We start from the raw sequence: 57,671 nt of genomic DNA, 5'->3' as shown, positions 1-57,671 counted from the left end.
CTCCGGGTGATGCAACAGCCCGATGTAAATCGTCGGCGCCCCTGGAAAAACCGTCGGCTTCAGCCTGTCGATTGTTTTCAGGGTATCCAAAGGATTGAATTTGGGAAGAAGGATCATTTCACATCCCTGCATAATGGAAAAATTGAGCACGGCGGTCAATCCGTACACATGAAAAAAAGGCACGATGCCGAGCACCTTTTCGGCTCCCTTTTTCATTTTGTACATCCAGGCGGCGCACATTTCTGTATTGGCCTGAATGTTCCGGTGTGTGAGCATGACGCCTTTCGGGTAGCCGGTTGTTCCGCCCGTGTATTGAAGCACGGCGATGTCATGCGCAGGGTCAATATCAAATGGCTCCGCTTCCTCCGCTCTTTCGTTTTTTAAAATATCCGCTAATTTGTGAATTTGTTCGCAGCCGTCATAATCAATATGCACCTGTTGTTTTTGCGTGAGCGTATACAGCATATTTTTCGGGAACGGCAAAAAGTCTTTTATACTCGTTGTAATAATGCGTTCGACGATTGATAACGTTTTCATTTTTATCACCTTCGGAAACAGCATATCGAGGGTGATGATCACGCGCGGCGCACTGTCTTTCAGCTGATACTCAAGCTCGTGTTCCGTGTAGAGAGGATTGGTCTGAACGACAATGCCGCCGGCAAACAATACGCCGTAAAAAGCGATGACCGACTGCGGACAATTGGGCAGCATAATGGCGGCTCTGTCACCTTTTTTCAGGCCTGTTTTGCGTAAAAAAGCGGCCAGCTTTAACGAATCTGTGAGAACGTCTTGGAATGTGAGTTTTTTTCCGAGAAAATAAATGGCGGTGTGGTTCGGGAATTGAGCTGCGGAGTTTGTCAGATTGGATGGCAGGGTTTGATCAGTAAATTCAAGCTCATGCGGAATCTCTTCGGGATATTGAGAAAGCCATGGCTTTTCAGACTGCATAATACCTCTCCCTTCTGTTTTCCTATACACTATTATTATAGCAGAAGGGTGATTGGAATTGGAAAGCGTTTCATGTGAAATTTCGAGTCTCAGGAGGTGTTGAGTTTGCTGGAAACGCTGCATTTTGAAGAGGGAGTTCCTATCCTGCGCCAGCTGCCGAAGCCGTTTACGTCGGCCGCCTTTTTGCTTCATCCCGATCTGTACTTGCCGAGCGATGATGTCACTTCACCATTTTTAATTCCGGGACTTTTGGATGTGTTCCGTTCAAAAGGCATAAAGCGCTGCACTTATTATGAGCCGGTCGAAGAGAAAGGCATATTTTCACTCAATCAAACGGCGGCTTCGGATGTATGCGGACTGCTGCGGGCTGACATGATCATTGCCGACGAAAAACGGCGCGCCGCTTTTATGAGCATATATGATTCTTTTACGACACTCTTTCTCATGGAAGATCAAGACATGCCATCTGTCATCCGCGCCATGAGTCGGGAAGCCGTCATTTGCTCCGATACGGCCTGCATAAACTGGTATTCTCAATAAAAAAGGCCGCCGATTTTAGTTCGGCAGCCTTTTTTCAGTATTAAGATGTCATGACCAGATAAATAAGTCCGATGAACAGAAAAATTCCCGCTGCCGACAGCAGCACTTTCGCAAGCTTCTCCATTTTTCCCCGTCCCCTTAAATCCCGGCGGCCACCACAAATGACAGGCCGACTGAGATGACAAATGAAATAAAGCCGACAGCTCTGTTATCTTTTTCAATTTCTTTATCAATTTTAAACCGGGGCGTCAGAAATTCAAAGATAAAATAGCTGATTAAAAGCATAATAAATCCATATACGCCCCAGCCGATCATTTGCAAAAGCGAATTATGCTGGGCGATGCTGTGCTGAAAGACATTTGCGATACCGAGAATTTTCCCTCCGGTCGCCATTGCCACCGCAAGATTGCCTTTTTGGATTTCCACCCAGTTTTTATAGGATGTCACCAATTCAAACACGGTCAGAAAAATGACGAGACACAAGACGGCTACACTGTAATAAGCCGCGATTTCAACAAGCTCATTTTCCCAAAAAGCATTCATGACGTTTACTCCCTTTTTATTTTAGTTCGACAATCGTTACGCCTGATCCTCCTTCTCCCGCTTCCCCGAACCGCGAGCTTTTCACGCTGCGGTGGTTTTTCAGAAGATCCTGCACCCCTTTTCGGAGGGCGCCCGTGCCTTTTCCGTGAATGATGGACACTCTCGGATAGCCGGCAAGCACCGCGTCATCTAAATATTTTTCGACGCGGCTGAGGGCGTTTTCGTAACGCTCTCCCCTGAGGTCAAGTTCAAGCGATACGTGATAATCCTTCCCTTTTACGGCGGTGATTGCTTTTTCTTTTTTCGGTTCAGGAGCCGATTTGAGAAACTCAAGATCTTTTTCCTTCACCTTCATTTTGAGGATGCCGATTTGAACGTTCCATTCTTTCTCGCCGGTTTTTTCAAGCAGCGCCCCTTTTTGTCCGAATGTGAGCACCTTTACTTCGTCGCCCGGCTTCAGCTCGCGTTTTTTCTCTGTTTTTCTTTCCGGCTGCTTTGATTTTTCAAAAGCCGGCATCGCGTCTCCGAGGCGTTTTTTGGCGTCAATCAGCTCGTGTTCCTTAAAGGATCTGTGTTCTTGCTTGATGGACCGGAGTTCGCGGATAATCTGTTCGGCTTCATTTGCGGCGGCTTCCAGTTTTTCCGCAGCTTTCTGCTCGGCTTCTTCCATCATTTTATCTTTTTGGGCGTTCAGCTCAATGATTTGCTGCTGAAGCTCTTTGTGCAGTTTTTCTGCTTCTTTTCTGATTGATTCGGTTTCAGAAAGCTCTTCATCCGCTCTTTTTTTGCTATTTTCAAGCGATGCGATCATCAGATCGACTTCGTTATGTTCGGCGGTCATTTCTGACTTCGCCTGGCCGATGATATGCTCCGGAAGCCCAAGGCGTCTTGAGATTTCAAATGCGTTGCTTCGGCCCGGCACTCCGATCAGAAGCTTATAGGTAGGCGAAAGCGTTTCAATGTCAAATTCAACGCTGGCATTCATGACGCCTTGTCTGTTATATCCGTATGCTTTCAGTTCCGGATAATGGGTTGTCGCAAGCACTCTGGCGTTTGTCCGGTGAACTTCGTCAAGGATGCTCATGGCAAGCGCCGCCCCTTCCTGCGGATCTGTTCCGGCACCGAGTTCATCAAACAGCACAAGACTGTTTTCAGACACGTCTTTTAAAATATTGACGATATTGACCATGTGGGATGAGAACGTACTCAGACTTTGTTCGATCGACTGTTCATCGCCGATATCGGCAAACACATTGTCAAATACGGCTGCTTCCGATCCCTCATCAGCCGGTATGTGTAATCCTGCCTGCGCCATAATCGTCAGCAGCCCGAGTGTTTTTAACGTAACGGTTTTACCGCCCGTATTCGGCCCCGTGATAACGATCGTTGAATAATCTCCGCCCAGTTCAATATCGTTGGCCACGACTTGATCTTGGGGCAGCAGCGGATGGCGCGCTTTTTTCAGCCGGATAAAGCCGTCTCCGTTCATAAGTGGTTTTGTCGCCTTCATCGCTTTTGCGTATCTCGCTTTGGCGAAAATGAAATCCAGTGTCTGCAGCACTTCCACATTTTGAGCGATTTCTTGTGTGTGTTCAGCCGTATGCTCCGTCAGCATTCGAAGAATCCGTTCGATTTCCTGTTTTTCTTTTACTTTCGCCTGCTGAAGCGAGTTGTTCATATCTACGATCGCCTGCGGTTCAATAAACAGTGTCGCACCGGATGAAGATGTATCGTGGACAATTCCGCCGTAGCTTGATCTGTATTCCTGTTTGACCGGGATGACAAAGCGGTCATTCCGAATCGTAACGATGGTGTCAGACAGCATTTTAGAAGCGGAAGATGAACGCAGCATCGATTCAAGCCGGTCTCTGACTCTTGATTCAAGCGTCCTGAGCTGCGTGCGGATTCCCCTTAAAGCGGGTGACGCATGATCAAGCACTTCACCATGGTCATCAATGCAGGAGTTAATCTCCCTTTCCAAATCGCCTAATGTAATCAGCTCTTCTGCATGGGCCTGTATCAGCGGAATGCCGACGCCGTCTTCTGTCATTTGGCTGATAAAATGCTTCATTTGTTTAACGGCATACAGCAGCCCGGACAATTCGGTGAATTCCGCCGGTGTCAGCACACTGCCGATTTCCGCCCGCCGTAAAGCGGATCTTATGTCGGTCAGTCCGCCGAACGGAGCATGGCCTCTCAAGCGCATGACCGCGGATGCTTCTTCAACTTCATCCAGCTGTTTTTGGATGTCTGAGAGATCCGTCAAAGGTTTCAGCTGCAGAAGCTTCTCCCGGCCGAGCGATGAGACGGCATGTGCGGTAATCTGTTCTTTTACTTTATGAAATTCAAGTGATGATAACACTTTTTGCTGCACGGTTTTGTGATCCTCCTTACTTAATCATTGCGCGTCAGAAATGCTTTGACCTCGTGTAGCGGCCGGGCGTTTAACACATGTTTTGTCTCCGTCCAGCCTTTGCGCGCAGCGGTCACGCCCGTTTTCATATCATCGAGCATCTCGATATTATGGGCATCGGTATTAATGACCAAAGTCACACCTTTTTCATTTGCTTTGATCAGATGCTCAGTCCGCAAATCGAGGCGCGCGGGGTTTGCATTCAGTTCAAGCGCCGTATTTGTTTTGGCGGCGAGTTCAATCAGCATGTCGATGTCGACTTCATAGCCGGCCCGTCTGCCGATCAGGCGTCCCGTCGGGTGGGCGATAATGTCCACGTGCTTATTCGTCAGCGCCTGTTCAAGCCGTTTCATAATGACATGCTCCGGCTGGCTGAAGCTTGAATGAATAGATGCGATGACAAGATCCATTTCAGACAGAACACTGTCATCATAATCAAGCGAACCGTCGGGGAGAATGTCCATTTCTACGCCTTTAAAAATATGAAAATTTTCAAATTCAGCGTTTAACGCGTCAATTTCTTCCGCCTGTTTTTTGAGCCGCTCGGCCGTTAACCCGTTGGCTACCTTTAAATATTGGGAATGGTCGGTGATCGCCATGTACTGATAGCCTTTTGCCATACATGCTTCTGCCATTTCCCTGATGGAAAAAGCGCCGTCACTCCAGGCTGAGTGCATGTGGAGATCGCCTTTTATCGCTTTATGCTCCACAAGGTCCGTTTCTTCCCGGTACGTGTCGACCTCCTGCCCGCTTTCTCTGAGCTCAGGAGGAATAAACGGCAGACCGAAGTGGGCGTAAAACGCTTCTTCGCTCGGGAATGTTTTGACGTCTCCCGTTTCTATAGTTTCTACTCCGTATTCACTGATCCGTTCACCGCGCTCTTTCGCCAGCTGGCGCATTTTAATGTTGTGATCTTTAGAACCGGTAAAATGATGCAGTGTGGTGGCAAACTGTTCCTCTGTCACAAGCCGGAAATCCACACTCGTCTCATATTCAAAGGTCAGGATGACTGATACTTTTGTATCCCCGCTCGCTATCACGTCTTTTACGTTCGGGAGAGAAAGAAGCTGTTCTCTGACAGCCTCCGGATGATCTGTAGCGATAATGTAATCCAGATCTTTTACGGTTTCCCGCGCTCTTCTGAGACTGCCGGCCCGGGAATATTTCTGAATATCCGTCAGCCGGGCCAAATGTTCTTCAATTACTGAAGCAATGCTGAGCGCATAGCCGATCGGAAACCGTTCCGGCTGTTTTCCGGCTTCTCCGAGAGCCTGGAGGATTTTCTCCTCCGTTTTTTTGCCGAAACCGGCGAGCCCCTGAACTTTTTGCTGCTCGCACGCTTCTTTCAGCGATTCCGCGTCATGAACGCCCAGTTCCTGATACAGCTTGGCGATTTTTTTGCCGCCGAGGCCCGGAAGCTTCAAAAGAGGAACCAAGCCTTCCGGAACTTCTTTCTGCAATTGGAGAAGCGTGCCGGACACACCTTCCTGCATATATTCACGAATGACGCCGTAGGTGCCTTTTCCGATTCCGGATAAAGACATCATGTCGTCGATTTCCGACAGGCTGCGGTCATCCTGCTCAAGCGCCGCTGCCGCTTTTCGGAAGGCTGATATTTTAAACGGGTTGTCCCCTTTCAGTTCCATATAGACCGCAATCGTTTCAAGCAGCCTGATGATATCTTTTTTATGCATACTGTTAACCCCCAGTCGTTTCCTGCTTTTCATCATACAAATTTTTCTCCTCCGGCACAACTGACGCAGAGCTTGAAAAAAACTTCTCCGGTCAAGAGAAGTTTTTTATGCCCCGTACTGGGCCCACAGTTCTTGCAGGAGCCCTGACAGATACGGCGTATGATGTGTGATGATATTTGCAAGCGTCGATTGTGCGAGCATATCCTGAAGCGCGCTTACCGGCAGTACGGATGCGACGTATAACAGGATAAACGCAAATAAATAGACTTCCAGAAACCCAAGCACCCCGCCCAGCAGTTTGTTGATCTGTTTAATGACCGGAATGCCGGCGATGATATTAAGCGCCGCTCCGATAATCCGGAGCAGAATCTTTGCGATGATAAACAAAATGACAAACGCGATCGCGTTGTAATAAGCCGTCTCTACGTTTCCTTTAATAAAAGACAGAGCCGCCTGCCCGCCGGAAAAATCAGGCGCGGGTATAAAGCTCAGATGCGGGGCCAGGCTTTTGTAAAAAAGCGCCGCAAACGCAATCGAGAGGATGAAACTCGTTAAATATATAAATTGGAGGATAAATCCTCTTTTTAATCCAAGCAATGTGCCCATTAAGAGCAAAACTAAGATGATGATATCTATCATATGGTGTTCATTCCTTTTCTTTAAGCTGCCGCTCCAGTATTTCATATTTTTCTTGCAGTTTCATATAATCATGCACGACATTGACCGCAGTCAATACAGCGAGCTTATTTATATCAAGATATGGATTTTTCTCGTTGATTTCTCTCATTTTATCATCAACCACTCCGGCCACATGGCGCATGTGCGCTTTGCTTTCTTCCCCGATAATGGTGAAGTGCTGGCCGTAAATGTTTACTGTCGTTTTGGTTTTTTTGCCGTCAGACAACGTTTCTCCTCCATTCCGCGAGAATCCTAGTTCCTATCATACCACGATTATCGTTTGAATGGAAAGACGAGCCTCGGGCTGTTATGATACACTGGTATATACAGTGAAAAGTGCCAAAAAAGGAGATTATATCGTGTCCCATTCTATTATAAAAGTATCCGCTTCCGCTATGGAACAAATGAAACAATCCTATGCCGGCTCCCTTACTCCCGCCGTTCCGCAGGGCGCCGTCTTCCAGGCCAAGCCTCCGGGCTGTACCATTACAGCCTACCGCTCGGGCAAGGTTCTCTTTCAAGGAAAAAACGCCGGCACAGAAGCGGCCCGCTGGGGAACGGCTGAGACGCCGAAAGCAAAGAAAACCGTCAAAAAAGCGGCCGACCCGCTTTACGCTCCCCCGGCGGGCATTGCCTCCATGTCAGTGATCGGCTCTGATGAAGTCGGAACAGGCGATTACTTCGGGCCGATAACGGTTGCCTGCGCCTACGCCGACAAAACAAAGCTCTCTTTAATGAGAGAACTCGGTGTGAAGGATTCGAAGGATTTAAAAGATCCGCAGATTATTGAAATCGCCAAACTGTTAATTAAAACCATTCCTTACAGCCTGCTTGTGTTAAAAAACGAAAAATACAATCAGATGCAGGAAAAAGGCATGAGCCAAGGAAAAATGAAGGCGCTCCTTCATAATCAGGCGATTTCCAATCTGCTGAGAAAAATGAACGGCGTTAAACCGGAAGCGATTCTGATTGACCAATTCGCAGAGCCCGGCATTTATTTTAAGCATCTTTCCGGACGGGATATCGTAAAAGAAAAAACGTTTTTCAGCACGAAAGCGGAAAGCATACATCTTTCCGTCGCCGCAGCCTCTATCATTGCGCGATATTCTTTCTTAATTGAAATGGATAAGCTTTCGCGTGAGGCTGGGATGACGATTCCAAAAGGCGCGGGGCCGCACGTCGATGAAGCTGCCGCCAAGCTGATCATCAATAAGGGAGAAGGTGCGCTCAGAACGTTCACCAAACTTCATTTTGCCAATACGCAAAAAGCGAAACGCCTTGTTGAACGGAAGCGGTCATAGTAAAAAAGCTTGCAGAGTGATCTGCAAGCTTTTTCTTTATCCTCTTAATACGGCCTGATACGTTTCTTCCAGCGCTTTCAGCACGTTTTCATGTACTTTTGTCACTTCTTCTTCTGTCAATGTTTGTTCAGGGTTAACATATTGGAGCGAGAAGGCGACGGATTTTTTGCCTTCTTCCATATGCTCACCTTCGTACACATCAAATACGGTGACTTCTTTCAGCAGCGCGCCGCCGGCTTCTTTGATAACGGCTTCGAGCTGTCCGCTTGTAACGGTTTTATCTGCCACAAGCGCAATGTCGCGCGTGACGGACGGGTACTTCGGAATCGGCGTATACACGACAGGTTCTGTTTCCTCGGTCAGAAGCGCGTGCAGATCAAGCTCGAACACATACGTTTCTTTGATATCCAGCTCTTTTTCCATTGCCGGATGCACCTGGCCGATAAATCCGGCAAGCGAACCGTTCAATAGAATGTTTGCCGTCCGGCCGGGATGCATGTTTTTGCGTTCTGACTGGACAAATTCAACCCGGTCTGACACATTCAATTGATGCAGCAGGCCTTCAACGATTCCTTTGGCGACGAAGAAATCAACCGGCTTTTTCTCACCCTGCCATAAATTTTTGCGCCACAATCCGGTTACAGCTCCGGCAACCCGTTCTTTTTCAACCGGTTTTGTGTTTTCTTCTTTCGTCAGAAATACAGAACCCGTTTCATATAAAGCAACGGAATCAGTCTGTCTGGCCAGATTGTATGAAACGGCTTCAAGAAGATTCGGCACGAGGCTGTGTCTGAGAATGCTTCTTTCTTCGCTCATCGGCAGAGCAAGCATCGTGTTGAATGATTTTTCGATCGCAAAAGCGGCCGCTTTTTTATCATTCGTTAATGAATAAGTGGTCGCTTGTGAAAGACCCGCTCCTTCAAGGAAACGTCTCACTTTCCGGCGTTTTGCCTGGTACGGTGTCAAGCCGCCTGTCGTGCCGGCCGTTTCCGGAAGCGTGGACGGAATATTGTCATACCCGTACAATCTCGCCGCTTCTTCAATCAGGTCTTCTTCTATTCTAATATCTCCGCGGCGCGACGGGACCGTTACGACGAGAACGTCTTCAGCTTCACCGACTGCAAACCCGAGGCGCTTGTAAATGCTGATGATTTCTTCTTTAGCGATTGTCATGCCGAGCACGGCGTTCACTTTTTCAACAGACACGTGAATATTGTTTGCTTCGATTTTCAGATGGTTTTCTTCAACCGTGCCTGAGAGCACTTCTCCGCCGGCATATGCCTGAATGAGACTGCAGGCCCGTTCAGCCGCCAGCAGAACGCGTGCCGGATCAATGCCTTTTTCATATCTGGCGCTCGCTTCGCTTCTCAGCCCGAGGTCTCTCGACGCTTTGCGGACGGTCTGTCCGTCGAAATAAGCGGCTTCCAGTAAAATCGCAGTGGTGTCTTCACGGACTTCAGACTCAGCTCCGCCCATGACTCCCGCAACGGCTTGCGCTTTTTTTCCGTTTGTGATGACCAAATGGCTGCTTGACAGCTTGCGCTCTTGCTCATCCAGCGTCACGATGGTTTCATTTTCCGCCGCTTTTCTGACGACGACCTCTTTTGAACCGAACCGGTCGTAATCGAAAGCGTGAAGCGGCTGTCCGTACTCAAGGAGGACGAAGTTTGTAATGTCCACGACGTTATTATGCGGGCGGATGCCTGCATTCATCAGCTTCGTCTGCATCCAAAGCGGTGACGGGCCGATTTTGACGTTTTTAATGATTTTTGCGGCATAATGCGGATTGGCCTGCGTATCTTCAACCTTAACGGAAACAGCATCCGCCGCTTTTTCTGCCGCTTTTTCATATGAAGCCTCCGGAAGCTTTACCTCTGCGCCGAGAATAGCCGCAACTTCATAAGCCACGCCAAGCATGTTCATCGCGTCGGCGCGGTTCGGCGTTAAGCCCAATTCTAAAATCGCATCATCAAGCTGAAGGGCCGCCATTGCGTCAGCTCCCGTTTCAGCATCATTCGGAAAAACGAAAATGCCTTCCGCATATTCTTTCGCCACGAGCTTGCTTTCAATGCCGAGCTCCTGAAGGGAACAGATCATGCCGTGAGACGCTTCGCCGCGCAGCTTGGCTTTTTTAATTTTGAAATTGCCGGGAAGCACGGCTCCGACCGTTGCAACGGCAACCTTCTGTCCTTTATCAACATTCGGGGCGCCGCAGATAATCTGCACGGGTTCCTCCGCACCGATATCAACAAGGCATTTGTTGAGTTTGTCGGCATTCGGGTGCTGTTCACGCTCAAGCACGTGTCCGATGACAACGCCTTTTACGCCCTCCCCTTTATACTCGATACCCTCAACTTCAATACCGGCTCTCGTAATTTTTTCTGCAAGCACGGCCGGGTCGATTCCCTGCAAGTCAACGTAATCTTCTAACCATTTATAAGAAACAAACATGTGTATCCTCCTCTTACGCCTGTTTAAACTGCGAAATGAATCTGACATCATTGGTATAGAAATGGCGGATATCTTCAATGCCGTATTTCAGCATCGCGATACGTTCCACACCCATTCCGAAAGCAAAACCCTGGTATTCCTCAGGATTGAATCCGGCCATCTTCAACACGTTCGGGTGAACCATGCCGGCGCCGAGAATTTCGATCCAGCCTGTTTTTTTGCAGACGGAGCAACCTTGTCCGCCGCACTTAAAGCAGGTCACATCCACCTCGACAGAAGGCTCTGTGAATGGGAAAAAGCTCGGACGGAGCCTGATTTCACGATCTTGGCCGAACATTTTTTTGGCGACCAATTCAAGCGTGCCTTTCAGGTCGCTCATGCTGATTTTGCGGTCGACGACGAGACCCTCAATCTGCATGAACTGATGGGAATGTGTCGCGTCATCGTTGTCGCGGCGATACACTTTACCGGGACAAATGATTTTGACGGGGCCTTTTCCTTTATGCTTTTCCATCGTGCGCGTCTGCACCGGTGACGTCTGCGTTCTCATCAGCATTTCTTCTGTAATGTAAAAGCTGTCCTGCATGTCGCGGGCCGGATGTTCCTTCGGCAGGTTCAGCGCCTCAAAGTTGTAATAATCCGTTTCCACTTCAGGGCCTTCTTCGACGGTATATCCCATTCCGATAAATAAATCTTCAATTTCTTCAATAACGACCGTCAGCGGATGGCGTCCGCCGATGTTTACCTGACTGCCCGGCAATGTGACGTCAATCGTCTGGCTGCTGAGTTTTTTATTCATCTCTTCTTGTTCAAGCTGTTCATTTTTCGCCGTAATGGCTGCTGCAATGCGCTCTCTCACTTCATTGGCGAGCGCTCCCATTTTCGGGCGCTCTTCGGCGGACAGTTTGCCCATGCCGCGGAGAACTTCTGTAATCGGCCCTTTTTTTCCGAGATATTGCACCCGAATGTCGTTAACTTCTTTTAATGAACCCGCCGCTTCTACTTTTTCTGCAGCTTCCAGTTCGAGCTGTTTAAGCTTCTCTTCCATCATGCATCCTCCTTTTATGTAAACCAAACCGTTCTATGCCTTTTTCAGAAAACAAAAAAACCCGCCCCTTGAGAGAAGGGACGAGTTGTGGCCGCGGTACCACCCTTTTTAAGGCAGACTTCATCTGCCGACAGCTTCATTGACATAACGGAAACGATCGTTCCGGTTCACCTTTACGCGCGTTTGGCGCGGTCCCGGTGACAACTCGAGAGGTGAAAATCAATTTTTGTGCTGCGATAAAAATGCTCTCAGTCAGCGGCATTTTCTCCCTGGAAGGCAGTGTGTGCAAAAATTGACGTCCTCTGTCACGGTTTTTACATTATTGCTATCTATTATAGTGAAATCCAAGGCTTTTCGCAACCTATCCTCTGAGATGATAAACGAGGATGGCGGCCGCTACCGCCACATTCAGCGATTCCGCCTGTCCGTACAGCGGAACGTACAAGTTGAGATCCGTTTTTTGCAGAAGGCCGGCGTCCACTCCCGCCCCCTCGTTCCCGACGATTAACGCGAACGATTCTTCAGGCTTCACGCTTTGATAAGCCGCACCGTTTTCAAGCGCCGTGCCGTAGATCGCGACGCCTTGTGATTTCAGCTCAGCGGTAAACTCATCAAGCGGACGTTTCAAAATGGGAATATGAAAATGAGAACCTTGTGCTGAACGCAGCGTTTTTCCGTTGTACGGGTCTGCTGTTCCCTCACCAAGGACAACGGCGTCGATCCCCGCCGCATCTGCCGTTCTGATCATTGTTCCTAAATTCCCCGGGTCCTGCACGGCATCAATCAGAAGCAGCCGCTTCAGCTGATCAGGCTGCTTATCCGGCATATGGCAGACCGCGGCGATCCGCTGCGGCGTTTCCGTTTCCGTCACGGCTGAAAACGCGTCTTCGCTCAGCACGTAGCACGGGATACTCATGTCCAGATCGGCCGGGATGGCGCTCTCATCGTTTACGAGAATTTCTTTTACCGTTCCCTTTGATTTGAGCGCTTCTTCTGCCAGATGCTCTCCTTCTATCAGAAATGTATTCGTTTTAAGTCTCTCTTTTTTTGTGTGAAGTTTTTTCCAATCCTTCACTTTTTGGTTTTTTGCAGAGTCGATTCGTTTCACTTTATGTCTGTGCTCTCCTTTTTTCATGCATGTTGTTATTATATCTTAAGAACAGCACATAATAAACCGCGTGCGCGGTAAGAATATGCGTATCACATTCAGGAAAAAGGAGCGGTTGTAATGGATCTTAATTTACGCAACGCCGTTATTGCCAATGTAACCGGCAATAACCAGGATCAGCTGGAGCATACTATCGTTGACGCCATCCAAAGCGGTGAAGAAAAAATGCTTCCGGGCCTCGGCGTCTTATTCGAAGTTCTTTGGCAGCATGCGTCGGACTCAGAAAAAAATGAAATGCTCAAAACACTTGAAGGCGGATTAAAACCTGCGCAATAAGCATGAACCGGGTGATGGCACACCCGGTTTTTTTTGTATAATAATGGCGAGGGGGATCGCCATGCAGTTACAGCCGGAACTGGCAAAGAAGTTGATTGCCGAAGTCAAACATATGTACAGCCGCGAAGTGATTATTGCCGATACAAAAGGAATGATCATCGCGGGCACCAACGAGGCGCGCGCCGGATGGTTTCATGAAGGCGCACTGATCTGCGCGCGCGAAAAACGGAATGTCATCATTACGAAAGAAGATGAAAAACGGCTCGAGGGCGTAAAAGCAGGACTGAACCTCCCCGTTTTTTCAGGTCATGAAGTGATCGGAGTATTCGGTCTGACAGGAGACCCTGACGATATCCTTCCTTTCGGAGAATTGCTCAGAAAAATGACGGAGCTGTTTATTAAAGAAACGCGCCATATGGAAGAAGCGCAGTGGCGTGCGAGAATGCTTGAATCCTTTATGGTTGATTGGCTGCAGCTGAAAGAATGGTCTCCGGGCTTTTTAGAAAAAGCAAAGCTCATCGGCGCAGACCTTCACGCATACCGCCGGATCATACTCATTCAAGGCCGTTATGAGCAATATAAAGCGGAGGAGCTCGGGCGGCTCTGGCAGTACGAATGCCCTGAAGACCTGTTTGTCCGCTGGGGAAATGAACGCATTCTCATTAATCATGAAGCAAATTCGGCTTCCAAAACACAGCTCATTAAAAAGATCGGCGCCGTTTTCGGGCAGCCTGTCACCGCCGGCATCGGACGGATCGTTCCGGGAGAGCGCCTCACGGAATCATACGAACAGGCGGATAAAGCACTTTCAGCCGGTATCGGTGACAAGCAGGCCGTCTTTGAAGAAGATTTAAAACTGGATATGTGTCTTGCCGATATCACACCCCGCACGAGGTCGGAATTTTCACGGCGGGTTCTCGAGCATGTACTGGACCGGGAAGAACTTCTGGATACGCTGCGCGCCTTTTTCGACCGGCAATTATCGTTAAAGCGCACCGCCGACGACATGCATATTCATATCAATACATTGCGCTACCGTCTTTCCAAACTGGAATCACTGACAAATATGAAACTTGACCGCCCCGAAGACATAACGGCTTTTTATTTGGCGCTGCGCTTTTTAGATCAACATACAAAAATCACGTAATCATATCATCATTTTTCATATGTTTCTCCATAGTGTGCGGAATCGTTTTTCTTTACAATTAAATGAAAACGCTTTTCTTATCAGGGAGGTTGGGAGAACATGATTTCACGAGAGGCAAAAGAAGCGTTCATCCGGACGGTCGGGAAGGAGAATTATGATGATTCGGCGGCGGGCCGTCTTGTGTATTCTTATGATGCGGCTCCTCAGCTGCAAGCCATGCCGGATGCGGTAATCGCCCCCCGCAGCGCGGATGACGTGTCGCGTATACTAACGATTTGCAGCAGGCATGACATTCCGATCGTGCCGAGGGGTTCAGGCACAAACTTATGCGGCGGCACATGTCCGTCTGAAGGCGGGCTTGTGCTTTTATTCAAACATATGAACCGCATTCTAGAAATCGATGAAGAAAATTTGACGGCAACCGTCCAGCCGGGCGTAATCACGCAAGATATGATCCGTGCGGTTGAACAAAAAGGTTTATTTTATCCGCCTGATCCGAGCAGCATGAAAATATCGACGATCGGCGGGAATATTAATGAAAATTCCGGCGGGCTGCGCGGTTTGAAGTACGGCGTCACCCGGGATTATGTCCTCGGCCTTGAAGCCGTCTTGGCTTCAGGCGATATCATCCGCACAGGAGGAAAGCTGACAAAGGATGTCGCCGGTTATGATCTGACCCGGCTTTTCGTCGGATCAGAAGGGACGCTCGGCGTTGTGACGGAAGCGACTTTAAAGCTGGTTCCGAAGCCGGAAACGAAAAAAACGCTGCTTGCACTCTATGAACATATTGAAGCGGCTGCGGAATCGGTTTCTGCCATCATCGCTGAAAAAATCATTCCGGCGACACTCGAATTTCTGGATCAGCCGACACTGCAGGTCATTGAAGATTACGCCAAGATCGGGCTTCCGACCGACGCAAAAGCGGTGCTGCTGATCGAACAGGACGGTGACATCGAAACGGTCAGACGAGATATGGAAAAAATCGAAGCCATCTGTAAAAACGGAGCAGCCGTATCCGTCCAAACGGCTGAAACCGAGGAAGAGGCATTCTCGCTTACAGAGGCCAGAAGGTCGGCATTATCAGCCCTTGCCCGGCTGAAACCGACAACGATTCTGGAAGATGCGACCGTGCCGAGATCACAAATTGCCAGCATGGTCAAAGCCATTAACGAGATTGCAGAAACATACGGCTTGTCCATCTGCACATTCGGTCATGCCGGAGACGGCAACCTCCATCCGACGTGCACCACCGATATCCGAAATACAGAGGAGATGGAACGTGTCGAAAAAGCTTTTGCCGCCATTTTTGAAAAAGCGATTGAACTGGGCGGGACGATAACGGGTGAACACGGGGTCGGCATCGTAAAAGCGCCGTATTTAGAAATGAAGCTGAAAACAGAAGGCATCACCGCCATGAAAGCGATCAAACAAGCGCTTGATCCCCAAAATCTGCTGAATCCGGGAAAAATATTCGCCAATTCATCAAGGAAACGCGTGGTGGTGATGAAATGACAACGGCTAGAGAGCAGCAACAAATTCAAACAGAATTCAAAAACCGCATGGATGAAGGTGAATTGCTGAACTGTATGCGCTGCGGCTTCTGCCTTCCTTCCTGTCCGACCTATATCGAATCGGGATTTCAAGAATCCCATTCGCCGCGCGGCCGGATCGCCCTGATGAAAGCCGTCACTGACGGACTGATCGAGCCGGATGAAGATGTCGAGCGCTCACTTTCGCTGTGTCTCGGGTGCCGGGCATGCGAGCCCGTTTGTCCGGCAGGGGTCAATTACGGACAGCTGCTTGAAGAAGCGAGGGATATCATTCATCAAAATAAAAAACATAAGCCGGGCGTGCGCCTCTTGCGGAAAGCCGCCTTCACCGGGCTTTTCCCTCATCAAAACCGCATGCAGACAGCCGTGAATCTTCTCGGAATATACCAAAGATCGGGACTGCAGACCGCCGTCAGAAAAACCGGTATGCTGCGCGTTTTGCCTGAACATCTGCGCACAATGGAACAAGTGCTCCCGCCCGCCCCGAAACGGAAAGACATGAAGGAAAGGCCGCGTTTTCTTCCTGCCGCGGGTCCCGTCCAAAAACGGGCCGCTTTTTTCTCGGGCTGCTTAATGGATACGATGTTTTTAGCGACAAATCATGCGACAACGGCGCTTTTACAGGCGGCCGGGTGTGAAATCGCGGTTCCGGACGGCCAGGCGTGCTGCGGCGCGCTTCACGGGCACAGCGGAGAAAAAGAGATGGGAAAAGAACTGGCCAAGCGGAATATCGCGGCTTTTGAAGCGCTTGACGCTGATTATATCATTACAAACGCCGGCGGATGCGGCGCCTTTCTTCAGGAATATCCGCATTTACTGAAAGATGAACCTGGATGGGCGGAACGTGCCGAACAATTCGTCCGGAAGCTCAAAGACTTTTCATCCGTACTGGTTGATCTGAAGTTCCATCAAAAAAACCTGCGGGCACAGTCTCCTCATATCGTCACATATCAGGACTCCTGCCATCTCCGCAATGTGATGCATACGTCAGAGGAACCGCGCACGCTTTTGAAAAGCATTAAAGGGGCTGAGTACAGAGAAATGGAAAAGGCCGACAGCTGCTGCGGGTCGGCGGGAATTTATAATATAACAGAGTCAGAAATGTCTATGAAAATATTAGACAGCAAGATGAAAGCCGCCGGAAAAACGGAGGCGGCCGTCATCGTGACAGCCAATCCCGGATGCCTTTTGCAAATGCAGCTCGGCATTTTGCGCGAAGGATTAACAGGCCGTGTCCGCGCGGTTCATTTGGCGGATTACCTTTTGGAAGCGGCGGATTTGTCATAAGATGAAAGCAGAGAGACCGATCGGCTCTCTGCTTTTTTATGATGCTGCAATGTTCGGACGGCCGCGGATTTATCCGGGTATTGAAGCTTCCAGTCTGGCACTCGGATCACGCCATACATTCGCCCATTTTTTCACAGCCGCAATGATAATCACAAGCCCGAGAATGAGCATGATAATGGATAAAACGCCATTCAGCACGTTGTATCCCGCCGCTTCGGGGTTCAAATACACATACCGCACCATCCAATAACCCGCATAGTTGACGGTCACGTACAAATAAGCGAGAGGAATCAGGCATGTCAGCATATAGAGCCGCTTATCCGCTATTTTTAATACGACGGTCGCACCGATAATTAAGCCGACAGACGCCATAAGCTGATTGGATACGCCGAACAGCGCCCAAATGGAGCTGATATCGCCCGAATACAGAAGATAGCCCCACAGCAGGCAGGCGAGCGCGCTTGAGAAAATCGAGCCCGGCAGCCAGTCTGTTTTTTTCAGCGGCTTATAGACCTCTCCGAAAAACTCTTGAATCAAGTACCGGGCGACACGGGTTCCCGCATCAATCGCCGTTAAAATAAACACCGCTTCAAACATAATGACGAATTGAAAAAAGTATGAAGCCAAATGACTGAAAAACGGAATCTCCGTAAAGATATACGTCATTCCGACGGCAAGCGTAACGGCTCCGCCCGTTCTTCCTTCCAGACTGAGCCCGATTTCTTTGCTCAATTCAGGGAAATGGACGACATTCATCCCGAGGGTGCGGAATATTTCAGGCGTGCTGTTAATGGCAAAATAGTCGGCGGGCTCAAGAGCGGCAGCTGCAATGAGCGCCATAATTCCGACGAGACATTCCACAAGCATCGCTCCGAAAGCAACCGGCTTTATATCACTCCATTTATCCAGCATTTTCGGCGTTGTGCCGGAACCGACAAATGCATGAAAGCCTGAAATGGCGCCGCAGGCAATCGTTATTGAAATAAACGGCCAGACAGGACCCGCGATCACCGGCCCTCCGCCGTGAATAAACTCCGTTACGGCCGGGAATTTAATGGCGGGATTGACGAAAAAGACGCCTGCAATCAAAGCGGCAAAAACCCCGATTTTCATAAAACTGCTTAAATAGTCACGCGGAGCCAGTAAAAGCCAAACCGGAAGCGCCGCGGCGAAAAACGCATAGACAGGAAGCGCCACTGCAAGCGTTTTCGCATCCAGTGTCAGCATGTCCCCGAGAGCCGTTGCCTGCAGCCGCGGCCCGATGACAACACCGGCCATTAACAAAAGAAACCCGACAGTTGATGCGAGTTTGAGATTGCCTGTTTTTTTATAGTAGAGGCCGACCCCCATCGCGATCGGAATCGTAATCCCCACCGCAAACGTTCCCCACGGGTTTTTCTCAAGCGCGTGCAGCACAACCATGGACAGCCCCGCCATCGTGATCGTAATGATAAACAGCATCGAGAGACCCGTGCAAAAACCCGCCACCGGGCCGAGCTCTTCTTTGGCAACTTCAGAAAGCGTTTTCCCGTTTTTCCGCATTGATGCAAACAATACGACAATATCGTGCACGGCTCCTCCGATCACCGCCCCGATTAACAGCCATAAAAGCCCGGGCAGATAGCCGAACTGAGCTGCCAGAATCGGTCCGACAAGCGGGCCGGCAGCGGCGATTGCCGCGAAGTGGTGGCCGAATGACACCCACTTATTCGTCGGCACATAATCTTTCCCATCCTCAAGCACATGGGCCGGAGTCGGTGTCTGATCATTGATTTTTAATACTTTGACCATCATAAAGGTACCGTAAAGCCGATAGGCGATCGCCAAAATACATATAGACGCTATGACGATTGTAATCGCATTCATTTAATCCCAGCCCCTTTTCTCTTTTTCTAAATATTATCACAATTATCAGATAACAGGAGATGATTTTTGCGTGAAAAAAAGCCGGCAGCGCAGCCCGGCTTTTCGGAACATTATTTTCCTGATAAACGGATGACATTCCAGGACAGCGGAGTAAAATGAGCCGTTATCCCTTCAGCATTTGCCGAAGACGTTCCGTTGGAGTGCGGAATGACTTCTTTTCTGTTTTTTTGATTGGTCGCTTTCATATCCTGATGCTCCAGCACGATATGCTCAATGATGCGGTAATCTTCAAACCCTCTCAGCTTTATCTCCGTTTCCATCAGTTCCTTGCTTTTGTTGACGGCAAAAATGGTCAGTGCTTCATCCTCTTCGCGGTAAACGGCCGCGGCATCAACATACGGCACATCCGTAAAGTCCGCTGAGTCGTATTTCGGGGAGGTGATCAGCAGCTTCATCGAAGACCCTCTCCCGTAGACTGAGGCGTGCATGTAAGGGTAAAAGATCGGCTGCCTCCATGCTTCTCCGCCTTTTTCAGTCATGATAGGCGCAATTACGTTGACAAGCTGGGCAAGACAGGCGATCTTCAGTCTGTCCGCATGCTGCAGCATCGTAATCAGCAGTGAACCGATCAACAGCGCATCTTCTAAATTGTAGATGTCTTCAAGAATCGGCCGGGCCGTAATCCATGGCTCCACTTTTTTATCCGCTTCATTTGAGTGATACCACACATTCCATTCATCTAAAGAAAGGTGAATCGTTTTTTCGCTGCGTTTTTTCGCTTTCATATAATCACATACGGCTGTGACGGATTTAATAAAATGGTCTAAATCCATCGACTTCGCCAAGTAGTTCTCAAGATCATTTTCATGGTTGCCGTAATACGTATGCAGTGAGATGTAATCCACATGCTCGTACGTATGCTCAAGCACCTCGGCCTCCCACTCGATGAAGGACGGCATGCCGCTGTTTGAGCTTCCGCAAGCCACCAATTCGATCGTCGGGTCCGTCCATTTCATCACCTTTGCCGTTTCAGCGGCGAGCCGTCCGTATTCATGCGCCGTTTTATGACCGATCTGCCAAGGGCCGTCCATCTCATTTCCTAAGCACCATGTTTTGATGCCGTAAGGTTTTTCATATCCGTGCGATTTTCGTAAGTCGCTCCAGTATGACCCTTCAGGATGGTTGCAGTATTCGACGAGGTTCCGGGCGGCATCGATCCCTCTCGTCCCGAGATTAACCGCCATATTCACTTCGGCGTTCACTTTTTTCGCCCACGTTAAAAATTCATTCGTCCCCACTTCGTTCGTTTCTGTCGTCTGCCATGCCAAATCAAGCCTCCGCGGGCGGTCCTTCACCGGCCCGACGCCGTCTTCCCAATTGTAGCCCGAGAGAAAATTCCCTCCCGGATAGCGGATGAACGGCACTTGCAATTCCTTGATTAACTCCTGCACGTCTGTTCTGAAGCCGTCCTTGTCGGCTTTCGGGTGTCCGGGCTCATAAATGCCTTCATACACCGCCCGGCCCATATGTTCTATAAATGATCCGTACATCCGTTTGTCCACTTCACCGATGATATATTCTTTATCTGCTGTAATCCCCGCTTTTTTCATTATATTTCCTCCCTCTCTCTATCCCTTCACTCCGCCTACTGTGAGGCCGGAAATGAAGTATTTTTGGAAAAACAAGAATATGATGATCACCGGCAGTATCGCAAAAACGGACCCGGAAATCAGCATGTCATAGTTGTTTCCGTACGGACTCAGCAGCCCTGAAAGTCCGATTGGAAGCGTAAACATTTCTTTCGACCGAAGCACGATCAGCGGCCATAAAAAGTTATTCCAGCTGTTTAAAGATTGAAGAATGATCATTGCCCCGAATGCCGGTTTCATGAGCGGCGCCATAATTCTGAAAAAAATGCCGAATTCGGTGCAGCCGTCCATTCTTGCTGAATCAAGCAAATCCTTCGGAAGTCCGAGCGCATATTGCCGGAAAAAGAACACGGCGACAGGCGACACAATAAACGGCAGAATCACCCCCGTATAAGAATCGATCAAATGAAGACCCACCGTCAATTTGAACAACGGAAGCATCATCACTTCAAGAGGCACCATCATAATGATCAGCACAAGAACGAAAATAATATTTCTGCCTTTAAATTCGTAGACACCGAGTCCGTAGCCGATCAAAGAGGAAAAAAACAGCGTGAGAACCGTGGTGAGAACGCCGAGCAGCAGGCTGTTAAAAAACCATTTGAAATAAATGCTCCCCCCGTTGAACAAATACGTATAGTTATCAAGGCTCATCACATCCGGATCAAGACGCAGATTCAGCCCGATGCGCATCAGCTCAGATGACGGCTTTAATGAACCGAGCAATAGGCAGATCATCGGAAAGATATACAACAGGCTCAGCATGATAAAAAACAAGGTAAACGCGACTCTGTACACGGAAAACATGTAATTGTTACGCAACGCTTATCCCTCCCCTTTAAACGAACCGGACAGTTTCAGTGAAACAAGGCTGACTAGTAAGATGACAAGCAAAAGGACAATTCCGATTGCGGCCCCGTACCCCATTTCGTTGTATGCAAGCCCCTGCTGATATAAATAACCGACAAGTGTGAGGCCGATATTGCCCGGGGAATTATTCTGCCAAAGCACATAGCTTTCCTCAAACATTCTGAAACCGCCGATAATACTGATCGTTAACACATAAACGGACACCGGCTTTAAAAATGGAAGGGTAATATGCCGGAACTTTTTCCACGTACTCGCCCCGTCAATTTCAGCCGCTTCATACAATTCTTTCGGCACGTTTTGCAATCCGGCCAGAAAGTAAAGAATGTTAATGCCCATCCACCTCCATGACGCAAGCAGCACCATTAAAAACATGCCGGTACCTTTGTTGTTGAGCCAGTTTTGGGGTGATGCGCCAAGCTTCATCATCAGCTCGTTTGCAAGCGACGTATTCATTTCTCCGAACATCAGACGGAAAATAATCCCCGCTACGATCGTCGATGTTAGAGCCGGTACAAACAGAGCCGATTTAAATACATTTCTGAACCTGACGAGCTTCGAATTCAGAATCACCGCCAAAAGAAGCGGCACCGGAATCAGCACGATCAGCGTCCAGAAGGTATATTCCAATGTGTTAAATAATGCCGTATAAAAGGTTGGATTAAGAAGAGCGGTATAATTGGAAAACCCGACAAATGTAATTTCTCCCGGCAGTATCCGCTGAAAGCTCATGATAAACACGCTGATGATCGGATACAAAAAGAAAACGAGAAACGAAATGATAAATGGCGCCGTAAAAAGATAAGGCGCCGCTTTTTTTGAATACAGCACATTACGCCGGCGCGGCTTCTTCCGGACTGCAGAAACGGTTTGTGCTGTCTCTGTCTTTACAGGTCTCATAAAAGCTCCCCCGCTTTCACTGTTAAATAGGACGGCTTCTCCTATTTCTCTAATTGCTCTGCCGCCTCGTCCAAGGCTTCCTTAGGTGTTTTTTCCTGCGTCTTCAGCGCATCGAACAGCACCTGTCTGACAACGAGATCAGCCGCTTTAGAGAAGTCTTCATGCAGATAAATCGGATTGATCTCATCTTTTATTTCAAGGAGCGAGGAAAAAATTGACGTACCGTTCCGGAAGAAATCCGTGTACTTGTTTTTCTCCTTCAATTCTTTTGAATCCCACACGTCCCAGCGGAGCGGGTCAAAGCCGAGCACCGTCCAAAGCTTTATGTTCCCTTCCTTTGAACCTTTCGCAAAACCGAGAAATTCTTTCGCGAGCTTCAGATGTTCAGCCTGCTTCGGCACGACGGTGGCTGTTCCGCCTAAACCCGCTGATCTGTCACCGCCTTCTTTCCAGGCCGGCATAGGGTAAATCGCCATTTTTCCTTTTAAATCAGGCATATAATCGATAAACCGTCCCATGTACCAAATGGGCATCAGCACTGAGGCTGCCCCGCCCTGATTCATAAAACCGTAGTATTCTTCGCTGTGATGGCCGCCGCCGGGAGCCGGCAGAAGGGTTTTATCATTTACCATGTCCTTTACATAATTCAGTGTGTCTGTATTCGTCTTGCTGTTCAGAATCAATTTTCCGTTTTTGCTGTAGTAGCCTGACCCTTGCTGCGAAATCATGGATAGGAATGTGGCGGAGTCGTTTGTTTCAACCGTTCCCATCGGTTTCCCAGATGCTTCACGCACTTTTTTCCCTGCCCGCCGGTAATCTTCCCATGTCTTAATGGAGGCGGGATCAACGCCCGCTTTTTTCATAATATCCATGTTGTAAAACATGACGGTCGTCCCCACATGTGTATCAAGGCCGTACAATTTTCCGTTTTTGCTGTACAAGGCCAGACGCGCTTCCACAAACTTATCGCGGTCTTTTTCAATCAGCGGCGTCAGATCGGCAAGCGGGATATCCTTCCCCTTCAGAAAGTTCGAGAACCGGCTTAATTCCACGTCGGCTATATCGGGAAGCCCCTCACCCGCGATCAGCGAAACCGATAAATTATCATGCATTTGTCCATAAGGATAAACGACGGTATTCAGCTTGATTTTGCGCTCCGGAAATTTCTGATTCCATTCTTTGACCATTTCCTGATAAAACTGTTCGTGCAGGCCGTTAAACGTCCAAAACGTCAGCTCCGTTTCTCCCGGCCGGCCGGCAGTCCGTTCTTGTGAACAGCCGGCGGTAAACAAGAAGAGCATCATCAGCACCAAACATACAGCGGTCGTTTTTTTCATGTCATTACCCCTTCCACTTTAGGCCGTGCGGCTATTGATGCAAATGATGTGCAAAGAGCGCTGCATTTTCATTTATGATAGTTAAACCGGTATAACGGTCTCTCAGTGTGTGCGCATGCTTAAGCGCATCGCTGACAAGGTCCTGTTTTACACCGATCTCATCGAAACAGGCGGGACCCCCCGCAGATGTGAGCCACCCGGCAATTGTTTTGCCGTCGGGAAGCCCTTCATATGCAGATTGAATCGCCTCGCGAAAGTGCGGCGGCAGTTCGGCAAGCTTTTCGTGACAAGCCAGTTCTTTGTAAACATCACTCAGCACCGCGCACGCACAGCCGACCTTCGCACCGTGGAGAATCGGAGGCTGTTTTGCCTTCAGCATTTCCATCTCAATCCAATGCGAGATGTGATGTTCTCCTCCTGAGGCGGGGCGGGAGTGGTCAAGCGCAAGCATGACAAGACCCGAAACGATCAGCGCTTCCATCAGTATCTGAATGCCGGCCTCCGTTCCCATGGCAATGTCAGCGCGGTGATCAATGCACTGCCAAAGCGCGTCTTTCACAAGCTTCGCCCCGGCTTCTGAGTACGGCTCACCCGCTAGCCTGCGGGAAATCTCCCAATCTGCCAGCGATGTTATTTTTCCGAGCATGTCTCCGAAGCCCGCGGCTGTCATTGAACGGGGCGCTTCTTTTAATACATTCGTATCCGCAAATAAGGCGATCGGCGCTTTCGTTTGAATCGTCGTTTTGATTCCGTTTAATATGAGCGGCGCTCCCGCCGATGTAAAACCGTCGACTGACGGAGCGGTGGGGAATGAGATAAACGGCAATCCGCGCTGGCAGGCGGCAAACCGTGTAATGTCGTGAATCGTTCCTGAACCGGCCGCAATGATGACATCCGTCTCTTCCGCGAGATTGATCAGCGTATAGACCAATGTCCTCTCATCAGCCGCGGCGGTCCCGGCTTCATGCTCCGGAATGATGACTTTTGACGCTTTGATCCCGCCTGCCCTCAATTCGTCCGCAAGCAGACGTCCCGCCGCCTCGTACGTGTTCCGGTCACAGACGATGACCGGATGATTCCAGCATTTTTTTTGCAGAAATGTGAGAAGCTCTTCTTTTGCATTCGACCCGATCACGATATCTTCTATTTGAATCGGTGAGCGGCTGGCCCCTTCCTTGTCAAACTCGGATTGAATGTCCTCAGGAGAACGTTTCATAAAAGGATTCCCTCCTTCGCTAATTCTGTCAGGTCTTTAATAGAATCAAGGACGATGTCAGGTTCATATAGACGGGGCTCCCCAAGTTTGGCCGCCCCCGTCAGAACCAATACGCTTTTCATTCCGTACAGCCTGCCCATTGCGATATCAGATTCGAGGCTGTCTCCGATAATGGCGCATTCCTCAGGGGGAAGTCCGAGCGCTTCACATGCCGCCTCAGCCATCAGCCAAGACGGTTTGCCGATGACAAGCTCCGTTTTTGCTCCGGCGGATGCTTCAATGGCCCCGATCATTCCCGCGACGTCCATGGCATGGCCGCCTTCATTCGGAAAGGAGCGGTCCCGGTTCGTGGCGATGATACGCGCGCCGGAGGAAGCCGCCTTAAAAGCGAGATTCAGATCCTCATAGGTGACGGTTTCATGCAGGGAGATGACAAGCCAGTCTGCCGCCTGCGGGTTTTGCGCCAAGGCGACACCCGCTAAAGCGAGTTCATCAGTCAGCCCTTTCTCTCCTAACACCCACACCTTTGACAAAGGATAATGCTTCTTTAAAAATGATGCCGTCACACTGGAGGACAGCACGATGCTCCGTTCATCCGTGCGGATACCGGCACCCAGCAGTTTCTTTCGGCACATTGCTCTTGATAGATTGCCGCGGTTGCTTAAAAAGACAACGGCTTTGCCCAGTGACTGAAGGGTATGAACGGCTTCTTTTGCGCCGTCAATCAGCTCCCGCCCCCTGAATACGGTTCCGTCTAAATCAATCAGAAACCCGGCTGCGTCAAGTTTGGCCATAATAAGCATTCGCCCCGTGTTTTCTGTAAAAATGCTTATCATGCAGCACTCTGTCGATCGGACTGAGCTGTTTGTTCAGCATAAGCGAATGGTAGGCCATTTCCGCTACCGTTTCGAGCACAACGGCGTTATGCAGGGCATTCAGCGCGTCCGTTCCCCAGCAGAACGGGCCGTGGCTGTGGACGAGGACACCCGGATTTTGTTCATACGGTTCGTTTTGAAAGGTTTCGGCTATGACTTTGCCTGTATGATATTCATAATCTTTCACAATTTCTTCTTCATACATTTCCCTCGTACAGGGTATAGCGCTTTCAAAGTAATCCGCGTGAGTCGTTCCGAGAGCGGGTATGTCTCTTCCGGACTGTGCCCAGCTCGTCGCCCAGCGGGAATGAGTATGAACGATTCCGCCGATAGCCGGAAACGCTTTATACAGATAAAGATGGGTCGGCGTGTCAGAAGACGGTTTCAGCGAGCCTTCGAGAATGTCTCCGTCCTCATTCAGGACGACCAGTTTGTCAGCGGTCAGCTCACTGTAATCGACACCGCTCGGTTTAATGACGATTCTCCCGCTCTCTCTGTCAATGCCGCTGACATTCCCCCATGTAAACGTGACAAGGTTATGTTCCTCAAGCTTCAGATTGGCGGCGAGCACTTCTTCTTTTAACGCTTCAAGCATGGCGGCTCCCTCCTTTTGCAAAATCACGGTTTTTAATGGCTTTCAGGCGTTTCATGACATTGTTTTCTTTGCCGAAGTAGTGTACGAGCTCTTTATATTCCGCATATAAATTGTCATAAATCTCAGCTCTTTCCGGGTTCGGGGCATAAAAGCCGTCTTTTAATTTCCCCATATGCGCGCATGCTTCAGCAATATTGGAGAATCCCCCGTTTTCCCGTCCCGCGGCGAGCGCTCCGAAAATCGCGGAGCCCAGTGCAGGCGCCTGCGGAGACCCGGATAATTTAATATCCATATTTGTGACGTCTGCATAAATCTGCATGACAAACGGATTTTTTTCGGCGATTCCTCCGGCTGCGTAAAGCTCTTCGACCGGAACGCCGTTTTCCCGGAACGTTTCGATAATCATCCTCGTTCCGAACGCCGTCGCTTCAATCAATGCCCTGTAGATTTCTTCCGGCTTCGTGTGCAGCGTCATACCAAGCATCATGCCCGTCAAATCGGCGTCCACCAAGGTTGACCGGTTTCCGTTCCACCAGTCAAGCGCGAGAAGGCCGCTTTCCCCTGGAACAAGTTCAGCTGCTTTTTTGCTGAGCAGCTCGTGAATGTCTATGTGTTTATCCTCAGCTTCCTTCTCATAGTCTCTCGGAACACACGTTTTGACGAACCATTCAAAGTGGTCGCCGACACAGGACTGCCCCGCTTCATATCCCGCATATCCGGGCAAGATGCCGTTATTGACGACCCCGCACATACCGGGGACGATATGTTCTTCCTCGCCGAGCAGCACATGGCAGGTAGACGTTCCCATGATCATCAGCATTTTCCCCGGCTCTGTAATACCGACCGCGGGCACTGACACGTGAGCGTCGACATTGGCGACGGCAACGGCCGTCCCCGGCAGAAGCCCGGTCAGCTCCGCCATTTTTTCGGTCAAACCTCCTGCTTTTTCCCCGACTGAATAAATGGTACCGCCTAATTTATCCTTTGTAATCGTTTTCATTAACGGGTTGAGCTTTTCGAAAAAATGATCCGGCGGATACCCCGTCTCCTCATTCCAGATTGCTTTGTAGCCGGCCGTGCAGTTGCTTCGCTTCAATGAACCGCACAATTGATAGACGATCCAGTCTGCCGCTTCCACAATCCGATCTGCCGCCTCGTATATATGCGGCGCTTCTTCCGCGATTTGCATGATTTTCGGGATCATCCATTCAGAAGAAATTTTACCGCCGTATCTTTTAAGGAATGTTTCTTTTGTGTCTTCGGCAATCGTGTTCAAACGGTCTGCATGTTTTTGAGCCGCATGATGCTTCCACAGCTTCACATAACTGTGGGGCTCCCGTTCAAATTCCGGCAGCATACAAAGCGGCTGCCCCGCGCCGTCTATCGGCAAAATCGTGCAGGCGGTAAAATCAATTCCTATGCCGATCACGTCTTTTGGATCAGCGCCCGCCTGCTCAAGCAGGTTCGGAATCGCCGTTTCCAGAACTTCGATATAATCGGCAGGATGCTGAAGCGCCCAGTCCCGAGGGAGTTTTTCACCCGTCTTCGGCAGCGTGCGGTCGATGACGGCATGAGTGTATTCTTTTACCGCAGACGCGATTTCTTCGCCCGTGCGGACATTGACAAGCACCGCCCGGCCGGACAATGTGCCGAAATCAACACCAATCGTATACGCCATATCAATTCCCTCCCAGCCGGTATAATACGTCATTCCATTTCAGCTCTTTTTTCAGCTCATGTATTTCGGTATTGCGGGAAATAAAGATGCTTTCAATGCCTGCCATCTCAGCCCAGTCAAGCATCTGTTCAGCCGTAAGCCGGAAGGACATACAGGTATGGTGGGCGCCTCCCGCCAAAATCCATGCTTCCGCAGCTGTTTTCAGCGATGGCTCCGGCTTCCACAGCACCCGCGCCACAGGGAGATTCGGCATATCATGATCAATTTCCCTGCCTTCCGCTTCATTCAGAATGAGACGGAATCGCCCGCCGATATCAATGATGCTGGCGATGATGGCTGAACCGCCGATTCCGTTAAAGACCAACCGGGCCGGATCTTCCTTCCCTCCGATTGAGAGAGGATGAACTTCGATTTTCGGCTGATCAAGGGCGATCGTCGGACATACTTCAAGCATATGTGATCCGAGAATCATCGCACGCCCCGGTTCAAAATGGTACGTATAATCTTCCATGAAGGAGGTTTGTTCTCCGTCCGCCATTATTTTCATCATTCGCACAAGGGCAGCCGTTTTCCAATCGCCTTCGCCGGCAAATCCGTACCCTTTTTCCATGAGACGCTGAACGGCAAGTCCCGGAAGCTGCTTCATTCCGTGCAAAACTTCAAAGGAGGTCGAAAACGCTGTATATCCGCCCCGTTCGAGAAAGGCCGTTAATCCGAGTTCAATTTTCGCCTGTTCTTTAATGGAAGCAACTTTTGCTTCATCCCGTTTTGTTTCGTCGCTGATGACATACAATTTGTCGTATTCCTCATAAAGCGCCTCAATTTCTGCGTCGGTGACGTTGTTCATCACCTCGGTAAGATCGCCGATTCCGTACCCGTCAACTTGCCAGCCGAATTGGATGTGGGCGCCGACTTTGTCTCCGTCAGTAACCGCCACATTCCGCATATTGTCGCCGAACCGGGCTACTTTAATATTCCTGCTTTCATTCCAAGCGGCAGCAGTGTTCATCCATTGCGAAATGTCATGTTTGACTTCCTCATCATCCCAATAGCCTGCGATGACTTTTCTCGTCTGCCCCATTCTTGACTGGATATATCCGTATTCCCGGTCTCCGTGAGCGGATTGGTTGCTGTTCATAAAATCCATATCAATCGTTTCCCATGGGATGTCGCGATGATACTGGGTATGCAGATGAAGCATCGGCTTTTGAAAAGCGGAAAGACCTTCAATCCACATTTTCGCAGGGGAAAATGTATGCATCCACGTCACGACCCCCGCACAGTTTTCTTGATACTGCGCTTCCCGCAAAACCTCTCTGATTGTTTCAGATGACGTGACAACCGGTTTATGCCTGATCTTGTATCTTGATGACACCCCGCTGAGGCCGTCACATATTCCCTTTGCGTGTTTATCGACAAGCTGCAGCGTTTCCTCTCCGTATAAGTGCTGGCTTCCCGTTACAAACCAAAATTCATATTCTTTGTTCTGAAGCACATTCATTTCCCCTTCCCATCAAAATAAAGCGCTTGCATTTTAAAAAGTATACGTACGAATATAAACCACAAAACTTTTATCCTTTTATTTGTACGAACAACTTTATTATAGTTAAGGAGGAATCAACCTGTCAATCTTTTATTGCAAGTAAAAAAGCCGGACACACATGCCCGGCTGATCAATTAATAGGAAGGCCAGCCTGAACTCCAGTCGATATCATTGATGAGCATCTTCGGAATTCCGCTGTTTTCGGCATCATACGCATGACGCACTAAAATATTCCCGTTCACAATGTCTTGACCGCCCGGGCCTTTCCAGCGGTCATTGCCGGAGTCAAGAATCGTCCCTCCGCCTTCTGACATGCTTTTCCCGCTTTTATCGAGATATGGGCCCGTGATGCTTTTGGATCTTCCATAAGCGATTTTGTACGTACTATTCACGCCTGAACAGCATTTATCAAACGACACCATTAAGTAATAGTAGCCGTTCTGGTAGGTGATGGCCGGCGCTTCCAAAGCTCCGCCGTTATTCGGTCTGGCAGCGATGGAATAAAGTGATCCCGTCGGTTTCATTGTATTTTTATCAAGCTTTGTCAGCTTAATGCCGCTCCAAAAAGAACCGAAGGCAAGCCAAGGGTTTCCGTCTTTATCAATTGTCAGCTCCGGATCAATTGCATTGTAGTTATCGGCGCTTGTTGAACGGATGACGAGCCCTTCGTCCTTCCAGTTTCCCGAACTGAGGCTTGCAGATGATGCAAGACCGATCGCGGAGGTATTTTTGCCGAATGAAGAAACGGCATAATACAGCCAATACTTTCCGTTATAATATTGAACATCGGGGGCCCATTGATTCAGCCCGTAATTCGGCACATAATTGCCCCACCATGACAGCGGGGAAGTAAAGATTGATTTCTGAACGGTCCATACGCCGCCGCTGCCCGCCTTTAAGACGCGAATCCCCCTCTCCCCTTCCAAACCGGTTCCGAAAGCGTACCACGTGTTTCCTTCCTTCGCCATTGTCGGATCGTGAAGCAATTCATTTGATGCCCCCCAAAACGCGGCAGATGCCGGAGATGAAGACATCAGCAGCAGCCCGGCTGTAACGGCTGCGCACGAAAAGCGGATCATGCGTCTGAATCTGTTTTTCATTTGTAAACCCTCCCCTTTTTTAAAGCGCTTTCAAAAACATGTTGTCAGATTTTTCTATGTCTTCTCTTATTGTAGACGCAGGGCTCATATTTGTACAGACAAAAAAAAGAATCTGCTTAAAAAAGCAGATTCTTCCGTATCTTTATTGGTAAGTAATACGGTCAACTGTTTCCCGGTCTAATTTTTTAATCACTTCTGTAATCAATTTTACCGTATTCTCATAATCATCCCGATGCAAAATAGCGGCATGAGTGTGAATGTAACGCGTCGCGATCGTAATGGACAGCGCCGGCACTCCGTTTGCGGTTAAATGAATGGAACCTGAATCCGTGCCCCCTCCGGCAATGGAATCGAATTGATACGGAATTCCCGCTTCTTCCGCCGTGTTCACGACAAGGTCGCGCAGCCCTTTGTGAGATACCATTGACGCGTCATACAGAATAATTTGCGGCCCTTCGCCGATTTTGCTTTGCGCCTCTTTTTCAGAAATTCCCGGTGTATCTCCGGCAATTCCGACATCCACACCGAACGCGATATCAGGCTGGATCGTATGTGCCGCTGTTTTCGCCCCGCGCAGCCCGACTTCTTCTTGAACCGTTCCGACCCCGTATACTTCATTGGGGTGATCACTGTTTTTCAGATTTTTTAATACATCGATGGCAATCGCACAGCCGATACGGTTGTCCCATGCTTTCGCCAATAAATGCTTTTCATTGTTCATCACTGTAAATTCAAAATACGGCACAATCTGGTCACCCGGAAGAACGCCCCATTCCATTGCTTCTTCACGGCTAGACGCCCCGATATCGATGAACATCTCTTTAATATCGGCGGCTTTTTTTCTGGCGTCAGGAGGCAGAATGTGAGGCGGTTTCGAACCGATGATCCCCGTGATGTCCCCTTTTTTTGTCACGACGGTGACGCGCTGGGCCAGCATGACCTGAGACCACCAGCCGCCGACGGTTTGAAAGCGGAGAAAGCCTTTATCAGTGATTTGCGTCACCATAAAACCGACTTCGTCTAAATGCCCTGAGATCATGATTTTCGGACCGTTTTCTTTGCCGGTTTTTTTGGCGATCAAGCTTCCCAGCCGGTCTGTTGTGACGTCATCGGCAAATGGTTCTATGTATGATTTCATCACTTGTCTTACTTCTCTCTCATTTCCCGGTATCCCTTTTGCATCCGTTAACGCTTTCAGCATGGTGAGCGTTTCATCTAATTTTGTCATCAATAAACCTCCTTTTTTTCACTACCCTTCTTATTATACAAAACCAATGCTGAAGCATACGATTAATTCGCCTGAAAAACGGGTAAATGTTTTTATCTATTTCTTTTAAAAAAATGAAACCTTTTGTTTTGTTTTTCGTATTACATCAGATCATGACAAAGGTGAGGAGGTGCCTTCACACATATGGCCATTACAGTATTGAGGATTGTCTTGCTTGCACTTCTTATTTATTTTATTTACATGTGCGTCAAATTTTACGCAAACCCGAAAAGAAGGCTCAGACTGGCACAATCAAAAGAGAATTTTTATTTTATTGACGAACAGAAAAACACGCGAAAAAATCTCCAGCTTACTTATAAAGGAGTGCTCTTTGAAGGAGAAAAGCATATCCCTTCCAAAGATCATCCGCTGTTTATTCATACGATATTTGTATGGACCGAAAATCCGGAAAAGCTGAACCGCTTTTCTGCAGGTGATTTTGAAGAAGTCGAAAAAAAGGTATTGGAGCGGTATCCGAATTGCAAGATTGATTGGGACCAGCCCATCAAAAAAGCGAAAAAAGCAGGCGAGCGATAAGCTCTCCTGCTTTTTATGTTTTATACATCAAATACATCAGCACAAGGGCGGCTTCAGTGAGAAAAAGCAGCGGCACCCCGTATAAAAAGGATTTGTGTTTCGTCTTATGCCTGAAGGTGCACATGCCGATCCATACGCCGAGTGAGCCGAACATGGCGGCTGTGAGCCATATTCGTTTCTCTGATATTCTCCACCTGTGCGCCTTTGCTCTTCTTTTATCAGCGCCCATGATCCAAAAGCCGTATCCGTTTATCAATACGGCGTAAATGAAGAGAGCCATTGATTGTCACCCTTTACGTAAAAAAACCGCTCCCGGAAAGAGAGCGGCTTTTTCAACTTACTTGTCTAACTGAGCTTTAGCAGCATCAGCAAGCTGATTGAAAGCAGTAAGATCGTTTACAGCAAGATCAGCAAGCATTTTGCGGTTTACTTCGATGCCTGAAAGCTTAAGACCGTGCATTAAACGGCTGTAAGAAAGACCGTTCATACGTGCAGCAGCGTTGATACGAGTGATCCAAAGCTTACGGAAATCACGTTTTTTCTGACGGCGGTCACGGAATGCATAGTTTCCTGATTTCATGACCTGCTGGTTTGCTACTTTGTATAATCTATGTTTTGAACCGAAATAACCTTTTGCTAATTTAAGAACCTTTTTACGACGCTGACGCGACACAGTTCCGCCTTTTACTCTTGGCATTATATTTCCCTCCTAATTGTTCCTTGTCCGATTACTTGATGTTGGCAAGCTGTTGTTTGATGCGTTTGAAGTCTCCTGCGCTTACAATAGCACCCTTGCGAAGCTTACGCTTTTGCTTTTGGGATTTGTTGGCGAATAAGTGACTTGTATATGCATGAGAACGTTTTAACTTCCCAGAACCTGTCTTTTTAAAACGTTTAGCAGATCCGCGGTGAGTTTTCATTTTTGGCATGGGATTTCCTCCTTATTGCTTTTCGTTTTTCGGCGCGAGCATTAAGAACATGCTGCGGCCGTCCATTTTTGGTTTTGTTTCGACTGTCGCAACTTCCGCACATGCTTCAGAGAAACGGTCCAATACGCGCTGGCCGATTTCTTTATGAGTGATTGCGCGCCCTTTAAAGCGGATAGAAGCTTTCACTTTATCGCCTTTTTCAAGGAATTTAATCGCATTGCGCAATTTCGTGTTAAAGTCATGCTCATCGATCGTCGGACTTAATCTAACTTCTTTTAAGTTAATGATTTTTTGATTTTTGCGTGCTTCTTTGTCCTTTTTCTGCTGCTCGAATCTGAACTTACCGTAGTCCATGATGCGGCAGACAGGCGGTTTTGCATTTGCTGCAACTAACACAAGGTCAAGATTTGCGCGGCCGGCGATTTCAAGTGCTTCCTGACGGGACTTGATGCCGAGCTGATCGCCATTTTGTCCGATCAGACGAACTTCACGTGCACGGATACCCTCATTAACCAATTGATCTTTGCTAATAATGAGCCACCTCCATAGTTTCTTCGAATTGATTCACAACGCTTTTTGACTGCATTCTGCAGGCAAACAAAAAGTGCGGGCATGACAACACACCCACACTACGAACATCTGCATAAATAAAAATGTACGGTCAACCTGCCAACTACATGAATGTGTCAATCAGGTGAGAAGCGGGTGCCTCTGCTTGTGATTTATATTCAATTCAATAACTATTCTACACAATACCGGATCATTAGTCAAGAATGACTTCTCCGGATCAACTTTTTCATTTTAACACGATGCCGGGGCGAGCGCAAGGAAAAATGTGAAATTTCGTTCTTTGCCGCCCGCGGACGCGCCAACACAATAAAAAACCCGGGTCTATGACCCGGGCTTATCCTCCGATGAGCTGAACGAATACCGGAATGACCAGCACCGTCACCACTCCCACGACGACAACCGCGATACTTGCCATTGCCGCTTCTACTTCCCCCATCTCAATGCCGACCGCAACACCGAGTGCGTGTCCTGATGTGCCGAGAGCCAGTCCTTTAGAGATTGGGTGCTTTACTTTAAACAGTTTTAAGAATAGAGCGCCCAGAGCATAGACGATAACGGCGTTGAAAATAACGGCGAAAGCGGTGATGTCGGTGATGCCGCCGATCCCTTTTGACAGCGGAAGGGCAATTGCCGTTGTCGCCGCCTGCGGAAGCATGCTTTTCATAACGGCCGCGTCAAGATGAATGCCTTTTGCGATCAAATAGACAATCGTGACTGAGCAGATAGAGCCGACAATAATGGAAGACATGATCTGCCACCAGTATTTTTTCAGCTTGGCACGCTGTTTGTATAAAGGGATGGCAAAAGCGATCGTCGCGGGCTCCAGGAAGAATTTAATAATGTCTCCTCCGCTTTTATAATCTTCATATGAAAAACCGCCGAGCTTCAGAAAAAGGATTCCAAGCACCATCGCGACAAACAGCGGGGTGAAGAGGAAAAAGCCTCTCGTTTTTTTAAATAAATACGTGCCGATGCCAAAGGCCGCAAGTGAAACGACAATACCGAAATATGGACTCATCCGATTTCCCTCCTAATGCTGCACAAGTTCTTTTTCCTGATTGGAACGGCGCACCGTTTGTTTTTCAGGAGCAGTCTTCTGACGTTTTTGGCTGACAGACAAGATCAGCTGAGAAAAAAGGCCCGTGGCCCCTAACAGAATGATGGTGGCGAGTAAGATGACGAGTGCGATCTGCACGCCGTACTGCTGCATGACGCCAAGTGAATTCATCACGGAGATGCCCGACGGGACAAATAAAAATCCGATCAGTGACGTTAATGATGTTCCCAGCGTTTCTACTTGTTCAAGCTTAATCACTTTCAGACATAAGAGGACAAATAATAACACCAAACCTACTACGGAAGCGGGTATAGGAATGGGGACAATCGCTGCAATCCCATTAGATATGAGCATAATTACGGCAAAAATAAATGCTTGTGTCAGAAATCCGTACACTTTTTTCGCACTCATTTTCTTCACCTCTTTCTCTTTGTTAGGTCCATTATAAAAGAGAAATCGATTTTTAAAGCGCTTTCATAACAAACGGCTGAATATTCATTCTGAAATGCAAAAAACGGCTGCTGAAATGCAAAAGCCGCCTCATATAATATGAAGCAGCTTTTTTAAGTCCTTGGCATATGTACGGCTGACGGGAATTTTAGAGCCGTCTTTTAAGATAAGATTGTACGTCGAATTAAACCACGGATGAATTTCCGTAATATGCTCCGTATTCACGATGAACGCGCGGTGCACTCTCAAGAAACCCGTATCAGGCAGTTTTTTCTCAATGACCGCCAAAGTTTCATGAACGGAATAAGAAGCGGCAAACGTTTTGACAGAAACGTGTCCGTCCTCCATGCCGGCGAAAATAATGTCCTTCGTATCTAAAATGACAATAGATTCACCGGCTGATACAGCCAGTTTATGCGCTCCGGCTGCGGACGGCTGCTCTGAGACGGCTCCTGCCCTGTCCTGCTTCACTCTTTTAAACTTTCTGATTGTCTGGCGCACTCTTTCTTCATCAAAAGGCTTCGTTAAATAATCGAGCGCGTCGACTTCAAAGGCTTTTAAAGCAAATTGGTCATACGCCGTCGCAAAAACGACGGCCGGCGGATTTTTCATGTTTTTCAGCCGTTTGGCAATGTCAAATCCGTTTTCTCCTGACAAATCAACGTCCAAAAACAGCAGATCCGGTTTTTGATCCATCATACTGTCAAAAGCGGATTCAATATTTTCAGCTTCGTTTATGTCACTTACTTCATTCGTCCGTTTCAGCAAATAAGCTAATTCATCTCTTGCCAGCATTTCATCATCAACGATTAACACCTTCAGCATGTTCTTCTCCTTTAGTCATCAGTTTCAAAGGCAGCTCAAATGATACCTCCGTACCTTTGCCGGCCTCACTTTCCAATCGCAGGGCTGCCTTGGGGCCGAACAGCCCGATCAGCCGCTGATTTAAATTGTAAAGCGCGGTTCCCGTCCCTTCTTTAGACGGGAGCGGACGGTTTCCGAGCACGGACAGCAATTCAGGATCAATTCCCCTCCCGTTATCTCCAACCCGCATTAAAACCGACTGACCGGCGGATACCACGCTGACATTGACGGCACAGCTGTCCTGCTTTCTTGAAAATGCATGGCGGAGCGCATTTTCGACGAGGATCTGCAGCACAAAAGGAGGAATTTCGATGTCCTCCAAACCGCGTTCGATTTCAAGGCTGATTTTATATTTCCCGGGAAAACGGGCCTGCTCCAATGATAAATATGCCTGCAGATGGTTCAGTTCTTTAGAAAGCGGGATGAGCAGCTGCCTTGCCCCCTGCAGATTGGAACGGAAATAGACGCTGAGCTGCAGCAGAAGCTTTCGGGTTTTTTCCACATCCGTACGGCAAAGAGCAGAAATCGTATTGATCGCATTAAACAGAAAATGCGGATTGACCTGTGCTTGAAGCGCTTTTATTTCTGCGTCTTTCAGCAATTTGCTCTGCAGTTCCGCCTCGCCGAGTTCAAGCTGGGTGGAAAACAGCATGGCGAGTCCTTCTGCAAGCTCTTCTTCAACCCGGCTTAATCCTGACGGGCTTTTAAAGTACATTTTCAGCGTCCCGATCGTTTTGCCGTTTGACGTCAGCGGCAATACGATCGCCGCATGCAGCGGACAGGGATCGTGCGTGCATTCAATTTCTGCCTTTGATGTCGCTTTCATAATATGACCCGTTTTAATGACGCGTTTTGACAATCCGGTGATCAGGCTTTCAGACGGAATATGATGGTCGGCACCCGCGCCGACGTGCGCCAAAATCTTTTCGTTATCCGTAAGCGATACCGCGTCCGTTCCTGTTTGCCTGTGGATGATGGCGGCGACGCTTTTGCATGAGCTTTCATTCAGCCCCTGGCGGAAAAACGGAAGCGTCTGATCGGCAATCATCAGCACCCTGTGGGTTTCAAGGGCTCTCGCCCGTTCTTCCTTCCGGATAATCGACTGAATGATCGAAAGAAAAATAAAAGTCCCTGACCCGTTTACCAATATCATCGGGATGCCGATGATGCTCACAAGCGTCCAAGCATCAGAAAACGGCTTGGCCATCAAGAGGATGAGCAGCATTTGCAGCGATTCCATTCCGAGTCCGACAAGCGCGGCCACCCGCGGTGTCGGCATCGCATAGCGTTTTCTGAAATACCGTCCGATCCAGCCGGACAAAATGCCCGCTAAAACGGATGAGACGGCACAGCTGACTGCGGTCGCGCCGCCGAGTGATAAACGATGCAGGCCGGCCAGTATGCCGACGCCGATCCCCACATACGGGCCGCCTAAGAGTCCGCCGATTTCAACGCCCATAATTCTTGTATTGGCAATTGAACCGGACGGATTAATTTGAAACACCCAGTCATTATTCATGATTGTATTCCGCTGAATTTCTATTCCCGTATAGTTGCTGATGATACTGAACAGCGAGAAAATTGAAATCAGCACCGCTTTGCCTTTATAGCTCTCAGGCTGCTGGAGCGCCTGTCTGAACAATCTGGTATGAGCCAGAACAAATCCCAATATGACGATAATTCCGACTCTTTCCAGCATCATGATGATCAAATGCAGCATACTTTTCACCTGTTCTTTCAAATTTTATTTTATCACGTTTTAGAGCCTGAGACAGAATCTGACACAAACCTGCCTGTTTTTTTCAAATCATCTGAAAACAAATCTTTCACAGTCTATATATCTATTGTAGAATAAACGGGAGCCTTGCGGCAGAGAGTTTCAGAATATAACAAAGAGGAGAAGATCATGAAAGCCGTATTTTTTGATTTGGACGATACACTGTTATGGGATGAAAAAAGCGTCAGAACAACATTCAGGGAAACATGTTTACAAGCGGAAAAAAAATATGGCCTTGACCCGCATACATTTGAAGAGGCGGTTCGGAAAGCGGCACGGGAATTGTATATGTCATACGAAACCTATCCTTATACGGTCATGATCGGCATTAATCCGTTTGAAGGATTGTGGGCGAATTTTTCCGAGCCGGTCAGCGAAGGGTTTAAACAGCTGAATCGGATTGCGCCGGAATACAGACGAAACGCCTGGACGAACGGCTTAAAAAGCGTCGGTATAGACGATGCGGCTTACGGCGAATATTTGGCGGAGTTTTTCGCGGCGGAACGCAGACAGCGTCCGTACGTGTATGATGAAACGTTTGCGGTGCTTGATAAGCTGAAAGGTGTTTATGAATTGCTTCTGCTGACAAACGGCGACCCCAGCCTGCAGAAAGAAAAACTCGCCGGCGTTCCTGAGCTCGCGCCTTATTTTAATGAAATCGTCATCTCAGGCGCTTTCGGAAAAGGGAAACCCGACGCCTCCATATTCGAACATTGCCTCGGCCTCCTGAACCTGAAAAAAGAAGACGCCATTATGGTCGGAGATAACCTCAATACTGATATATTGGGAGCGAAACGGGCAGGCATTACGACAGTCTGGGTAAACCGGACGCAAAAGAAAAATGATACGGACATTGCACCTGATTACGTGATCAGCGATCTTCACGAGCTGTTTGCGATTATAGAGAAACAAAAAGAAAGATAATGTTATACGCAAAAAAACCCCATTCGAATGAACGGGGTTTTTTGTATTTCCGGTTATTTTTTCGCTTCGGCTACAGCCTTTTTCACAAAATCGTCCAATGAGACGGTTTCTGATTTCTGCTCGCCGTATTTCCGGACGTTTACCGCGCCGTTTTCCGCTTCTTGGTCACCGACCACAAGCATGTACGGGATTTTTTGCATTTGCGCTTCACGGATTTTATAGCCGATTTTTTCGTCCCGGCTGTCAAGCTCGACACGCAGACCTTCACGCTGCAGGCGCTCCTGCACTTTTTTCGCATAATCAAGATGCACGGACGGTGATACAGGAATGACTTGGAACTGCACCGGCGCAAGCCATGTCGGAAGGGCGCCTTTGTGCTCTTCGATTAAGAAAGCAACGAAACGCTCCATCGTTGACACGACGCCGCGGTGAATAACGACAGGGCGGTGCTGTTTGCCGTCTTCTCCGACGTAAGTGAGATCAAAGCGTTCCGGAAGAAGGAAGTCAAGCTGTACAGTTGACAATGTCTCTTCTTTGCCGATCGCCGTTTTCACCTGCACGTCAAGCTTAGGGCCGTAAAACGCCGCTTCGCCTTCCGCTTCATAATAGTCGTGCCCCATCTCATCCATTGCCGCCTTCAGCATGGACTGCGCTTTGTTCCACATCTCATCATCATCAAAATATTTTTCCGTATCTTCAGGATCGCGGTAAGACAGGCGGAATGTGTAATCATTCAGGCCGAAGTCTTCGTATACGTCTTGAATCAAACGGACCGTGCGGATGAATTCTTCTTTAATCTGATCAGGGCGGACGAAAATGTGCGCGTCATTTAACGTCATGCCGCGTACGCGCTGAAGACCTGAAAGCGCCCCGGACATTTCATAACGATGCATCGTTCCCAGCTCGGCGATGCGGATCGGAAGCTCGCGGTAGCTGTGAATGTCCTGCTTGTAAATCATCATATGGTGAGGACAGTTCATCGGACGGAGCACGAGTGTTTCATTGTCCATTTCCATCGGCGGGAACATCGTATCCTGATAATGATCCCAGTGGCCCGATGTTTCATACAGGTCTTTGCTTCCGAGAACAGGCGTATAGACGTGCTCATAACCGAGGCTCAGCTCTTTATCCACAATGTAGCGCTCGATCACGCGGCGGATGGTTGCGCCTTTCGGCAGCCAGAGCGGCAGGCCTTGTCCGACTTTTTGAGAGTTGGCGAACAATTTTAATTCTTTGCCCAGTTTTCGGTGGTCGCGCTCTTTCGCTTCTTCAAGCATCCGCAAATGCTCTTTCAGGTCATCCTTTTTAAAGAAGGCCGTGCCGTAAACGCGCTGAAGCATTTGGTTTTTGCTGTCGCCGCGCCAGTATGCGCCCGCAAGGCTCAGCAGCTTAAATTCTTTAATTTTGCCTGTAGACGGCACGTGCACGCCGCGGCACAGGTCAAAAAATTCGCCCTGCTCATAAATGGAGACCGTTTCGTCTTCCGGGATGGCATCCAGCAGTTCAAGCTTCAGATTATCGCCGATTTCCGCAAACATGGCTTTTGCTTCATCACGGCTCACTTCTTTTCGGATAATCGGCAGATTTTCACCGACGATGCGTTTCATTTCTTTTTCAATCTTCGGAAGGTCATCCGGCGTCAGCGCCTGCTCCATTTCAACGTCATAATAGAACCCGTTTTCAATGACGGGGCCGACACCGAATTTCACATCTTTATAAATGCGTTTAATCGCCTGGGCCAATAAATGCGCCGTGCTGTGCCGCATGATGTTCAAGCCTTCTTCTGTGCCTTCTGTAATGATTTCTACGGCACCATCCTCTTGAATCGGCGTTCTTAAATCAATTTCCTGTCCGTTCAGTTTTCCGGCTAAAGACTTTTTCTTTAATCCCGGACTGATGGATGCCGCGATATCTTCTGTTGTTGTTCCTTTCGGAAATTCCTTTACCGCTCCGTCCGGAAATGTGATGTTGATCATATCTGACATCTTCGTCACTCCTTTTTTTATGCAAATCAAAAACCCCGCCCCCTATGAAAGGGACGAGGTTAAATAAACGGAATCGTGGTTCCACCCTTTTTTCCGCACGGCCGATTGTTTCGGCACCTGCGGCTCTAAACTCTGTAACGGGAGTTCCCGTCAGCTATTACTGACGCTTCTTCCGGCGTTCACAGCTGAAGTTCAAAGGCGGTAAAGTCAATGATCCATAGCTGGAAAGCTTTCAGCCTGGGCTCTCCTCTCTTATAAAGCCGGTATCAATGCTTCATGTCCTTATCAATACGTGTAGCAATCATTAATCTTTTATGTATTATAAAATGTCTGCGAGAAAAATGCAACTCGGTTTTCCGTCTGATTTCGCAAAGACAGCCCTGCCGTTTACACAAGGCCGTCCGTACGGCTATCCTTCCGTCTTCTCGGCTGCAAACGCGCCCAGCGGAAAAAGGCGCACCCTTTCCTGAAACACGTTTTGAATCGTTCTGGACATCATATGCTCCGGTTTGTCCGTATACAGTTCTACCGTCTCAGGCGCAATGGAGATCAGCGGCGCAAGGAGATGGGAATCTATATACATCGGGTGCTCCCGCACAAACCGTCTGTCTATGTATTTTTTCTGTTCCCGTTCTGACAAATAGCGCAGCTCCCACAGCGTAAAAGCCCGGTCATGTACGATGCGGACTTTCTTCATCCGCGGCGGATTGGATGTCACATAATCTCTCAGAGACTGGATAAAGTTTTGATATTCCTGTTCCATCCGATATTCATCTATCGCAGCCTCCGCGTATTCTCTGAGCCGCTCATAATACCTGCCGAGCCGGAACGTCTGAAACGAACGCACGGAAAAAACACCCGCATCAAGTGAAATCGTCCGGAGCGCATCTGAAATAAACTGTGTGCGCGGCTCTTTCTTCGGCTCGAACGGATGATCCTCAAGCTCTCCTTCCATAATGCTGTGTGCAAGCTGAAGGATTTGCTGCTGTTCATCCTGATCGGTGAAGCAGTATGCGTCCTCAATAAGCGAAAGCATATGCTCGTCTTCTTTGCATTCCAAAAAAAACCTGACAAGTATCGGCTCAATAAAGCGCTGAACGCAAAAAGCCGTTTCAGACCTTGCGATTCCGACTTTTTTTATGCCTTCACGGACAATAAAATGTCTCCGGTCGTCCGATTGCTGAATGAGATGTAAAAAAGCGGCGGTATCGTGGTCATCTTCAAAGATCACTTCAAGCATATTTGTCCCCCCTTACGGCATCTGTTACAAGTATATGGGGGATGTTTTTAAAATAGACGTAAAGGTTAGCTTTCACCGCCGAACAAATGGCGCACCTTCTTTTTAAATATAACGGGAAGCGATAAAAATACGATGTAAAGACACATCACGCCGAGTACGGTCAGCACATTGCCGGACATAAAGCTCGCGCCGAGCACATTCAGGACGATCGTCCCCGGAATAATGCCCGCTGCGGTCGCCAAAAAATACGTCATCGGCCTGACTTTCGATAGGCCTGCGGCATAGCTGATCACATCAAAGTTAACAGGCAGAATGCGCAGGATAAAAATATAAAAGAAGCCATTGGTTTTCATCTGCTTTTGAATGGCTTCCATTTTTCCATGACGGCTTTTCTCATTAAAGGCAAACAGCCCCGCCGCAAAAAAAGACGCGGCGGCAGCGCCCATTGAGCCCGCCAGCGTATACACGGTGCCGAAAAACGGGCCGAACGCCAATCCTCCGGCGACGGAAACGATTGATACGGGAAACAGCACAAAAGGCCTGACGATGGAAATTCCGATAAACACAAGCGGCGCAAAAACACCGAACGATAATACCCACAGCCGGATCTCCTTAGGCGACAGATTCAGATATTTGCGGTTTGCCCACAGTAAAAGGCCCGCTCCCGCCGCAGCCGCAGCCCAAGTGACAGCCTTCTTATTCCTCATTCCCTCAAATCCTTCCCATTGGACGCCGGCATCATGAACGGCGGCGGTTTTCCCCGTCAAGACGGACGGGCGAAGCCAAATATAAAATCCGCTCCATCAGTCTTGCCGCTTTTACTTCTTCCTTTTCTCCCCGCTGTGAATACGTAAAATGATGCTTCAGCTCGTCTGGTGAAAAATTAGACGAGAAGAAAGTGGGAAGCTGCTGGCTCATTCTGTGCTGAAGCACGGTGCCGATGACTTCATCCCTGACCCAGCTTGTCATTGACTCCGCTCCGATATCATCAAGCATCAGTACGGGCGTCGTTTTCACCATATTCAGTTTCGCCTCCAACGACTGATCCTGGAGCGAGTTTTTCAGCTCTCTGACAAATTCGGGAACATATACGATCATTGATGAATACTCTTTTTCCGCCAGCTCGTTGGCAATGGCGGCTAAAATAAATGTCTTTCCGATTCCGAATTTTCCGTACAGATACAGCCCTTTGCCTTTTCCCGTTTCATTATAGCTCTTCAGAAAATCCGTCACATGCTGGAAGATGCCGACTCTGCTCGGATCGGTAATGTCGATCTGCTGAAACGTCGCGCCGAGAAGATCCTGCTGGATATACATGCTCTTCATCAGGGACTTTTGCCTTTTCTGGCGGTCGAGCTTTCTCTTTTCCGGACATTCGTAATATTCAATATCAATGGAACGCCCGTTGATCACAAGCTTCGGATGATAGCCTTCAAGCAGGCTGTTCGTCCGGCTGTCTTTCGAGCAGAAGGCGCACTGTTTGCTTTGCTGAACGAATTCGTACAGTTTATTTAACCCTCTGTCAATCATGCTTTGATTGATTACATCTTTCTGTTCCTTCAAAAAAGCCTGGACGTCTTCGTCGGCCATGACTTGCTGCTGCATTCGTTCCAGGCGTTTTTGAAAGTCAGGTCTTTTCGTCACGCCTTCTAAGGATCGGCTGATCGGTTCCATTCAATATCACCCCGCTTCTCTGTCTCAATAGGCAGAGTATTTTTTCAGTTTTTTCATTTCTTCCATCATTTTTTTCTTCTGTTCTTCAAGATCCTGCGCGGAAAGAGCCGGCTGTTCTTGTTTCTTCCCGGTTTCTTCTTCTTTCATCCAATCAGGACGCTTTTCTTCCCGGACGGTTTTTTTGCCGCGCGCCGCGCCGTTTGTTTTGCCGTCCGCCCAATCAAGATATTGCCTGTGCTCTTCTATTGCGAGCTTCATTGCTTCCCGTACCGTTTTGACTTTCTTTCTGGCCCAGTGGGCGGCGATTTTTTGGATATAGTTTTTGGACAGCTTCATATCCGTTTTCAGCATGACATAATAAATCAGCACATTGGTGACGCCGGGCTCAAGCTTTTGTTCGAACATAATATCGGCGATAATCTGCAAGTCGGCTTTTGACGGCTCGGTCCCATCCGCAATGTCCTGAAGAAGCTTTCTCGGTGATATGGTCTCAAGCTGTGCGATGAGTTCGCCGTTCAATGAATCGTCTTTTTCCGTCCGGTTTTCTCTCAAGGTGACAGGCTGTGTTTTATCAATCAGTTCCGGAAGCTTCCCGCTTCTTTCAATTTGATACCAGTCGCTGGCCGCTTTCCTCAGCGCTTCGGCCGTTATCGTATCCTGTTCATTAATTGCGGTCATGACGACGTGCTGCATGGAGATAGGATCTATTCCGTATAAATATGAAAGCTTTTTAATGCTCTCCCGCACGTCCTGCGTGATTGATTTGCGCGGTATCATCGTTTCTGACAGTCCCGCCATGAAAAGCTCAAAATCAAACACTTCCTCCGTCACCGTATAGGAGGGCGCTTGTCCGACAGACGCCGTCTCATAGTCCTCGGGTAGCTTCATCGCCTCTTCCATATCAGGCGTCATTTTCCATTCACTCGGCTGAAAAGAGGCAAAGGCGTGATTAAACGGACGGGTAATTTCCCTTGCGTCCGCGCCGACGGAAGGGTGCGTGTAAAATTGTCTCAGCTGCTGGTATTTCGTTTTACCGACTCTGTTATAAAGAAAGACATTCAGCATGCCGTCTTCAAAAAAATCATTCGGTCTGAGCGGGGGCAGCAGCTCATAAATAAACATCCGCTCTTTTTGCTCGGACTCCCGGATATACACTTTCAGCAGCCCGATTCCTTCAAGCTTTCCCTGTTCATGATGAATCTTTTTTAAATTTGACTGCATCATGCCCATCAGCTGCCTGTGCGTGGATTCCGCTCCCCACAAGCGGTTCTGCTCAAGCTCCCCCCATAAGGTCATATAAAGGGAGAATGCAAAAGAACCGATCAGCGGCTGGTACAGATGTGTCAAAACCTGTCTGTCGACATCCTGAAGAAGCGAACGGCTTTTGACCGTATAAGGATCTACAGGCAATACGTCATTCCAATAGTCAGCCATGATTCTCAAACCTTCCGATATGTTTCTACTCTCATTTTACACCGTTTCTGCGATCTATCAAATGCCAATTTTGCTCATGAGAAAAGAGCCAGACACAATCTCTTAGCTCTCTCAGCGTTCTTTCTTTATTAAATCTTTCAATTCATCGATAAACACGTTTATATCCTTAAACTGCCGGTAGACGGAGGCAAAGCGGACATAAGACACCTCATCGATTTTCGCCAGACGGTCCATTACCATTTCTCCGACAAGTTCGCTTTTGACTTCAGATACACCTTGGTTTCTCAGCTCTTTTTCAATGTCAAAGCACATGTCTTCCAATGTTTTTAAAGGAACGGGCCTTTTTTCACAAGCTTTAATTAACCCGCGCAGCATTTTTTCACGGCTGAATTCTTCCCGGACGCCTTCTTTTTTCACGACGATCAGAGGCATCTCTTCAAACTTCTCAAATGTAGTGAAGCGGTAATGGCAGGCTTCGCATTCCCGCCTTCTGCGGATTGATTTCCCTTCGTCCGCAGGCCGTGAATCAAGTACGCGGGAACCGTTATGCTGGCATGAAGGACATTTCAAATTGGATCAGCTCCCATCTGTTTCGTTGCTGTAATGCGGTTCGCAAGCTTCCGGTAAATGCCCGCCAACGTTTCTAGGATGAGCCTATTTGTTGGGAGAGCCGATAGACCGGCCTTATCTTTTCTATTTTACAAAAAAAATGCTTAAAGAAAAAGCAATGCTGTTTTTTTACATTAGAAAAGGAGCATCAGCTTCAAAGCGCGTAATGGCTTTTTCAGCTTAGCTCCCTTGTGTTTGCGTTTTGAAAATTACAGTACTTTCGCTTGTGCCTGTTTAATCTGTACAGGCCCCATTCCTCTCGGTATTTCAATGTTTTCTCTTGTATCTGCATGTAATGCGTCCGCAATGTAATCCGCAGCCACATTAGGATCCAGGTCTCCACAAGTATAAACATCAATGCTTGCATATCCGTGTTCAGGAAAACTGTGAATCGTTAAATGTGACTCAGAGATAATAACGACTCCGCTTACGCCTTGCGGTGCAAATTTGTGAAATGCGACCTCGCGCACCTCAGCTCCTGATTTCAAAGCAGCATTTACAAACGTTTTTTCAATAAAATCCATGTCATTGAGCTTATCAAAATCGCATCCCCACAGCTCGGAGATGACGTGACGCCCCATTGTTTCCATAATCATGGACCCCCCTTAACAAGAATTAAAAAAGTGAATTTCCGAGAACTGACCCGGCCATTTACCACGGGGGAAAGTTAGTCCGGAGAGGTCCTAACCCTTTAAGTAATTCCGAAGCAGTCACGAGCAAGAAGTTCACGAAAGATAGTATACTGTGTTTAAGTTTATTTTGCAAGGTGTGTTTTTTGCGAATATGCCGTTAAGGGTGTTTTTCTAACAAATGTCCATGATCTTTAGTCTACACAGCTGACGGGTGTTTCATTCGCGCGGCGACGTGACGGATAAGATCAACGACCCGGCAGGAATATCCCCATTCATTGTCATACCAGGCGAGCACCTTTACTTTTCGGTCTTCCATCACTATCGTTGTCAGTCCGTCGATGATCGCAGAGTGTGAATTCGTATTATAATCCGAAGAAACGAGCGGCTCATCCGAATAATCAAGAATTCCGTACATCGACGTTTTTGCGGCTCTTTGGAAAGCGGCGTTCACTTGCTCGGCCGACACATCTGTTTTCAGATCGCAGACAAGGTCCACTAATGACACATTCGGAACGGGAACACGCAAAGCGAGACCGTGAAGTTTTCCTTTCAAATGAGGCAGCACGAGCGACAGCGCTTTGGCGGCGCCTGTAGAAGTCGGAATGATGGATTCTCCGCACGCTCTCGCCCTCCGCAGATCTTTATGCGGATTGTCGATATTTTTTTGATCATTCGTGTAAGCGTGAACAGTCGTCATCAGGCCGCTTTCAATCCCGAATTCCTGATCAAGCACTTTGACGACCGGCGCAAGACAGTTTGTCGTGCAGGATGCATTTGAAATAATGACATGTTCATCGGGATTGAATTGCTCTTCATTTACTCCCATGACAATGGTAACGTCTTCATTTTTGCCCGGAGCCGTTAAAATAACTTTTTTCGCCCCTGCTTCAATATGGCTCATTGCTTTTTCTTTTGAATTAAATTTCCCCGTTGCCTCTACGACGATGTCTATTCCGCATTCTTTCCACGGAAGCTCTCTCGGGTCCCGGCGATTGAACAGCATAATATGTTTTCCGTTGACGATCAGGCTGTCGTCGGAGGTCTCAACTTCTTGATCGTATTTGCCGTGAATTGTGTCATACTTTATCAAATGAGCAAGCGTTTCCGGGGGATAGCTTGCATTAATGGCTGTTATTTGAATTTGATCATCTTCCATTGCTTTTCTGAACACCATTCTTCCGATTCTTCCAAACCCGTTGATTGCTACTTTTACCTTCATGCTCAGGTCACCCCTTTTTAATATGCCACTCTAATTTAATTTTATTTATATATAGTATAACACATTAAAAGAAATCCGCCAGTACAACTTGATAAAAATCCACCCTTATACCGATCAATATGTTGTTCAATCGGTTTTTTTGCATATAAAATGATCTTTCTTCCATAAAAAAAGCAGGATCAGCGTCTCAGGCTGCCTGCTTTTTTCTTATATTTGTCCCGGTTCTTTGAATTTGTCATTTAAAATGCTGTCCTCTAAAACGGAAGACACCTCGCCGTACCGTTTCGCGATATGCATCGCGCCCCAGTCGCACAGCGCGTTTAAAATTCTTTCCAGACTGTGTCCGTATTCACTCAGCTCGTATTCCACTTTCGGCGGCACCTGATTGTACACGATCCGGTTGATGACGCCGTCAGCTTCCAGCTCCCGCAATTGCTGTGTCAGCATCTTCTGGGTGATGTCCGGCATAAGCCGCTTCAATTCGCTTGTCCGTTTTTTCCCGCGCATGAGGTGGCAGAGGATCACACACTTCCATTTTCCTCCGATCACCTCAAGCGCCGCTTCTACGGATATATTGTATTTTTTCTTCAGCAAACGGTAATTCCTCCTCATCTATAGGAACTAAAAAGTGCCTATGGCACTTAAAAGTACGTTCTTTTCAATGACACTTCTATCGATCATAATGACATTTGCCGGCTGAAAAGGAATGTACTCTTATACTTATATCGTTTACCCGGCATCATTTCAACCATACATTATCGTTCAAGGAGGAAAACAGATGTCTTCACATCGCCAAAGCTATTTACCAGCGCTGCTGGCATTAGCCGTCAGCGCTTTTGCGATCGGCACAACCGAATTTATCAGCGTCGGGCTGCTGCCGCTTATATCTCAAGATCTGCATATACCTGTGACAACGGCGGGGCTTACCGTTTCCATGTATGCTCTGGGCGTGACATTCGGCGCGCCGGTTTTAACATCTCTCACATCCGGCATGTCACGGAAAACGCTGCTGCTCTGGGTGATGTTAATTTTTATCGCCGGAAATACACTCGCGGCAAGTGCGTCCTCAATCGGCGTCTTACTGGCGGCACGGGTTATTTCGGCGTTTTCCCACGGCATTTTCATGTCAATCGGGGCAACAATCGCCGCCAATATCGTGCCGGAGCATAAAAGAGCAAGCGCGATTTCCATTATGTTTACGGGGCTGACGGTGGCTACGGTGACCGGCGTTCCGTTCGGCACCTATCTCGGCCAGCAATTCGGATGGAGAATCGCATTTGCCGTCATTGTGGCGGTAGGAATCATCGCATTCCTCACAAACGCGCTTCTCGTTCCGTCGCATTTGCGCAAAGGGACGAAAACCGCATTTTCCGAGCAGGTCAAACTCGTCACAAACGGGCGGTTATTGCTTTTATTTATTATTACGGCGTTAGGCTACGGCGGAACGTTTGTCGTGTTTACGTATTTATCTCCGCTTCTTCAGGAGGTAACCGGTTTTCAGAAAGAAACCGTCGCGGCCATCCTGCTCATTTACGGAATTGCGATTGCCATCGGAAACATGATTGGCGGCCGTTTATCAAACCGAAATCCGCTGAAAGCCTTGTTTTATATGTTCATTGTCCAGGCTGCTGTGCTGTTTGTTCTGACTTTTACCGCGCCGTTTAAAACAGCCGGGCTGATCACCATTATTTTCATGGGGCTGTTGGCGTTTATGAATGTGCCGGGGCTTCAGGTATATGTCGTGATGCTGAGTGAACGTTTTGCGCCAAGCGCCGTTGATACAGCATCAGCCTTAAATATCGCGGCATTCAATGCCGGAATCGCGATCGGCTCGTTTGCCGGCGGAATCATTACAGACTCAATCGGAATCATTCATACCGCTTGGATCGGGGCGCTGATGGTGCTCAGCGCGGTCGTATTAACCGGATGGAGCAGGAAGCTTGAAAAGCGGGATCGCACTGCCCTTGAAAGGAGGTGAGTTTTTCTTCAGCGCATTTTGATTGTTTCAACAGACAACTAATAGGAGGAATATATACATGACAACACATTTACAAGCAAAATCAACATTGCATAACGGAGTAGAGATGCCTTGGTTCGGCATCGGAGTTTTCAAAGTAGAGGAAGGCGCGGAACTCGTCAACGCGGTGAAAACGGCATTGGTGCACGGCTATCGCAGCGTTGATACCGCCGCGATTTACGGAAATGAAGAAGGTGTCGGCGAAGGCATCCGCCAAGGGCTGCAAGAAGCGGGATTAAAACGTGAAGACATTTTTGTCACGTCAAAAGTATGGAATCCCGATTTAGGATATGAAGAAACGTTAAAAGCGTTTGACACAAGCTTAGAAAAACTCGGTTTAGATTATTTGGATTTATATTTGATCCATTGGCCTGTCGAAGGAAAGTACATCGATGCGTGGCGGGCGCTCGAAACCCTTTACCGGGATGGACGCATTAAGGCGATCGGGGTCAGCAATTTCCAAATTCACCATCTGAAACATCTCATGAAAGAAACGGAAATCAAGCCGATGATCAACCAGGTGGAGTACCACCCGCGTCTGACACAGAAAGAACTGCTTGCTTTCTGTACTGAACAAGGCATTCAGCTAGAAGCGTGGTCGCCATTGATGCAAGGGCAGCTGCTTGATCACCCCGTCTTACAAGAGATCGCAAAGAAGTACGGCAAATCAGCCGCTCAAGTGATTTTGCGCTGGGATTTGCAAAACGGTGTTATCACCATTCCGAAATCAACTAAAAAACACCGTATTGAAGAAAATGCAAATGTCTTTGATTTCGAACTGTCAGCTGACGATATGAAGCGGATTGATGATCTGAACGAAAATCTCCGTGTCGGTCCTGACCCTGACAATTTTGATTTTTAACCAGAAAAACACCGTTCGGCTTTCCGAACGGTGTTTGTTTATGCCCAGCCGCTCAATATTTCCTCAAGCTGGTGCTTTGTATGTTCAAGACTGCCGCTGTTATCAATGACGGCGTCAGCTTTTTTTGTTTTGTCCGCTAAAGGCATTTGCGACGTTATCCGGCTCATCGCTTCTTCTTCTGTAAGGGAATTCCGCTCCATCAGCCGTTTGAGCTGAATGTCTGCCGGTACGGTGACGACGAGCACCTTGCCGACAAGATAATCAAGCCCGCTTTCATACAAAAGCGGTATATCCAAAACGACGAACTGCTCTTTTCGTGCAACGGCTACATCCCGCTGTTTCAGCATTTCCGCACGCACCGCCGGATGAACGATCTGATTCAGCTTCAGACGCTTCTGTTCGTCAGTAAAAACGATAGAACCGAGTTTTTTTCTGTCAATACCGCCATTTTCCAGCAGGATGTCTTTTCCGAATGCCTCCACAATTTGTCCGTAAGCCGGCATCCCTTTTTCCACCGCCTGTTTTGCGATGACATCCGCATCAATGACTGTTATTTTTTTGTCGATCAGCATACGCGCTACCGTGCTTTTGCCGCTTGCGATGCCTCCCGTTAAACCGATGACCAAGCTCAAAAAGCCCACTCCTTCTTACATTTTCCAAATCCCGATGATAATCAGCAGGACTCCCGGCAAAAATGTCATTTTATCTATCCAATTCCATCTTGAGAGCAAATGCCCCGCGTTTATGCCGAGTGAAACAAACAGCGAGCTCATCAGCCCGACAGTCACGCTCATCATAACCGGAGAAAAGCCGAGAATGGCCGCTCCCAGCCCGGCGCCAAACGCGTCAATGGATAAGGCGATACCGAGCAGAAGCGCCTCGACTCCGTTAATGGTTCCGGATTGATCAATATCGGCGCTGGTCGGTTTTTTCAAAATGTGAATCACGATGCCGAGCGATTTCACTTCAAGATTAAGTAACGTTTTTTCATGCAATAAGTAATCAGGCTCTTTAGCCGGTTTGAAAAATTGCCAGATGACCCATGCCCCGATTCCGATTAAGATCAGCCCGCCCAGTTTTTCCGTGACGGATACGGGAAAAATCTTTGTCAGAAAATGGCCGATCAGCATGGATATAAACATCACAGAGGCTGAACAGCAAGCGATCACGGCAATCGCTTTGAACGGGATTTTCATTTTTCTCAAACCATACGTAAACCCGACTGAAAAACTGTCCAAGCTGACAGCAAAAGCCAAAAGCAGCAAAGAAACAATCTCCATATCCGTTTCTCCCTTTCTCTTGATCGGCAATTGTGACATATGCCTATTGGGTGAATCACAATATATATATGGAGAAAGGTCATCAACTGTGTTAGAAAAAAGTCATTCTGCTGCCGCCTGCTTGAATCGCTTCAGTTTATGATTTTTTTTGGCAGCGGGCGCAAAAATGCGTCCCTCTTCCGCCGACCACGATTTTAGAAATCATCGTGCCGCACGTTTTGCACGGTTCATCCTTTTTGCCGTATACGTAATGTTTGAGCTGAAACATTCCGATCTCCCCTTGAGAATTGATATAAGACCGGACGGTGCTCCCGCCCGCGTCAATCGCTTCCTGAAGGGTGTCTTTAATTTCTGTATGAAGCGTTTTTATCTGCCCGTCTGACAGACTGTTCGCTTTTGTCTCAGGATGAATACGCGCTCGGAATAAAGCTTCATCGACATAAATATTGCCGAGGCCGACGACCGCTTTTTGGTCGAGCAGGGCTGTTTTCACCGCGCGGTTCGTTTTTGCAAGCCGCTCTTTTAAATAAGCAGCGGTAAATGCTTCATCATCGGGTTCGGGCCCGAGCTGTGAAAGCGGTAATGCATTCTGTTCCTCTCCCGGCGCAAACAAATGCATCGTGCCGAATTTCCGGACATCCCGGTAGCGGAGCTGTGCTCCGTCCGTCATGTGAAACACGACGTGCACATGTTTATCGTCAGGCTCATCGGCCTGATGAAGACCGTATTTCCCCTCCATCCGAAGGTGGGACACCATGACATAATGATCCAGATGGAAAAGCAAAAACTTTCCTCTTCTTCCGATGGATCGGATCGTTTCTCCTGCAATCTGCCGCGCGAATTCCTCCGGCTCGGCGGGTTTTTTGATGATATTCGGCCATCTGATATGCGCCGATTCAATCGTTTTCCCCTTCACAAGACCGGTCAGAGTGCGCCGGACCGTTTCAACTTCTGGTAATTCCGGCACAATCATCACTTCCTTTTTCTCTGTTTATTTTGCATCGTACCAAGACGGCCCTGAAGCATAATCCGCCTTCAGAGGCACGTCTAATGCCAAAGCATGCTCCATCACTTCAGGAACCAGCTTCTCTAATATTTCAATTTCTTCCTTAGGCGCTTCAAAAATCAATTCATCGTGCACCTGAAGCAGCAATCGTGCCTTCAGGTTTTTCTCTTTCAGCTCAGCTGCCATGTCAATCATGGCTTTTTTAATAATATCGGCGGCGCTTCCCTGAATCGGCGTATTCATGGCCGTCCGTTCCGCAAAGCTCCGCAGGTTGAAGTTGCGGCTGGTCAGCTCAGGAATATAGCGGCGGCGCTGCATAAGTGTCGTGACATATCCTTTTTGCTTCGCTTCCTGCACCGACTCTTCCATATATGCCTTGACGCCCGGGAAGCTCTCCAAATAGCGGTCAATAAAAGCGCCCGCTTCTTTCCGGGTGATGCCGAGGTTTTGCGACAGCCCGTAATCACTGATGCCGTAAACAATGCCGAAATTGACGGCCTTTGCCTGGCGGCGCATCGCTTGTGTCACTTCATCTTCACTGACATGAAACACGTCCATGGCGGTTTTTGTGTGAATGTCCATGTCATTCGTAAACGCTTCGATCAGATTTTCATCTTTTGAAATATGCGCAAGCACCCTTAATTCAATTTGTGAATAATCGGCGGCGAAAATAAGCCAGTCCGGTTCGGACGGTACGAAAGCCTGACGGATTTTCCGCCCTTCCTCCAGCCGGATCGGAATATTTTGCAGGTTCGGATCCGTTGAGCTGAGGCGTCCGGTTTGAGTCAACGCCTGATTGAACCGTGTATGCACCTTATGAGAATCCTTGCGCGTGACTTTCAGCAGCCCTTCTATATAAGTCGATTGAAGCTTGCCGATTTGTCTGTATTGCAGAATGTAAGCGACGATATCATGTTTGTCTGCGAGCTTTTCCAGGACATCGGCTGAAGTGGAATAGCCTGTTTTTGTTTTCTTTACTGGCGGCAGGCCGAGCTTTTCAAACAGAATGACGCCGAGCTGTTTTGGTGAATTGATGTTAAACGGCTCACCGGCGATGTCATGGATTTTTTCTTCATATTCCTTCAGCTTCGCCTTAAGCTCTTCGCCCATTCGCTTCAGTCTTTCAACATCCACTTTGACGCCCATTGATTCCATTTCTCCGAGAATAAGCGCAAGCGGAAGTTCGAGATCTTCATATAATTCAAGCTGATTATTTTCTTCCAGCGCGTGCAGCAGTTTGTCACGGAGGCTGTTAACGGCAGACGCTTTCCGCGCGAGATGATCGGCAAGCTCTTTTTCAGCCGGAACGGCGCGCTTTGCGCCTTTTCCGTATACCGCTTCATCTTTTGAAACGATATTCAGCCCGTATTCTTTCGCTACGCTCGCGACATCGTCGTACGAGTTGCCCGGGTTTATAATGTAGGCAGCAAGAAGCGCGTCAAATTCCGTTCCCTTCAGCTCAATTCCCTGCCAGCGCAAAGCGACGACGGAACGTTTGCTGTCGAACACCCACTTTTTCATCGATTCATCTTCAGCCCAAGATTTAAACGCTTCAGACTGAATGGCGATTTCTTTCGGAATATAATAAAGACCTGTTTCATTCACGATGGAAAAGCCGAGGATCGGTTCTTCGTGATAGTTATCACCGATTTGTTCGACGACCAAAGCGGACGGCGAAACGAGCATATCTTCGGTGATTTCTTCTGCCGTTTCGACATTGATGTCTTCAAAATTTTCTTCCGCCGTTTCCCCGCTTTCTTCACCGAGCCGCTCAAGAAGCGTATTAAAACCGAGGTCTTTAAAAATGGCAACAACTTGTTCACGGTCAAACCCTTGGTAATCTAAATCTTCGGGCTTGACTTCAATCGGCGCATTTGTCATAATCGTCGCCAGTTCTTTGCTCATCAGGGCTTGTTCCTTGTATTCTTCAAGCTTTTCTTTTAATTTTTTTCCGCTGACTTCATCAATGGAATCAAGCAGTTTCTCAACCGAATGGAACTGCTTTAAGAGCTTAATCGCGGTTTTTTCTCCGACGCCGGGGACGCCCGGTATGTTATCGGATGAATCCCCCATTAATCCCTTCATATCAATGATTTGCAAAGGGGTCAGACCGTACTTTTCTTGCACGTGCTCCGGCGTGTAATCCTCCACGTCGGTAATGCCTTTTCTCGTAATGGCAACGGTCGTTTTCCCGGTTGCAAGCTGGGTTAAGTCCTTGTCCCCCGAAACTACCTTTACTTCGAAGCCGTCTTTTTCAGCAGATACGGCAAGCGTGCCGATAATATCGTCCGCTTCATATTCAGGAAGCTCATAGCGGCTGATGTTATAGGCATCAAGGAGCTCGCGGATGAACGGCATCTGTTCTGAAAGCTCCGGCGGCGTTTTTTGTCTTCCGCCTTTATATTCTTTAAACGTGCTGTGGCGGAAAGTGGTTTTTCCCGCATCAAAAGCCACCAGCATGTGGGTCGGCTTTTCATCTTCCAGCATCTTCATTAAAATCATCGCAAACCCGTATACGGCATTTGTATGGATGCCTTTTTCATTGCTTAAAAGCGGCAATGCAAAAAACGCCCGGTACGCCAGACTGTTTCCGTCGACAAGCACTAATTTTTTTCGTTCCGTCATTCAATATCCTCCTAAGAGCAAAAGCTCGTCATTCCTCTATTTTTTAATCTCACAGCTTCTCTTATTTTAACAAAGTTCAATTTGAAAGGAAAATGAGCGAACCCCGTGAAAACGCAAAAAAGGACGGGAACAAGAAAATACGTTCCCGCCGTCAAAATTGGCTCCTTGGATGAAGGGGTTCTGTTACATCCTAACAAGATAGGTTTAACAGGTCATGAAGAAATTGTTAATCCTTTGTAAAGCTGATCACGCTTCCGGCTGCCGCTTCAGCGTCACGGTAAATACAGTCCCCTGTCCCGGCTCGCTTGTGACCTCGATTTTACCTTCATGGGCTTCTATTAAGTGCTTCACGATGGCGAGGCCGAGCCCGGTTCCTCCCGAGTTGCGGCTTCTGTCTTTATCCACGCGGTAGAATCTCTCAAATATCCGCGGGATCTCTTCCTTCTGAATGCCGATTCCCGTATCGGACACTTTGATATCGACAACGGTTTCTTTCACATGTACCGAAATCCCCACCGTCCCTTTTTCAGGCGTGTAGGTCAGGGCATTGTTCGCCAGATTCAAAAATACCTGCTTCAGCCTGTGCGCATCACCCGTCACAAAAATCGGCTCTTCCGGGAGATCGAGCTGAAAGCTGATGCCTTTTTCCGCAGCCTTATGCCGCAAAAGCGCCTCAATTTCATGCAGAATTTTTGCGGCGTCAAAGGACTCTACGCGCATCGTAAAGTTTTGCTGCTCCATCTTGGATAAATCCAGTAAATCCTGCACGAGAGATTGGAGCCGCTCACTTTCTTTCAGAATGATAGACAGAAAGTCTGAAAGCGCCTTTTCATCTTTCATCGCTCCGTCTAACAGTGTTTCCGTAAATCCTTTAATCGAGGTGATCGGTGTTTTCAGTTCATGGGAGACATTGGCGACGAAGTCCTTTCTCATCTGCTCCAATTTTTTAATTTCCGTCATATCGTGAAAGACGAGGACGATGCCCTTCCATTCATCGTCAGGGCCCATGATCGGAACGCCGTCAACTTCAAAGTAGCGCCGCTCAATATTGATGGGAAGTCTGAGCAGCTGGCATTTTTTCGTCTCCGTCATAAAAATGTCTTCGACAAGCCGAATGATCTCCTCATGTTCAAACGCATCATGGTAAAGGCGCCGAAGCAGACGTTCAGGCTTTGTATGAAACTGCTTCGTGTATGACCTGTTCACGAGATTGATAAAACCTCGCCCGTCTATTAAAATCAAACCGGATCCGATATTTTCAATGACGGTTAACAGACGATCGCGCTGCATATCCTGCGTTCTCGTCATTTCCATTAAATCGACCGCCAGGCTGTTCATCGCACGCCCGAGACGGTCCGACCGCCTTGCGTAACCGCTGTAGGAGCGGGCGTCATAATTCCCTTTGGACAGCTCCGTCGCCACCTTTGTCGCGGCGTCGATGGATTTTTTGTAACGGGACGTCATGTTTGTATAAAAGAAAACGATAATGATAAAAGCGGTACAAAGACTTGCTGCCAGCATGCCCCACATTTCTCCGGCAACGCTTGAACCGCCGTTGATCTCAGAGGAAACGAGTACATACCCCGCAATTTTCCCGGCGTCATTTTTTACGGCAGTGCCGCGGATGACTTTGCTTTTCGACTGTACGGCTTCCTCACTTTTATTGTGAGAAATGAACTCCTTTACGGCTGAATCATCAGCATGACTGCCGGAATGATATACGGCGTCACCCTTCTCGTTGAGCACGGCGACGTTTATACCGAGGGTGCGGCCGGCATCACGGATTACCGTTTCATTGCTTTTATTGCCAATTCGGCCGGTGTCAAGAAGGCCCGCTATGTATACCGATTCCTTTTTCAGCTGATCCGCCGTTCTTTCTTCAGCGGATGAAGAAATAAGCTGCTGTAAAAAAAGGCCGAGAACACTGAAAACCAATATGATACATACAACGAGTAAAGCGAACAGACGCACACGGACTTTATTCATTCATTTTTGGCTCCTCCAGTTTATACCCCAAACCTCTGATTGTTTTAATATAGATGG

Annotated in this window: 54 protein-coding genes and 1 other annotated feature (2 of these 55 running past the window's edge); of the genes, 10 read left to right on the top strand and 44 right to left on the bottom strand. The window is 48.2% G+C overall.

Features of this window, described 5'->3' with window-relative positions; translation table 11 throughout:
* Nucleotides 1–948, bottom strand: the 5' portion of a protein-coding gene (locus tag AR442_RS05320; RefSeq protein ID WP_014721631.1) for an AMP-binding protein. It extends 741 nt beyond the left edge of the window; the window shows 948 of its 1,689 coding nt (coding positions 1–948); its start codon is at nt 946–948; its stop codon lies beyond the left edge, outside the window.
* Between the two features lie 105 nt (nt 949–1,053).
* On the opposite strand from AR442_RS05320, the gene AR442_RS05315 reads away from it, so the two are divergent.
* The gene (locus tag AR442_RS05315) at nt 1,054–1,488 is read left to right on the top strand and encodes a DUF2711 family protein (protein ID WP_014418584.1); all 435 of its coding nucleotides are present in this window, start codon (nt 1,054–1,056) and stop codon (nt 1,486–1,488) included.
* Between the two features lie 138 nt (nt 1,489–1,626).
* Here AR442_RS05315 and AR442_RS05310 read toward each other — a convergent pair whose 3' ends face one another.
* The 5 genes from AR442_RS05310 to zapA all read right to left on the bottom strand — a co-directional run bounded on the left by AR442_RS05310 (nt 1,627) and on the right by zapA (nt 7,042).
* On the bottom strand, nt 1,627–2,031 hold the full coding sequence (locus AR442_RS05310) for a DUF350 domain-containing protein (RefSeq protein ID WP_003152541.1): 405 nt from the start codon (nt 2,029–2,031) through the stop codon (nt 1,627–1,629).
* A 16-nt stretch (nt 2,032–2,047) separates the two neighbouring features.
* Nucleotides 2,048–4,405: an endonuclease MutS2 gene (locus AR442_RS05305; protein WP_014418585.1), complete on the bottom strand. Its 2,358-nt coding sequence runs from the start codon at nt 4,403–4,405 to the stop codon at nt 2,048–2,050.
* A 20-nt stretch (nt 4,406–4,425) separates the two neighbouring features.
* Nucleotides 4,426–6,138 (bottom strand): DNA polymerase/3'-5' exonuclease PolX, encoded by a 1,713-nt coding sequence (polX, locus tag AR442_RS05300; protein ID WP_007408115.1) that lies wholly within the window; start codon nt 6,136–6,138, stop codon nt 4,426–4,428.
* A 105-nt stretch (nt 6,139–6,243) separates the two neighbouring features.
* Nucleotides 6,244–6,777 (bottom strand): CvpA family protein, encoded by a 534-nt coding sequence (locus tag AR442_RS05295; RefSeq protein ID WP_014418586.1) that lies wholly within the window; start codon nt 6,775–6,777, stop codon nt 6,244–6,246.
* Nucleotides 6,778–6,784: 7 nt separating this feature from the next.
* The gene (gene zapA / locus AR442_RS05290; protein ID WP_007408114.1) at nt 6,785–7,042 is read right to left on the bottom strand and encodes a cell division protein ZapA; all 258 of its coding nucleotides are present in this window, start codon (nt 7,040–7,042) and stop codon (nt 6,785–6,787) included.
* 133 nt (nt 7,043–7,175) lie between these two features.
* On the opposite strand from zapA, the gene rnhC reads away from it, so the two are divergent.
* On the top strand, nt 7,176–8,117 hold the full coding sequence (rnhC, locus tag AR442_RS05285) for a ribonuclease HIII (RefSeq protein WP_014418587.1): 942 nt from the start codon (nt 7,176–7,178) through the stop codon (nt 8,115–8,117).
* Nucleotides 8,118–8,153: 36 nt separating this feature from the next.
* On the opposite strand, the gene pheT is transcribed toward rnhC, so the two are convergent.
* The 3 genes from pheT to AR442_RS05270 all read right to left on the bottom strand — a co-directional run bounded on the left by pheT (nt 8,154) and on the right by AR442_RS05270 (nt 12,724).
* Nucleotides 8,154–10,568, bottom strand: coding sequence for a phenylalanine--tRNA ligase subunit beta (gene pheT / locus AR442_RS05280; RefSeq protein ID WP_012118137.1), 2,415 nt, complete (start codon nt 10,566–10,568; stop codon nt 8,154–8,156).
* A 13-nt stretch (nt 10,569–10,581) separates the two neighbouring features.
* Nucleotides 10,582–11,616 carry a phenylalanine--tRNA ligase subunit alpha gene (pheS, locus tag AR442_RS05275; RefSeq protein WP_003152530.1) on the bottom strand — a complete coding sequence of 345 codons (1,035 nt, stop codon included), beginning with the start codon at nt 11,614–11,616 and terminating at the stop codon, nt 10,582–10,584.
* A gap of 361 nt (nt 11,617–11,977) precedes the next feature.
* Nucleotides 11,978–12,724: a TrmH family RNA methyltransferase gene (locus AR442_RS05270; RefSeq protein ID WP_007408111.1), complete on the bottom strand. Its 747-nt coding sequence runs from the start codon at nt 12,722–12,724 to the stop codon at nt 11,978–11,980.
* 120 nt (nt 12,725–12,844) lie between these two features.
* Between AR442_RS05270 and sspI the strand changes: the two genes are divergently transcribed.
* The 4 genes from sspI to AR442_RS05250 all read left to right on the top strand — a co-directional run bounded on the left by sspI (nt 12,845) and on the right by AR442_RS05250 (nt 17,044).
* Nucleotides 12,845–13,060, top strand: coding sequence for a small acid-soluble spore protein SspI (gene sspI / locus AR442_RS05265; protein WP_003152527.1), 216 nt, complete (start codon nt 12,845–12,847; stop codon nt 13,058–13,060).
* Between the two features lie 61 nt (nt 13,061–13,121).
* A complete protein-coding gene (locus AR442_RS05260) occupies nt 13,122–14,207 on the top strand; it encodes a CdaR family transcriptional regulator (RefSeq protein WP_014418589.1) in 1,086 nt (361 codons plus the stop codon).
* Between the two features lie 99 nt (nt 14,208–14,306).
* Entirely contained in the window at nt 14,307–15,719 is a 1,413-nt protein-coding gene (gene glcD, locus AR442_RS05255) for a glycolate oxidase subunit GlcD (RefSeq protein WP_014418590.1), read from the top strand.
* The gene (locus tag AR442_RS05250; RefSeq protein WP_014418591.1) at nt 15,716–17,044 is read left to right on the top strand and encodes a (Fe-S)-binding protein; all 1,329 of its coding nucleotides are present in this window, start codon (nt 15,716–15,718) and stop codon (nt 17,042–17,044) included. The genes glcD and AR442_RS05250 overlap by 4 nt, the downstream gene beginning before the upstream one ends.
* Before the next feature lie 69 nt (nt 17,045–17,113).
* Here the strand turns inward: AR442_RS05250 and cstA are convergent, their stop codons facing one another.
* From cstA to AR442_RS05190, 12 genes are all read right to left on the bottom strand, one after another.
* Nucleotides 17,114–18,910 (bottom strand): carbon starvation protein CstA, encoded by a 1,797-nt coding sequence (gene cstA / locus AR442_RS05245; RefSeq protein ID WP_053284938.1) that lies wholly within the window; start codon nt 18,908–18,910, stop codon nt 17,114–17,116.
* Nucleotides 18,911–19,020: 110 nt separating this feature from the next.
* Nucleotides 19,021–20,520: an arabinosylfuranosidase ArfA gene (gene arfA / locus AR442_RS05240; protein ID WP_053284939.1), complete on the bottom strand. Its 1,500-nt coding sequence runs from the start codon at nt 20,518–20,520 to the stop codon at nt 19,021–19,023.
* An 18-nt stretch (nt 20,521–20,538) separates the two neighbouring features.
* Nucleotides 20,539–21,366, bottom strand: coding sequence for an arabinooligosaccharides ABC transporter permease AraQ (gene araQ / locus AR442_RS05235; RefSeq protein ID WP_007612991.1), 828 nt, complete (start codon nt 21,364–21,366; stop codon nt 20,539–20,541).
* An 18-nt stretch (nt 21,367–21,384) separates the two neighbouring features.
* Complete coding sequence (gene araP / locus AR442_RS05230) at nt 21,385–22,326, bottom strand: arabinooligosaccharides ABC transporter permease AraP (protein ID WP_007408105.1); 942 nt, start codon at nt 22,324–22,326, stop codon at nt 21,385–21,387.
* A 41-nt stretch (nt 22,327–22,367) separates the two neighbouring features.
* Complete coding sequence (araN, locus tag AR442_RS05225; protein WP_014418595.1) at nt 22,368–23,663, bottom strand: arabinooligosaccharides ABC transporter substrate-binding protein AraN; 1,296 nt, start codon at nt 23,661–23,663, stop codon at nt 22,368–22,370.
* Nucleotides 23,664–23,694: 31 nt separating this feature from the next.
* The gene (locus tag AR442_RS05220) at nt 23,695–24,879 is read right to left on the bottom strand and encodes a sn-glycerol-1-phosphate dehydrogenase (protein WP_014418596.1); all 1,185 of its coding nucleotides are present in this window, start codon (nt 24,877–24,879) and stop codon (nt 23,695–23,697) included.
* Nucleotides 24,876–25,682 (bottom strand): sugar-phosphatase AraL, encoded by an 807-nt coding sequence (locus tag AR442_RS05215; RefSeq protein ID WP_370530869.1) that lies wholly within the window; start codon nt 25,680–25,682, stop codon nt 24,876–24,878. Before AR442_RS05215 ends, AR442_RS05220 begins: the two co-directional genes overlap by 4 nt.
* Nucleotides 25,660–26,349 (bottom strand): L-ribulose-5-phosphate 4-epimerase, encoded by a 690-nt coding sequence (gene araD, locus AR442_RS05210; protein WP_003152509.1) that lies wholly within the window; start codon nt 26,347–26,349, stop codon nt 25,660–25,662. The genes AR442_RS05215 and araD overlap by 23 nt, the downstream gene beginning before the upstream one ends.
* Nucleotides 26,342–28,027, bottom strand: coding sequence for a ribulokinase (gene araB, locus AR442_RS05205; RefSeq protein WP_014418598.1), 1,686 nt, complete (start codon nt 28,025–28,027; stop codon nt 26,342–26,344). Before araB ends, araD begins: the two co-directional genes overlap by 8 nt.
* Nucleotide 28,028: 1 nt before the next feature.
* Complete coding sequence (gene araA, locus AR442_RS05200) at nt 28,029–29,522, bottom strand: L-arabinose isomerase (protein ID WP_022552845.1); 1,494 nt, start codon at nt 29,520–29,522, stop codon at nt 28,029–28,031.
* A gap of 182 nt (nt 29,523–29,704) precedes the next feature.
* On the bottom strand, nt 29,705–30,670 hold the full coding sequence (gene abnA / locus AR442_RS05195) for an arabinan endo-1,5-alpha-L-arabinosidase AbnA (protein ID WP_014418600.1): 966 nt from the start codon (nt 30,668–30,670) through the stop codon (nt 29,705–29,707).
* 142 nt (nt 30,671–30,812) lie between these two features.
* Nucleotides 30,813–31,898: a M42 family metallopeptidase gene (locus tag AR442_RS05190; RefSeq protein ID WP_007408096.1), complete on the bottom strand. Its 1,086-nt coding sequence runs from the start codon at nt 31,896–31,898 to the stop codon at nt 30,813–30,815.
* A gap of 183 nt (nt 31,899–32,081) precedes the next feature.
* On the opposite strand from AR442_RS05190, the gene AR442_RS05185 reads away from it, so the two are divergent.
* Nucleotides 32,082–32,474: a hypothetical protein gene (locus tag AR442_RS05185; RefSeq protein WP_003152498.1), complete on the top strand. Its 393-nt coding sequence runs from the start codon at nt 32,082–32,084 to the stop codon at nt 32,472–32,474.
* 13 nt (nt 32,475–32,487) lie between these two features.
* Here AR442_RS05185 and AR442_RS05180 read toward each other — a convergent pair whose 3' ends face one another.
* The 8 genes from AR442_RS05180 to AR442_RS05145 form a co-directional block, all read right to left on the bottom strand.
* Nucleotides 32,488–32,754, bottom strand: a complete 267-nt coding sequence (locus tag AR442_RS05180) for a DUF1294 domain-containing protein (protein ID WP_014418601.1) — start codon at nt 32,752–32,754, stop codon at nt 32,488–32,490.
* 57 nt (nt 32,755–32,811) lie between these two features.
* Entirely contained in the window at nt 32,812–33,171 is a 360-nt protein-coding gene (rplT, locus tag AR442_RS05175; RefSeq protein WP_007613019.1) for a 50S ribosomal protein L20, read from the bottom strand.
* A 31-nt stretch (nt 33,172–33,202) separates the two neighbouring features.
* On the bottom strand, nt 33,203–33,403 hold the full coding sequence (rpmI, locus tag AR442_RS05170) for a 50S ribosomal protein L35 (protein WP_003152493.1): 201 nt from the start codon (nt 33,401–33,403) through the stop codon (nt 33,203–33,205).
* 12 nt (nt 33,404–33,415) lie between these two features.
* The gene (infC, locus tag AR442_RS05165) at nt 33,416–33,937 is read right to left on the bottom strand and encodes a translation initiation factor IF-3 (protein WP_071543361.1); all 522 of its coding nucleotides are present in this window, start codon (nt 33,935–33,937) and stop codon (nt 33,416–33,418) included.
* A gap of 58 nt (nt 33,938–33,995) precedes the next feature.
* Nucleotides 33,996–34,126 (bottom strand) — a sequence feature (ribosomal protein L20 leader region).
* A 181-nt stretch (nt 34,127–34,307) separates the two neighbouring features.
* Nucleotides 34,308–34,991, bottom strand: coding sequence for an antiholin-like protein LrgB (lrgB, locus tag AR442_RS05160; protein WP_003152487.1), 684 nt, complete (start codon nt 34,989–34,991; stop codon nt 34,308–34,310).
* 12 nt (nt 34,992–35,003) lie between these two features.
* A complete protein-coding gene (gene lrgA / locus AR442_RS05155; RefSeq protein WP_007613022.1) occupies nt 35,004–35,441 on the bottom strand; it encodes an antiholin-like murein hydrolase modulator LrgA in 438 nt (145 codons plus the stop codon).
* 129 nt (nt 35,442–35,570) lie between these two features.
* Nucleotides 35,571–36,305: a LytR/AlgR family response regulator transcription factor gene (locus AR442_RS05150; RefSeq protein ID WP_014418602.1), complete on the bottom strand. Its 735-nt coding sequence runs from the start codon at nt 36,303–36,305 to the stop codon at nt 35,571–35,573.
* Nucleotides 36,283–38,064 carry a sensor histidine kinase gene (locus AR442_RS05145; RefSeq protein WP_014418603.1) on the bottom strand — a complete coding sequence of 594 codons (1,782 nt, stop codon included), beginning with the start codon at nt 38,062–38,064 and terminating at the stop codon, nt 36,283–36,285. The genes AR442_RS05150 and AR442_RS05145 overlap by 23 nt, the downstream gene beginning before the upstream one ends.
* A gap of 186 nt (nt 38,065–38,250) precedes the next feature.
* Here AR442_RS05145 and AR442_RS05140 point away from each other — a divergent pair, with 186 nt between their 5' ends.
* Nucleotides 38,251–39,045, top strand: a complete 795-nt coding sequence (locus AR442_RS05140) for an HAD family hydrolase (protein WP_014418604.1) — start codon at nt 38,251–38,253, stop codon at nt 39,043–39,045.
* A gap of 53 nt (nt 39,046–39,098) precedes the next feature.
* On the opposite strand, the gene thrS is transcribed toward AR442_RS05140, so the two are convergent.
* The 9 genes from thrS to AR442_RS05095 all read right to left on the bottom strand — a co-directional run bounded on the left by thrS (nt 39,099) and on the right by AR442_RS05095 (nt 48,432).
* Nucleotides 39,099–41,030, bottom strand: coding sequence for a threonine--tRNA ligase (gene thrS / locus AR442_RS05135; RefSeq protein WP_014418605.1), 1,932 nt, complete (start codon nt 41,028–41,030; stop codon nt 39,099–39,101).
* 409 nt (nt 41,031–41,439) lie between these two features.
* Nucleotides 41,440–42,270: a putative sporulation protein YtxC gene (ytxC, locus tag AR442_RS05130; protein WP_014418606.1), complete on the bottom strand. Its 831-nt coding sequence runs from the start codon at nt 42,268–42,270 to the stop codon at nt 41,440–41,442.
* 65 nt (nt 42,271–42,335) lie between these two features.
* Nucleotides 42,336–42,977: a TVP38/TMEM64 family protein gene (locus tag AR442_RS05125; protein ID WP_014418607.1), complete on the bottom strand. Its 642-nt coding sequence runs from the start codon at nt 42,975–42,977 to the stop codon at nt 42,336–42,338.
* A gap of 31 nt (nt 42,978–43,008) precedes the next feature.
* Complete coding sequence (gene dnaI, locus AR442_RS05120) at nt 43,009–43,944, bottom strand: primosomal protein DnaI (RefSeq protein ID WP_012118157.1); 936 nt, start codon at nt 43,942–43,944, stop codon at nt 43,009–43,011.
* 24 nt (nt 43,945–43,968) lie between these two features.
* Nucleotides 43,969–45,378 carry a replicative helicase loading/DNA remodeling protein DnaB gene (gene dnaB / locus AR442_RS05115; RefSeq protein ID WP_014418608.1) on the bottom strand — a complete coding sequence of 470 codons (1,410 nt, stop codon included), beginning with the start codon at nt 45,376–45,378 and terminating at the stop codon, nt 43,969–43,971.
* 111 nt (nt 45,379–45,489) lie between these two features.
* On the bottom strand, nt 45,490–45,948 hold the full coding sequence (nrdR, locus tag AR442_RS05110; RefSeq protein ID WP_003152473.1) for a transcriptional regulator NrdR: 459 nt from the start codon (nt 45,946–45,948) through the stop codon (nt 45,490–45,492).
* A 248-nt stretch (nt 45,949–46,196) separates the two neighbouring features.
* On the bottom strand, nt 46,197–46,577 hold the full coding sequence (gene speD / locus AR442_RS05105; RefSeq protein ID WP_003152471.1) for an adenosylmethionine decarboxylase: 381 nt from the start codon (nt 46,575–46,577) through the stop codon (nt 46,197–46,199).
* Between the two features lie 238 nt (nt 46,578–46,815).
* Nucleotides 46,816–47,838 carry a glyceraldehyde-3-phosphate dehydrogenase gene (locus AR442_RS05100; RefSeq protein WP_014418609.1) on the bottom strand — a complete coding sequence of 341 codons (1,023 nt, stop codon included), beginning with the start codon at nt 47,836–47,838 and terminating at the stop codon, nt 46,816–46,818.
* A 207-nt stretch (nt 47,839–48,045) separates the two neighbouring features.
* Nucleotides 48,046–48,432: a winged helix-turn-helix transcriptional regulator gene (locus tag AR442_RS05095; protein WP_003152469.1), complete on the bottom strand. Its 387-nt coding sequence runs from the start codon at nt 48,430–48,432 to the stop codon at nt 48,046–48,048.
* Nucleotides 48,433–48,616: 184 nt separating this feature from the next.
* On the opposite strand from AR442_RS05095, the gene AR442_RS05090 reads away from it, so the two are divergent.
* Together AR442_RS05090 and AR442_RS05085 are read left to right on the top strand one after the other, a co-directional pair.
* Complete coding sequence (locus AR442_RS05090) at nt 48,617–49,816, top strand: MFS transporter (protein ID WP_014305559.1); 1,200 nt, start codon at nt 48,617–48,619, stop codon at nt 49,814–49,816.
* A gap of 58 nt (nt 49,817–49,874) precedes the next feature.
* Nucleotides 49,875–50,717: an aldo/keto reductase gene (locus tag AR442_RS05085; protein ID WP_014418610.1), complete on the top strand. Its 843-nt coding sequence runs from the start codon at nt 49,875–49,877 to the stop codon at nt 50,715–50,717.
* A gap of 38 nt (nt 50,718–50,755) precedes the next feature.
* Here AR442_RS05085 and coaE read toward each other — a convergent pair whose 3' ends face one another.
* The 6 genes from coaE to AR442_RS05055 form a co-directional block, all read right to left on the bottom strand.
* Nucleotides 50,756–51,349, bottom strand: a complete 594-nt coding sequence (gene coaE, locus AR442_RS05080; protein ID WP_053284940.1) for a dephospho-CoA kinase — start codon at nt 51,347–51,349, stop codon at nt 50,756–50,758.
* 15 nt (nt 51,350–51,364) lie between these two features.
* Nucleotides 51,365–51,997, bottom strand: a complete 633-nt coding sequence (ytaF, locus tag AR442_RS05075; RefSeq protein WP_003152461.1) for a sporulation membrane protein YtaF — start codon at nt 51,995–51,997, stop codon at nt 51,365–51,367.
* Nucleotides 51,998–52,133: 136 nt separating this feature from the next.
* Nucleotides 52,134–52,964 (bottom strand): DNA-formamidopyrimidine glycosylase, encoded by an 831-nt coding sequence (mutM, locus tag AR442_RS05070; RefSeq protein ID WP_101560369.1) that lies wholly within the window; start codon nt 52,962–52,964, stop codon nt 52,134–52,136.
* Nucleotides 52,965–52,988: 24 nt separating this feature from the next.
* Nucleotides 52,989–55,628: a DNA polymerase I gene (gene polA / locus AR442_RS05065; RefSeq protein WP_014418613.1), complete on the bottom strand. Its 2,640-nt coding sequence runs from the start codon at nt 55,626–55,628 to the stop codon at nt 52,989–52,991.
* A 246-nt stretch (nt 55,629–55,874) separates the two neighbouring features.
* Nucleotides 55,875–57,614 carry a two-component system histidine kinase PnpS gene (gene pnpS / locus AR442_RS05060; protein WP_014418614.1) on the bottom strand — a complete coding sequence of 580 codons (1,740 nt, stop codon included), beginning with the start codon at nt 57,612–57,614 and terminating at the stop codon, nt 55,875–55,877.
* Nucleotides 57,607–57,671, bottom strand: partial view of a response regulator transcription factor gene (locus AR442_RS05055; protein WP_014418615.1) — the end only. It continues 655 nt past the right edge of the window; only the last 65 of its 720 coding nucleotides appear in the window; the start codon falls outside the window, past its right edge — the gene reads right to left on this strand; its stop codon occupies nt 57,607–57,609. The genes pnpS and AR442_RS05055 overlap by 8 nt, the downstream gene beginning before the upstream one ends.

Origin of the sequence: Bacillus velezensis (genome assembly GCF_001461825.1) — a bacterium.
Classification (GTDB): Bacteria; Bacillota; Bacilli; order Bacillales; family Bacillaceae; genus Bacillus; species Bacillus velezensis.
The sequence above is the reverse complement of the archived record's forward strand: the minus strand, read 5'-3'. Positions and strand labels throughout refer to the sequence as shown.

What these genes read in the sequence shown, in the direction of transcription:
- AR442_RS05310 (WP_003152541.1), bottom strand. Translation starts at nt 2,031, where the DNA reads ATGAATGCTTTTTGGGAAAATGAGCTTGTTGAAATCGCGGCTTATTAC.
- polX (WP_007408115.1), bottom strand. Translation starts at nt 6,138, where the DNA reads ATGCATAAAAAAGATATCATCAGGCTGCTTGAAACGATTGCGGTCTAT.
- AR442_RS05295 (WP_014418586.1), bottom strand. Translation starts at nt 6,777, where the DNA reads ATGATAGATATCATCATCTTAGTTTTGCTCTTAATGGGCACATTGCTT.
- pheT (WP_012118137.1), bottom strand. Translation starts at nt 10,568, where the DNA reads ATGTTTGTTTCTTATAAATGGTTAGAAGATTACGTTGACTTGCAGGGA.
- pheS (WP_003152530.1), bottom strand. Translation starts at nt 11,616, where the DNA reads ATGGAAGAGAAGCTTAAACAGCTCGAACTGGAAGCTGCAGAAAAAGTA.
- sspI (WP_003152527.1), top strand. Translation starts at nt 12,845, where the DNA reads ATGGATCTTAATTTACGCAACGCCGTTATTGCCAATGTAACCGGCAAT.
- AR442_RS05260 (WP_014418589.1), top strand. Translation starts at nt 13,122, where the DNA reads ATGCAGTTACAGCCGGAACTGGCAAAGAAGTTGATTGCCGAAGTCAAA.
- glcD (WP_014418590.1), top strand. Translation starts at nt 14,307, where the DNA reads ATGATTTCACGAGAGGCAAAAGAAGCGTTCATCCGGACGGTCGGGAAG.
- AR442_RS05250 (WP_014418591.1), top strand. Translation starts at nt 15,716, where the DNA reads ATGACAACGGCTAGAGAGCAGCAACAAATTCAAACAGAATTCAAAAAC.
- cstA (WP_053284938.1), bottom strand. Translation starts at nt 18,910, where the DNA reads ATGAATGCGATTACAATCGTCATAGCGTCTATATGTATTTTGGCGATC.
- arfA (WP_053284939.1), bottom strand. Translation starts at nt 20,520, where the DNA reads ATGAAAAAAGCGGGGATTACAGCAGATAAAGAATATATCATCGGTGAA.
- araQ (WP_007612991.1), bottom strand. Translation starts at nt 21,366, where the DNA reads ATGTTTTCCGTGTACAGAGTCGCGTTTACCTTGTTTTTTATCATGCTG.
- araP (WP_007408105.1), bottom strand. Translation starts at nt 22,326, where the DNA reads ATGAGACCTGTAAAGACAGAGACAGCACAAACCGTTTCTGCAGTCCGG.
- araN (WP_014418595.1), bottom strand. Translation starts at nt 23,663, where the DNA reads ATGAAAAAAACGACCGCTGTATGTTTGGTGCTGATGATGCTCTTCTTG.
- AR442_RS05220 (WP_014418596.1), bottom strand. Translation starts at nt 24,879, where the DNA reads ATGAAACGTTCTCCTGAGGACATTCAATCCGAGTTTGACAAGGAAGGG.
- AR442_RS05215 (WP_370530869.1), bottom strand. Translation starts at nt 25,682, where the DNA reads ATGCTTATTATGGCCAAACTTGACGCAGCCGGGTTTCTGATTGATTTA.
- araD (WP_003152509.1), bottom strand. Translation starts at nt 26,349, where the DNA reads ATGCTTGAAGCGTTAAAAGAAGAAGTGCTCGCCGCCAATCTGAAGCTT.
- araB (WP_014418598.1), bottom strand. Translation starts at nt 28,027, where the DNA reads ATGGCGTATACGATTGGTGTTGATTTCGGCACATTGTCCGGCCGGGCG.
- abnA (WP_014418600.1), bottom strand. Translation starts at nt 30,670, where the DNA reads ATGAAAAACAGATTCAGACGCATGATCCGCTTTTCGTGCGCAGCCGTT.
- AR442_RS05190 (WP_007408096.1), bottom strand. Translation starts at nt 31,898, where the DNA reads ATGACAAAATTAGATGAAACGCTCACCATGCTGAAAGCGTTAACGGAT.
- AR442_RS05185 (WP_003152498.1), top strand. Translation starts at nt 32,082, where the DNA reads ATGGCCATTACAGTATTGAGGATTGTCTTGCTTGCACTTCTTATTTAT.
- AR442_RS05180 (WP_014418601.1), bottom strand. Translation starts at nt 32,754, where the DNA reads ATGGCTCTCTTCATTTACGCCGTATTGATAAACGGATACGGCTTTTGG.
- rplT (WP_007613019.1), bottom strand. Translation starts at nt 33,171, where the DNA reads ATGCCAAGAGTAAAAGGCGGAACTGTGTCGCGTCAGCGTCGTAAAAAG.
- rpmI (WP_003152493.1), bottom strand. Translation starts at nt 33,403, where the DNA reads ATGCCAAAAATGAAAACTCACCGCGGATCTGCTAAACGTTTTAAAAAG.
- lrgB (WP_003152487.1), bottom strand. Translation starts at nt 34,991, where the DNA reads ATGAGTCCATATTTCGGTATTGTCGTTTCACTTGCGGCCTTTGGCATC.
- lrgA (WP_007613022.1), bottom strand. Translation starts at nt 35,441, where the DNA reads ATGAGTGCGAAAAAAGTGTACGGATTTCTGACACAAGCATTTATTTTT.
- AR442_RS05150 (WP_014418602.1), bottom strand. Translation starts at nt 36,305, where the DNA reads ATGCTGAAGGTGTTAATCGTTGATGATGAAATGCTGGCAAGAGATGAA.
- AR442_RS05145 (WP_014418603.1), bottom strand. Translation starts at nt 38,064, where the DNA reads ATGCTGCATTTGATCATCATGATGCTGGAAAGAGTCGGAATTATCGTC.
- AR442_RS05140 (WP_014418604.1), top strand. Translation starts at nt 38,251, where the DNA reads ATGAAAGCCGTATTTTTTGATTTGGACGATACACTGTTATGGGATGAA.
- thrS (WP_014418605.1), bottom strand. Translation starts at nt 41,030, where the DNA reads ATGTCAGATATGATCAACATCACATTTCCGGACGGAGCGGTAAAGGAA.
- ytxC (WP_014418606.1), bottom strand. Translation starts at nt 42,270, where the DNA reads ATGCTTGAAGTGATCTTTGAAGATGACCACGATACCGCCGCTTTTTTA.
- AR442_RS05125 (WP_014418607.1), bottom strand. Translation starts at nt 42,977, where the DNA reads ATGAGGAATAAGAAGGCTGTCACTTGGGCTGCGGCTGCGGCGGGAGCG.
- dnaI (WP_012118157.1), bottom strand. Translation starts at nt 43,944, where the DNA reads ATGGAACCGATCAGCCGATCCTTAGAAGGCGTGACGAAAAGACCTGAC.
- dnaB (WP_014418608.1), bottom strand. Translation starts at nt 45,378, where the DNA reads ATGGCTGACTATTGGAATGACGTATTGCCTGTAGATCCTTATACGGTC.
- speD (WP_003152471.1), bottom strand. Translation starts at nt 46,577, where the DNA reads ATGGAAACAATGGGGCGTCACGTCATCTCCGAGCTGTGGGGATGCGAT.
- AR442_RS05100 (WP_014418609.1), bottom strand. Translation starts at nt 47,838, where the DNA reads ATGAAGGTAAAAGTAGCAATCAACGGGTTTGGAAGAATCGGAAGAATG.
- AR442_RS05090 (WP_014305559.1), top strand. Translation starts at nt 48,617, where the DNA reads ATGTCTTCACATCGCCAAAGCTATTTACCAGCGCTGCTGGCATTAGCC.
- AR442_RS05085 (WP_014418610.1), top strand. Translation starts at nt 49,875, where the DNA reads ATGACAACACATTTACAAGCAAAATCAACATTGCATAACGGAGTAGAG.
- ytaF (WP_003152461.1), bottom strand. Translation starts at nt 51,997, where the DNA reads ATGGAGATTGTTTCTTTGCTGCTTTTGGCTTTTGCTGTCAGCTTGGAC.
- polA (WP_014418613.1), bottom strand. Translation starts at nt 55,628, where the DNA reads ATGACGGAACGAAAAAAATTAGTGCTTGTCGACGGAAACAGTCTGGCG.
- pnpS (WP_014418614.1), bottom strand. Translation starts at nt 57,614, where the DNA reads ATGAATAAAGTCCGTGTGCGTCTGTTCGCTTTACTCGTTGTATGTATC.